The organism is Mesorhizobium sp. M8A.F.Ca.ET.208.01.1.1 (assembly GCF_004791315.1).
Classification (GTDB): Bacteria; Pseudomonadota; Alphaproteobacteria; order Rhizobiales; family Rhizobiaceae; genus Mesorhizobium.
On the sequence record NZ_SRUT01000009.1, the window covers coordinates 173,015 to 224,444 of the forward strand.

General features: G+C 63.7%; 56 protein-coding genes (1 of these 56 only partly in view). 25 read left to right on the forward strand and 31 right to left on the reverse strand.

The features are described 5' to 3' along the window. Both EN851_RS28875 and EN851_RS28880 read right to left on the reverse strand, forming a co-directional pair. Positions 1-28 carry the 5' portion of a helix-turn-helix transcriptional regulator gene (locus EN851_RS28875; protein ID WP_135930528.1) on the reverse strand. 605 nt of this gene lie to the left of the window's left edge, so the window shows 28 of its 633 coding nt (coding positions 1-28); it begins with the start codon at positions 26-28; its stop codon lies beyond the left edge, outside the window. A gap of 8 nt (positions 29-36) precedes the next feature. Then, on the reverse strand, positions 37-909 hold the full coding sequence (locus EN851_RS28880) for a S1C family serine protease (RefSeq protein WP_135930529.1): 873 nt from the start codon (positions 907-909) through the stop codon (positions 37-39). Positions 910-1,079: 170 nt separating this feature from the next. Here EN851_RS28880 and EN851_RS28885 point away from each other — a divergent pair, with 170 nt between their 5' ends. Next, entirely contained in the window at positions 1,080-2,030 is a 951-nt protein-coding gene (locus tag EN851_RS28885) for a trypsin-like peptidase domain-containing protein (RefSeq protein ID WP_135930530.1), read from the forward strand. Between the two features lie 9 nt (positions 2,031-2,039). Here EN851_RS28885 and EN851_RS28890 read toward each other — a convergent pair whose 3' ends face one another. After that, positions 2,040-2,465 carry a VOC family protein gene (locus tag EN851_RS28890; protein WP_135930531.1) on the reverse strand — a complete coding sequence of 142 codons (426 nt, stop codon included), beginning with the start codon at positions 2,463-2,465 and terminating at the stop codon, positions 2,040-2,042. Between the two features lie 66 nt (positions 2,466-2,531). Here EN851_RS28890 and EN851_RS28895 point away from each other — a divergent pair, with 66 nt between their 5' ends. Then, positions 2,532-3,125, forward strand: coding sequence for a TetR/AcrR family transcriptional regulator (locus EN851_RS28895; RefSeq protein ID WP_127870069.1), 594 nt, complete (start codon positions 2,532-2,534; stop codon positions 3,123-3,125). Between the two features lie 44 nt (positions 3,126-3,169). Here EN851_RS28895 and EN851_RS28900 read toward each other — a convergent pair whose 3' ends face one another. The 3 genes from EN851_RS28900 to EN851_RS28910 all read right to left on the reverse strand — a co-directional run bounded on the left by EN851_RS28900 (position 3,170) and on the right by EN851_RS28910 (position 6,012). Beyond that, positions 3,170-3,985: an oxidoreductase gene (locus tag EN851_RS28900; RefSeq protein WP_135930532.1), complete on the reverse strand. Its 816-nt coding sequence runs from the start codon at positions 3,983-3,985 to the stop codon at positions 3,170-3,172. Positions 3,986-4,088: 103 nt separating this feature from the next. Next, the gene (gene fabF / locus EN851_RS28905; protein WP_135930533.1) at positions 4,089-5,357 is read right to left on the reverse strand and encodes a beta-ketoacyl-ACP synthase II; all 1,269 of its coding nucleotides are present in this window, start codon (positions 5,355-5,357) and stop codon (positions 4,089-4,091) included. A 73-nt stretch (positions 5,358-5,430) separates the two neighbouring features. Continuing rightward, a complete protein-coding gene (locus EN851_RS28910; protein WP_135930534.1) occupies positions 5,431-6,012 on the reverse strand; it encodes a TetR/AcrR family transcriptional regulator in 582 nt (193 codons plus the stop codon). 176 nt (positions 6,013-6,188) lie between these two features. Here EN851_RS28910 and EN851_RS36525 point away from each other — a divergent pair, with 176 nt between their 5' ends. Then, entirely contained in the window at positions 6,189-6,287 is a 99-nt protein-coding gene (locus EN851_RS36525) for a putative RiPP precursor (protein ID WP_189343773.1), read from the forward strand. A 42-nt stretch (positions 6,288-6,329) separates the two neighbouring features. Here the strand turns inward: EN851_RS36525 and EN851_RS28915 are convergent, their stop codons facing one another. Continuing rightward, positions 6,330-7,292 (reverse strand): LysR family transcriptional regulator, encoded by a 963-nt coding sequence (locus tag EN851_RS28915; RefSeq protein ID WP_135916356.1) that lies wholly within the window; start codon positions 7,290-7,292, stop codon positions 6,330-6,332. Between the two features lie 109 nt (positions 7,293-7,401). Here EN851_RS28915 and EN851_RS28920 point away from each other — a divergent pair, with 109 nt between their 5' ends. Further along, on the forward strand, positions 7,402-8,034 hold the full coding sequence (locus tag EN851_RS28920; RefSeq protein ID WP_135867284.1) for an FMN-dependent NADH-azoreductase: 633 nt from the start codon (positions 7,402-7,404) through the stop codon (positions 8,032-8,034). 54 nt (positions 8,035-8,088) lie between these two features. Here the strand turns inward: EN851_RS28920 and EN851_RS28925 are convergent, their stop codons facing one another. Beyond that, positions 8,089-8,388, reverse strand: coding sequence for an AzlD family protein (locus tag EN851_RS28925; RefSeq protein ID WP_135882326.1), 300 nt, complete (start codon positions 8,386-8,388; stop codon positions 8,089-8,091). Continuing rightward, positions 8,385-9,119 carry an AzlC family ABC transporter permease gene (locus EN851_RS28930; RefSeq protein ID WP_127870064.1) on the reverse strand — a complete coding sequence of 245 codons (735 nt, stop codon included), beginning with the start codon at positions 9,117-9,119 and terminating at the stop codon, positions 8,385-8,387. Before EN851_RS28930 ends, EN851_RS28925 begins: the two co-directional genes overlap by 4 nt. 171 nt (positions 9,120-9,290) lie before the next feature. Between EN851_RS28930 and EN851_RS28935 the strand changes: the two genes are divergently transcribed. Both EN851_RS28935 and EN851_RS28940 read left to right on the forward strand, forming a co-directional pair. Continuing rightward, on the forward strand, positions 9,291-9,749 hold the full coding sequence (locus EN851_RS28935) for an Lrp/AsnC family transcriptional regulator (protein WP_015316228.1): 459 nt from the start codon (positions 9,291-9,293) through the stop codon (positions 9,747-9,749). A gap of 228 nt (positions 9,750-9,977) precedes the next feature. After that, positions 9,978-11,180 carry an MFS transporter gene (locus tag EN851_RS28940; protein WP_135930535.1) on the forward strand — a complete coding sequence of 401 codons (1,203 nt, stop codon included), beginning with the start codon at positions 9,978-9,980 and terminating at the stop codon, positions 11,178-11,180. Positions 11,181-11,360: 180 nt separating this feature from the next. On the opposite strand, the gene EN851_RS28945 is transcribed toward EN851_RS28940, so the two are convergent. Next, positions 11,361-13,367 carry an EAL domain-containing protein gene (locus EN851_RS28945; RefSeq protein ID WP_135930536.1) on the reverse strand — a complete coding sequence of 669 codons (2,007 nt, stop codon included), beginning with the start codon at positions 13,365-13,367 and terminating at the stop codon, positions 11,361-11,363. Between the two features lie 286 nt (positions 13,368-13,653). Between EN851_RS28945 and EN851_RS28950 the strand changes: the two genes are divergently transcribed. Both EN851_RS28950 and EN851_RS28955 read left to right on the forward strand, forming a co-directional pair. Then, on the forward strand, positions 13,654-14,688 hold the full coding sequence (locus tag EN851_RS28950) for a class I SAM-dependent methyltransferase (protein ID WP_135930537.1): 1,035 nt from the start codon (positions 13,654-13,656) through the stop codon (positions 14,686-14,688). Between the two features lie 91 nt (positions 14,689-14,779). Next, positions 14,780-15,667 carry a hypothetical protein gene (locus EN851_RS28955; protein WP_135920895.1) on the forward strand — a complete coding sequence of 296 codons (888 nt, stop codon included), beginning with the start codon at positions 14,780-14,782 and terminating at the stop codon, positions 15,665-15,667. Between the two features lie 37 nt (positions 15,668-15,704). Here the strand turns inward: EN851_RS28955 and EN851_RS28960 are convergent, their stop codons facing one another. Both EN851_RS28960 and EN851_RS28965 read right to left on the reverse strand, forming a co-directional pair. Beyond that, on the reverse strand, positions 15,705-15,998 hold the full coding sequence (locus tag EN851_RS28960; RefSeq protein WP_127278827.1) for an HlyU family transcriptional regulator: 294 nt from the start codon (positions 15,996-15,998) through the stop codon (positions 15,705-15,707). Between the two features lie 44 nt (positions 15,999-16,042). Beyond that, a complete protein-coding gene (locus EN851_RS28965) occupies positions 16,043-16,684 on the reverse strand; it encodes a TetR/AcrR family transcriptional regulator (RefSeq protein WP_135916352.1) in 642 nt (213 codons plus the stop codon). A gap of 180 nt (positions 16,685-16,864) precedes the next feature. Between EN851_RS28965 and EN851_RS28970 the strand changes: the two genes are divergently transcribed. Further along, entirely contained in the window at positions 16,865-17,542 is a 678-nt protein-coding gene (locus tag EN851_RS28970; RefSeq protein WP_135930538.1) for a PspA/IM30 family protein, read from the forward strand. 56 nt (positions 17,543-17,598) lie between these two features. Further along, positions 17,599-17,859, forward strand: a complete 261-nt coding sequence (locus tag EN851_RS28975) for a YiaA/YiaB family inner membrane protein (RefSeq protein WP_127280449.1) — start codon at positions 17,599-17,601, stop codon at positions 17,857-17,859. An 81-nt stretch (positions 17,860-17,940) separates the two neighbouring features. Here EN851_RS28975 and EN851_RS28980 read toward each other — a convergent pair whose 3' ends face one another. The 5 genes from EN851_RS28980 to EN851_RS29000 all read right to left on the reverse strand — a co-directional run bounded on the left by EN851_RS28980 (position 17,941) and on the right by EN851_RS29000 (position 21,000). Next, a complete protein-coding gene (locus tag EN851_RS28980; RefSeq protein WP_135930539.1) occupies positions 17,941-18,624 on the reverse strand; it encodes a PadR family transcriptional regulator in 684 nt (227 codons plus the stop codon). Between the two features lie 164 nt (positions 18,625-18,788). Continuing rightward, the gene (locus EN851_RS28985) at positions 18,789-19,169 is read right to left on the reverse strand and encodes a DCC1-like thiol-disulfide oxidoreductase family protein (RefSeq protein WP_135930540.1); all 381 of its coding nucleotides are present in this window, start codon (positions 19,167-19,169) and stop codon (positions 18,789-18,791) included. Between the two features lie 3 nt (positions 19,170-19,172). After that, positions 19,173-20,237 (reverse strand): DMT family transporter, encoded by a 1,065-nt coding sequence (locus tag EN851_RS28990; RefSeq protein WP_127280452.1) that lies wholly within the window; start codon positions 20,235-20,237, stop codon positions 19,173-19,175. A gap of 78 nt (positions 20,238-20,315) precedes the next feature. Continuing rightward, a complete protein-coding gene (locus tag EN851_RS28995; RefSeq protein WP_127280453.1) occupies positions 20,316-20,582 on the reverse strand; it encodes a DUF333 domain-containing protein in 267 nt (88 codons plus the stop codon). 124 nt (positions 20,583-20,706) lie between these two features. Next, positions 20,707-21,000 carry a GYD domain-containing protein gene (locus tag EN851_RS29000; protein WP_127280454.1) on the reverse strand — a complete coding sequence of 98 codons (294 nt, stop codon included), beginning with the start codon at positions 20,998-21,000 and terminating at the stop codon, positions 20,707-20,709. A 281-nt stretch (positions 21,001-21,281) separates the two neighbouring features. Between EN851_RS29000 and EN851_RS29005 the strand changes: the two genes are divergently transcribed. Continuing rightward, positions 21,282-22,340, forward strand: a complete 1,059-nt coding sequence (locus EN851_RS29005) for a TauD/TfdA family dioxygenase (RefSeq protein WP_135916347.1) — start codon at positions 21,282-21,284, stop codon at positions 22,338-22,340. Between the two features lie 59 nt (positions 22,341-22,399). On the opposite strand, the gene rpoD is transcribed toward EN851_RS29005, so the two are convergent. The 5 genes from rpoD to EN851_RS29030 form a co-directional block, all read right to left on the reverse strand. Then, entirely contained in the window at positions 22,400-24,424 is a 2,025-nt protein-coding gene (gene rpoD, locus EN851_RS29010) for an RNA polymerase sigma factor RpoD (RefSeq protein WP_127278332.1), read from the reverse strand. A 427-nt stretch (positions 24,425-24,851) separates the two neighbouring features. Then, positions 24,852-26,792 (reverse strand): DNA primase, encoded by a 1,941-nt coding sequence (gene dnaG, locus EN851_RS29015; RefSeq protein WP_135930541.1) that lies wholly within the window; start codon positions 26,790-26,792, stop codon positions 24,852-24,854. Between the two features lie 107 nt (positions 26,793-26,899). Further along, positions 26,900-27,265, reverse strand: a complete 366-nt coding sequence (locus EN851_RS29020; RefSeq protein ID WP_127278334.1) for a helix-turn-helix transcriptional regulator — start codon at positions 27,263-27,265, stop codon at positions 26,900-26,902. Between the two features lie 12 nt (positions 27,266-27,277). Beyond that, complete coding sequence (locus tag EN851_RS29025; RefSeq protein ID WP_127278335.1) at positions 27,278-27,526, reverse strand: type II toxin-antitoxin system RelE/ParE family toxin; 249 nt, start codon at positions 27,524-27,526, stop codon at positions 27,278-27,280. Positions 27,527-27,657: 131 nt separating this feature from the next. Further along, complete coding sequence (locus EN851_RS29030; RefSeq protein WP_135916345.1) at positions 27,658-28,038, reverse strand: RcnB family protein; 381 nt, start codon at positions 28,036-28,038, stop codon at positions 27,658-27,660. A 377-nt stretch (positions 28,039-28,415) separates the two neighbouring features. On the opposite strand from EN851_RS29030, the gene EN851_RS29035 reads away from it, so the two are divergent. From EN851_RS29035 to EN851_RS29045, 3 genes are all read left to right on the forward strand, one after another. Beyond that, a complete protein-coding gene (locus tag EN851_RS29035; RefSeq protein ID WP_135930542.1) occupies positions 28,416-30,080 on the forward strand; it encodes a Na/Pi cotransporter family protein in 1,665 nt (554 codons plus the stop codon). A gap of 148 nt (positions 30,081-30,228) precedes the next feature. After that, positions 30,229-31,413, forward strand: coding sequence for an MFS transporter (locus EN851_RS29040; protein ID WP_135920907.1), 1,185 nt, complete (start codon positions 30,229-30,231; stop codon positions 31,411-31,413). A gap of 1 nt (position 31,414) precedes the next feature. Then, on the forward strand, positions 31,415-32,452 hold the full coding sequence (locus tag EN851_RS29045; protein WP_127870049.1) for a P1 family peptidase: 1,038 nt from the start codon (positions 31,415-31,417) through the stop codon (positions 32,450-32,452). Positions 32,453-32,454: 2 nt separating this feature from the next. On the opposite strand, the gene EN851_RS29050 is transcribed toward EN851_RS29045, so the two are convergent. After that, positions 32,455-33,012 carry a GNAT family N-acetyltransferase gene (locus EN851_RS29050; protein WP_127870048.1) on the reverse strand — a complete coding sequence of 186 codons (558 nt, stop codon included), beginning with the start codon at positions 33,010-33,012 and terminating at the stop codon, positions 32,455-32,457. A gap of 287 nt (positions 33,013-33,299) precedes the next feature. On the opposite strand from EN851_RS29050, the gene EN851_RS29055 reads away from it, so the two are divergent. Next, complete coding sequence (locus tag EN851_RS29055; RefSeq protein WP_135930543.1) at positions 33,300-34,283, forward strand: hypothetical protein; 984 nt, start codon at positions 33,300-33,302, stop codon at positions 34,281-34,283. A 28-nt stretch (positions 34,284-34,311) separates the two neighbouring features. Here EN851_RS29055 and EN851_RS29060 read toward each other — a convergent pair whose 3' ends face one another. Then, positions 34,312-35,103, reverse strand: coding sequence for an alpha/beta fold hydrolase (locus EN851_RS29060; RefSeq protein ID WP_135930544.1), 792 nt, complete (start codon positions 35,101-35,103; stop codon positions 34,312-34,314). Positions 35,104-35,203: 100 nt separating this feature from the next. Between EN851_RS29060 and EN851_RS29065 the strand changes: the two genes are divergently transcribed. After that, complete coding sequence (locus EN851_RS29065) at positions 35,204-36,130, forward strand: LysR family transcriptional regulator (protein WP_135930545.1); 927 nt, start codon at positions 35,204-35,206, stop codon at positions 36,128-36,130. A gap of 61 nt (positions 36,131-36,191) precedes the next feature. On the opposite strand, the gene EN851_RS29070 is transcribed toward EN851_RS29065, so the two are convergent. Then, complete coding sequence (locus EN851_RS29070; RefSeq protein ID WP_135930546.1) at positions 36,192-36,641, reverse strand: GatB/YqeY domain-containing protein; 450 nt, start codon at positions 36,639-36,641, stop codon at positions 36,192-36,194. A gap of 275 nt (positions 36,642-36,916) precedes the next feature. On the opposite strand from EN851_RS29070, the gene carA reads away from it, so the two are divergent. The 3 genes from carA to EN851_RS29085 all read left to right on the forward strand — a co-directional run bounded on the left by carA (position 36,917) and on the right by EN851_RS29085 (position 38,849). Beyond that, complete coding sequence (gene carA / locus EN851_RS29075) at positions 36,917-38,134, forward strand: glutamine-hydrolyzing carbamoyl-phosphate synthase small subunit (RefSeq protein ID WP_127279692.1); 1,218 nt, start codon at positions 36,917-36,919, stop codon at positions 38,132-38,134. A gap of 68 nt (positions 38,135-38,202) precedes the next feature. Next, on the forward strand, positions 38,203-38,469 hold the full coding sequence (locus EN851_RS29080) for a type II toxin-antitoxin system RelE/ParE family toxin (RefSeq protein ID WP_127279691.1): 267 nt from the start codon (positions 38,203-38,205) through the stop codon (positions 38,467-38,469). Further along, positions 38,451-38,849: a helix-turn-helix transcriptional regulator gene (locus tag EN851_RS29085; protein WP_245464452.1), complete on the forward strand. Its 399-nt coding sequence runs from the start codon at positions 38,451-38,453 to the stop codon at positions 38,847-38,849. The genes EN851_RS29080 and EN851_RS29085 overlap by 19 nt, the downstream gene beginning before the upstream one ends. A 231-nt stretch (positions 38,850-39,080) precedes the next feature. Here the strand turns inward: EN851_RS29085 and EN851_RS29095 are convergent, their stop codons facing one another. Further along, a complete protein-coding gene (locus EN851_RS29095; RefSeq protein WP_127870043.1) occupies positions 39,081-40,346 on the reverse strand; it encodes a TCR/Tet family MFS transporter in 1,266 nt (421 codons plus the stop codon). 154 nt (positions 40,347-40,500) lie between these two features. Next, positions 40,501-41,430: a neutral zinc metallopeptidase gene (locus tag EN851_RS29100; RefSeq protein WP_135916337.1), complete on the reverse strand. Its 930-nt coding sequence runs from the start codon at positions 41,428-41,430 to the stop codon at positions 40,501-40,503. Positions 41,431-41,618: 188 nt separating this feature from the next. On the opposite strand from EN851_RS29100, the gene EN851_RS29105 reads away from it, so the two are divergent. Together EN851_RS29105 and EN851_RS29110 are read left to right on the forward strand one after the other, a co-directional pair. Continuing rightward, positions 41,619-43,682 carry a hypothetical protein gene (locus EN851_RS29105; protein WP_135930547.1) on the forward strand — a complete coding sequence of 688 codons (2,064 nt, stop codon included), beginning with the start codon at positions 41,619-41,621 and terminating at the stop codon, positions 43,680-43,682. A 91-nt stretch (positions 43,683-43,773) separates the two neighbouring features. Further along, positions 43,774-44,664, forward strand: a complete 891-nt coding sequence (locus EN851_RS29110) for a polysaccharide deacetylase family protein (protein WP_135930548.1) — start codon at positions 43,774-43,776, stop codon at positions 44,662-44,664. Between the two features lie 41 nt (positions 44,665-44,705). Here EN851_RS29110 and EN851_RS29115 read toward each other — a convergent pair whose 3' ends face one another. From EN851_RS29115 to mntR, 3 genes are all read right to left on the reverse strand, one after another. Beyond that, positions 44,706-45,539, reverse strand: coding sequence for an alpha/beta hydrolase (locus EN851_RS29115; RefSeq protein WP_135930549.1), 834 nt, complete (start codon positions 45,537-45,539; stop codon positions 44,706-44,708). Between the two features lie 27 nt (positions 45,540-45,566). After that, complete coding sequence (locus EN851_RS29120) at positions 45,567-45,755, reverse strand: hypothetical protein (protein WP_127870038.1); 189 nt, start codon at positions 45,753-45,755, stop codon at positions 45,567-45,569. Positions 45,756-45,859: 104 nt separating this feature from the next. Then, positions 45,860-46,309 carry a manganese-binding transcriptional regulator MntR gene (gene mntR, locus EN851_RS29125; protein ID WP_127870037.1) on the reverse strand — a complete coding sequence of 150 codons (450 nt, stop codon included), beginning with the start codon at positions 46,307-46,309 and terminating at the stop codon, positions 45,860-45,862. Positions 46,310-46,522: 213 nt separating this feature from the next. Between mntR and EN851_RS29130 the strand changes: the two genes are divergently transcribed. The 3 genes from EN851_RS29130 (at position 46,523) to EN851_RS29140 (ending at position 49,526) form a co-directional block, all read left to right on the forward strand. After that, on the forward strand, positions 46,523-47,887 hold the full coding sequence (locus tag EN851_RS29130) for an Nramp family divalent metal transporter (protein WP_135930550.1): 1,365 nt from the start codon (positions 46,523-46,525) through the stop codon (positions 47,885-47,887). Between the two features lie 53 nt (positions 47,888-47,940). After that, positions 47,941-48,783 carry a protein-L-isoaspartate O-methyltransferase gene (locus EN851_RS29135; RefSeq protein ID WP_189521951.1) on the forward strand — a complete coding sequence of 281 codons (843 nt, stop codon included), beginning with the start codon at positions 47,941-47,943 and terminating at the stop codon, positions 48,781-48,783. 92 nt (positions 48,784-48,875) lie between these two features. Next, a complete protein-coding gene (locus EN851_RS29140) occupies positions 48,876-49,526 on the forward strand; it encodes a dihydrofolate reductase family protein (RefSeq protein ID WP_135920933.1) in 651 nt (216 codons plus the stop codon). A 45-nt stretch (positions 49,527-49,571) separates the two neighbouring features. On the opposite strand, the gene EN851_RS29145 is transcribed toward EN851_RS29140, so the two are convergent. Next, the gene (locus tag EN851_RS29145; RefSeq protein ID WP_135930551.1) at positions 49,572-50,441 is read right to left on the reverse strand and encodes a LysR family transcriptional regulator; all 870 of its coding nucleotides are present in this window, start codon (positions 50,439-50,441) and stop codon (positions 49,572-49,574) included. Between the two features lie 93 nt (positions 50,442-50,534). On the opposite strand from EN851_RS29145, the gene EN851_RS29150 reads away from it, so the two are divergent. Next, positions 50,535-51,134 (forward strand): LysE family translocator, encoded by a 600-nt coding sequence (locus EN851_RS29150; protein WP_135867266.1) that lies wholly within the window; start codon positions 50,535-50,537, stop codon positions 51,132-51,134. The last annotated feature ends 296 nt before the right edge of the window (positions 51,135-51,430 follow it).

The window sequence follows — 51,430 nt, forward strand, 5'->3', positions numbered from 1 at the left end:
CGATCCGGTCGCTGGCGAGTGTTTCCATCGATCCTCTCAGCTCAGCGGCTTTTCGCCGATGGTCAGCGCGACGTCGCGCTGCTCGCCGCCGCGCACGACACCCAACGTCACCGAAGCGCCCGCGCTGTCGGGCCCGAGCCGGCGGATAAGGTCGCGCGGACCATGCACGGCCTCGCCGTTCCACGCCACGATGATGTCACCGAGCGAGAGGCCGGCGGCCTTGGCCGGGCCATTGTCGTCGAGGCTCATCACCATTGCGCCATGCGCGTCGCGGTCGCGAACCGGATGCAGGCCGGCGCCGAGATAGCCGCGCGCGACATGGCCCTTTTCGCGCAAGGTGGCGACGGCCCGTTCGATCGTCTCGTACGGCATGACCAGCGCGCGCCCGCGCGGCCCGAACAGCAGCATGCCGATCAGCGCGCCCTTGGCGTCGAGCACCGGGCCGCCCTCGAAGCGGCCGCCGGCGCCGACGGCCAGATTGATGCGCCGGTCGATGGCGCCGCCGCGCATCGAGCGCCAGGCCGGACCAACCTCGCCGACCGAGCCGGACACAGCCAGTGCCGAACCCTGGCTGTTGCCGATGGCAATGGCGATGTTGCCCGGCCGAACGGCATCGGCCTTGGCAAGGGCAGGCGCGTTGGCCGCATCCGCCGGCTTCATCAGGGCGACGCCCGTCGAAGGATCGCGACCGACCAGCTCGGCCTTCACTGTCTCGCCCGAAGCCAGCGTCAGTTCGATCTCCTCGCCGGCCTCGACGGCTTCCTCGGCGGTGACGAAATAACCGTCCCTCCAATGGAAGGCACTGGCCGTGCGGTGATGATGGGTGGTGAAGCTCGCCGTTGCGGGGGCGGCCTTGGCGGCCAGATCGGCGATGGCGTCTGAAAACGCGCTCAGATTGAAGTCGCTCATAAGGGTCTCCTGGGTTTCTTGCATGTCCCAGATATCGCTCGACGGCGCGCCTGCAGGTACTCGCCTGACGGCTAGTTACGGGTTCGACTGGCCATCTGGTCAGGTCGCGGCGGTTCGGGCCGCTCCGCACATATAGTCACGAAAAAGCCTGAAAACACGGAACCCAACCGATGGCCCTCGCCGCCCCCAAAATCCGATCCGATGACACCTTGCTCGATGCCTATTCCGAAACAGTAGCCGACGCCGTCGACCGCATCGGCCCGGCGGTCTGCCGCATCGAGCGCATCGGCGGCCCGGGCGGCCATGGCTCGGGCTTCGTCATCGCGCCGGACGGCTTGGTCGTCACCAATTTCCATGTCGTCGGCGATGCCAAGACGGTGCGCGTTTCGATGCCGGACGGCGCCTCCAGCGAGGGCCGCGTGCTCGGCCGCGATCCCGATACCGACATCGCCCTGGTGCGCGCCGACGGCAGCTTCGCCGATGTGGCGCCGCTCGGCGATTCCAAGCGGCTGCGGCGCGGCCAGATCGCGATTGCCATCGGCAATCCGCTCGGCTTCGAGTGGACGGTCACCTCTGGCGTCGTCTCGGCGCTCGGCCGCTCGATGCGCGCTTCGACCGGCAGGCTGATCGACGACGTCATCCAGACCGATGCGGCGCTCAACCCCGGCAATTCCGGTGGGCCGCTGGTGTCGTCGGCGGGCGAAGTGATCGGCGTCAACACCGCCATGATCCACGGCGCGCAAGGCATTGCCTTCGCCGTCGCCTCCAACACCGCCAGGTTCGTCATCTCCGAGATCATCCGCTTCGGCCGCGTGCGCCGCGCCTTCATCGGCATCTCCGCCGACACCGTCAATTTGCCGCGCCGCGCAGCACTCTTGTCGCAGGTGTCGACCAGCACGGCCGTACGGCTGCGCAGCGTCGAGAAGGACGGCCCGGCGGCCAAGGCGGGTCTCAAGGAAGGCGACATCATCGCCGCCATTGACGGACGACCGGTCACCGGCGTCGACGACCTCGTGCGCATGCTCGACGCCGAGCGCATCGGCCGCGAGACGCTGTGCACCGTGGTGCGCCGCACCGGCGTCAGCCAGGTGGCGGTGACACCGGTGGCAAGGGCGAGCTGAGGCGGCCGCTCAAGCCCCCGCCGCGCCTTCCGCATACTGCGCCAGGAACTCCTCGCTGGGCGGGATCGGCTTGATGACGTCGATCAGCACGCCGTTGGGGTCTTTGGTGATGAAGTGGCGCTGGCCGAAAGGCTCGTCGCGCAGCGTGCGCAGGATCGGCAGGCCGGCAGCAAGGATCCGCTCATAGACCGCATCGGGATCCCTGACCTCGAAATTGATCAGCAGGCCCGAGGTCCGCCCTCGCCCCTCCTCCGGGACCGTCTCGTGGTCGCCCCGGACGATGCCGAGGTTCACCCTGCTGTTGTCCACCGATCGCAGGTGCACGTACCAGTCGCTCGTAAACAGGGCCCGGAAGTCGAAATGCTCGACATAGAAGGCCGCCGTGCCGGCGACATCGCCGGTCATCAGCACCGGATAGTAGCTCGTCGTCTTCATCTTTCCTTCTCCCGTCAATTAACATACAGTCTGCATGTAAAGTGGATTAACATACAGGCTGCATGTATGCAACAGGAATCCGGACGCCGCTCGAACCGCGACCGCACCGAGGCGACACGCGCCGACCTGATCGCGGCGGCGCGCAAACTGTTTACGGAGAAGTCCTATGCCGAGACCGGCACGCCGGAGATCGTCGCCGCCGCCGGCGTGACGCGCGGCGCGCTCTACCACCACTTTGCCGACAAGCAGGCGCTATTCGCCGCCGTGGTTGAACAGGAGGCCGCGGCGGTGGCGAAAGAGATCGACCGCGCCTCCCCGCCTTCGTTCAGCCCCCGCGATGCGCTGATTGCCGGGTCAGAAGCCTATCTCACCGCCATGCGCGCGCCCGGCCGCACGCGGCTCTTGCTGCTCGACGGCCCGGCCGTACTCGGCCGTGCCGCCATGGATGCCATCGATAACCGCCACGGCAACCGCTCGCTGCGTGAAGGCCTTGTCGCGGCCATGCGCGCACGATCGATGACAAAGCTGCCGGCGGAGGCGCTGACAGCCCTGCTCGGCTCGGCTTTCGATCGGGCGGCGCTCGCCATCGAGGCGGGCGCATCAGCCGAGGACTACCGCGCCGTCCTTATGGCGCTGATCGACGGACTGTCGCGCGCCTGAAGTTGGTTCCTGGTCAGCTCGGTGTTCGCGAGTAAAGCCCCCTCTCAGACCGGCAACCCGAGCTGCTTTCGCAGGCTCTTGTCGAATGCGGTCGCGGGGACGAAACGGCGCAGGAGACTGACCTGGCGCGCCATCTTTCCCGCCGTATAGCGCCTCTTCGGAGCGGGATCGGTGGCCGCTTTCAACACCGCCGCCGCCACCACTTCGGGCGCATCGCCGTTTTCCATCGATTTCCGCACGGCCAAGGTCATGCCGGTGCGCGCGGAGTCATAGATATCAAGCACCTGGTCGGGGGCGGCGAGATTCTCCTCGAATGACGTACGGGTATAGGCGGGCTCCACCAGCGCAACGCGAATGCCGAACGGGCGCAGTTCATGGTCGAGCGATTCGGAATAGCCCTCGATGGCATGTTTGGTCGACGCATAAAGCGCGAAATAGGGAGCCGGGATGAACCCTTGGACCGAACTCAAATTGACGATCCTGCCCTTTCCCTGGCGCCGCATTGCCGGCAACACCGCGTTGGTCACGCGCAACACGCCGAAGACGTTCACGTCGAACAGCGCCTGGGCCTGGGCGGTCGAGGACTCTTCCGCGCCGCCAAACAGACCCATCCCGGCATTGTTGACGAGCAGGTCGATGCGTCCAGCCTTGGCCAGAACGTCATCGACCAGTTTCGCCACGGACGCGTCATCGGTCACGTCGCAGGTCAGCATGGTGACGCCGTCGGTCCTCTCGCCCGCCGCGCGACGGCTGGTTCCGAACACGCGAAAGCCCGCCTCGAGCAGGGCCTTGGCCGTTGCGTGCCCGATGCCGGAGGATGCCCCGGTGACCAGGGCGACGCCGAGATTGGTTTTGTTCATGGGAGTTCTTTCTTTGGCCAGGGTTGCGTTTCGAAAATGTGTCCCGCTGGTCGTCCACGGCCGGCGGCTCATCAGCGGCCGCTCCGGCGCCCGCACCGGCTGGCTAGTCGGTCCAGCGCCGGAACAACGCACTGGCGTTAACCCCGCCAAAGCCGAAACCATTGGAGATCGCGTAGTCCATCTCCATTGGCCGGGCGTGGTTTGCGACGAAGTCGATCCCGTCGCCGGCCGGATCGGGGGCGCTCAGATTGAGCGTCGGCGGCGCGACCTGGTCCCTGAGCGCCAGCACCGTGAAGATGGCTCCAAGCCCGCCGGCGGCTCCGAGCAGATGTCCGGTCGCCGACTTCGTTGCGCTGACCGCTATGCCGAAGTCCGCGCCGAAGACCCTTTTGATCGCCTCGATCTCTCCCGCATCGCCGACCGGCGTGGAGGTCGCGTGCGCGTTGAGATGGCGGACTTCCCGTGCCGAAATGCCGGCTTGGGCGATCGCGATCTCCATGGCCCGGCGCGCACCGTCGCCATCCTCGGGGCCGGACGTGATGTGATAAGCGTCCGCCGTCGTGCCGTAGCCGACGAGCTCGGCCAGCGGCTTGGCGCCGCGCGCAAGCGCATGGCTCAAGGACTCGATGACCAGGATTCCGGCTCCTTCGCCCATGACGAAGCCGTCTCGCAGCATGTCGAACGGACGGGACGCCTGATCGGGACGGTGATTGAAGGAGGTCGAAAGCGAGCGTGCCGCGGCAAAGCCGCCGAGGCTGACCGCATTCATGCAGGCTTCCGTTCCGCCGCAGACCGCGATGTCGGCCTCATTGGCGCGGATCAGACGCGCCCCATCGCCGATCGCCTGGATGCCGGCCGCGCAGGCAGTCACCGGAGCGCCGAGCGGACCCTTGAACCCGTGTCGGATCGAAATTTGTCCCGCTGCCCTGTTCACCAGGAACGATGGCACGGTGAACGGCGAGAGACGCCGAACACCGCGCTGGTCGACGGTTCGCACGGCTTCGGTTATCGCGGGAAATCCTCCGACACCCGAAGCGATGATCGTCGCGGTGCGGGCCCTGTCATCGTCCGAGACCGGCTTCCACCCCGCCTGGGCCAGCGCCTCTTCCGCCGCCGCCAGTGCAAAGACAATGAAGCGGTCCGCCCTGCGCTGTTCCTTCGGGGCCAGGACGGTGTCTGGATCGAAGCCGGCTTCGGGGTCTTCCTGCAACGAGGGAACCGTTCCGCCGACCTTCGCCGGCAGGTCTCCCACCATTTCGGCCGGCAGGCTCCTTATGCCCGAGCGGCCAGCCAGGAGCCGGGACCAGGACGTCGCCACGCTGGCCCCAAGAGGGCTGACTGCTCCCATGCCTGTAATAACGATCCGACGCATCTCTACTCCAGCTGTCATTCTGCTTGATCCGTTCGCGTGATGGCGCAGCGCGGGCGCCCGGTCGCGATCGCCTCTATTCCTGCGCGGCGGCAATTCGCCTGACTTCGCCGGCGGCGGCATCGAGAAAAGCCTGCGACATCTCTTCATCCTTGAGGATACGGGAGATCGTCACGGCACCCACCACCAGAGACAGCATCGCCATGGCCTTGCGATGGGTTTTTGGACCTTTTGCCGCCGGCATCAATTCGTCGAGAACCTCGAGGTGGGCTGCAATGCCATCCTGGAATGGCGCCCTGACCTCCTCGCCTTGGCGCGCCGCGTCCGAACCAAGCGCCACGATCGGACAGCCGTCGCTCTTCTCTTCGCGATGCCCTGTTGAAAGGTAGAGCCCGATAAGGGCTTCAAGGGGGTCGGGGCTTCCGGCAGCAACAGCCGACCATCTGCGGGTCGCGTGTTCCATCGCTCGCCGCGATGCCTGCGCTGCCAGATCCTCCTTGGAGTCGAACTGCTTGTAAAAGGCGCCTTGGGTCAGCCCGGCACCCTTCATCAGATCCTTCAGCCCGATACCGTCAAAGCCGTGCTCTCGAAAAAGCCGGCTCGCCGCGTTGATCACCGCGTCGCGATTTGCTTCCGCCTGTGTGCGACTGACTCGCATCTCGACTCCCAATTTAGATTTCGTTCGACATCTATAAAAAGGATAGAGTTTGAACGCAATCTAATTTGAATCCCTCCCTCCGCGGCAGAGGATGGAATGGCGACGCAACCGGAACGCTCGTATCTCGTTATGTCAGGGCTCAACTCATCCCTTGAGGCTTACATTGGGACCGACAGATGAAAAAGACCTATGAAAAACCGACGCTACGCAGACGTGGGAGATTGACGGCCCGCACGGCGCAGATCGTGGTTTCCGGGGTGACGGTGATCCGGTGATGTCCGCGGCGGGACCTGGAAGTTCGGCTGCGAGTTGCCAGGTCAGATACCGGAACCAGAAGCGCCATGGGTCTCCGGCTCGTCCTCGGGCACCTCGCCGGGCTCGAATTCGTTGAAGCAGCCGAGCCCGCGCTTGAAGCGGTCGATCAGCCACGCGGCCGCCGGCTTCGGGCTGCGGTCGTTGCGGTGCATGGCAAACAAGGGCGAGCTCGTTTCCTGGTAGGGTTCGAGATCAAGTTCCACCAGGCGGCCACTGGCCAGATCGTCGGCGATCAGCCAGCGCGGCAGCCCGCCCCAACCCAGCCCCTCGCGCATCAATATGTGCTTGGTGCGCATGTCGGTCAGTCGCCAGGTGCGATAGGCGAAGACGCCGTAATCGCGTCCCTTGGTGCGCTCGGACTGGTCAATGACGACGAGCTGCGTGTGCTCGCGCACATCCTCGAGCGCCACTGGCTTCGGCAGCAGCGCCAGTGGATGGTTGGGTGCGGCCGCCGGCACCAGGGACATGAAGCCGATGCGCACGAGGTGCACGTCGACATCCCCCAGCAAGCCGCCAATGCCGAGATCCGCCTGGCCGCTGACGACGAGATCGGGAATGAGGCCGAGCGTGCCGATATGCAGGCGCAGCGTCACGGTCGGGAACTGCTTCTCGAACGCCTTCAGCACCCGCACCAGCACGGGTGAAGGCAATGCCACGTCGACCGCCAGCGCCACCTCGGCCTCCAGCCCATGATGGTGGCCGTCGGCGCGTGAGCGGATGCGCTGCAGCACGCTCACCATGCGCCGCGCGTCTTCCAGCATGGCCCGGCCGATCTCGGTCAGTAGCGGCTCGCGCGTGCCCTCGCGCTCGAACAGCTTCAGCCCAAGCTGCGCCTCGAGATTGGCGATGCCGTAGCTGATGACGGATTGCGCCCGGTTGAGCTTGCGGCCCGCGGCCGAGAAACTGCCGGTGTCGGCAACGGCGACAAGGATCTGGAGCTGGTCGAGGGTCGGGTTCGGCTGCATTTATCCTATCCATTCGATAGATGGATCATATAGAAAATATACCAGTTTATCTGATGGATCGATAGCCCCATATGGAGCCGGACAATTCATTCCACTGGAGAGACCCGCTATGTCCATTCTTCTTGTTACCTCGAGCCCGCGCGGCGCTGCCTCGCACTCGACCCGCATCGCCACCGAATTCGCCCAGAAGCTTCTGGCCGCCGACCCGTCGAACACGCTGGTCGTGCGCGATCTCGTCGCCAACCCGCTGCCGCATATCGATACCGATTATGCGACCGGCATCTACACCCCGGTTGAAGCGCGCACCCCGCGCCAGGCCGAAGTGGTGGGCGTTTCCGACGTCGTGCTCGACGAGTTGTTCGCCGCCGACACGGTGATCCTCGCCACCGGCTTCATCAACTTCAACATCTCCTCGACGCTGAAGTCCTGGGTCGACCACATCGCCCGCTCCGGCCGGAGCTTTGCCTATGGCGAGAACGGCCCCAAGGGCCTCGTCACCGGCAAGAAGGTCTATATCGTGCTGGCTTCGGGCGGCATCTATTCCGAGGGCGCGGCCGTGCAGTTCGATCACGCCATTCCCTATCTGCGCGGCGTGCTCGGCTTCCTCGGCATGACCGATGTCGATGTCATCCGCATCGAAGGCGTCGGCATGGGGCCCGACGCGGTCACCGCGGCGCTCGCCAAGGCGACCGCCAAGGTCGATGCCGTGGTGGCCAGCCAGCAGGCCGCTGCCGCAGCGTAAGGCTCGCGATCATCTGAACTCGAAAGGCAGGCGTTCGCGCCTGCCTTTTTCGTTTTAGCCAATGAAAAGCCTGAGCAGGCCCGCCGAAGCGACGCCGATCAGCACGGTCGGCAGCATCGAAAGCCGCGTCGCGGCGATGAAGGTGATGGCCAGCGCCAGAAGGTCGGCGGGATTGCGCGACACGAAGGCCGGCGCGATGACCGAGATCAGCACGCAACCGGGTGCCGCCTCCATCACCGCGGTCGCCCGCGCGCTCAGCACACGGTTGCGCAGGACGACATAGCCGCCGATCCGTGTGAGATAGGTGACGCCGGCCATCAGCACGATGGTGAAAAGGGTTGTCATGTCGATCATGCATCACCTGCCATCAACCAGGCAGCAAGCAGCCCCGACACCGCACCCGCCGCGACATACCAGGCGCCGGGAATGAAGAGATAGACAAGGGCCGCGACGACTAGGCTGACCAGCCAGGGCCGCGCCGCCGCCACGCTCTTCCACATGCCGCGCATCAGCACCAGGAAGACGGCCGGAAACGCCATGTCGAAACCATAGGTCCCGACATCGCCCAGCATCGGGCCGAGCAAGGCGCCGAGCGAGGTGAAAGCCACCCAGGTGAGATACATCGCCAGCGCGGCGCCCATATAGTAGCGCGGGCTGAAGGCCGGGCCGATGCCCGCGGCGGCGCGCTGCTTGGCGTCGGCCAGGCCCAGCGCCCAGCTTTCGTCGCACATGAGGAACAGCGCCGGGAAAACCTTGCGCCGCGGCAGCTCGCGCAGGAATGGCGCCAGCGCCGCTCCCATCAGCAAATGACGGCTGTTGACCAGGAAGGTGATGGCGACGATGAGGAGGATATGCGGCGGCGACGTCCACAGCTGGATCGCCGCGAATTCCGAGCCGCCGGCGAAGTTCAGCCCGGTCATCATCGATAACTCGACCGTGCTCAGCCCCTTCTGCGTGGCCTGGGCGCCAAGCACCAGCGCGTAGGGAATGGTGCCGACCAGCACCGGCGCGCAGGACGTTACACCACGACGGAACTCGGATTGCGAACCATTGCCGGCCGCTTCGACTGCCTGTGAAATGCTCATGGTCTGCCACAGGCCAGCCTCACAGCCGCCCTGCCCTGCGTTTGAAATTTCTTGGGTGTCAGGAGCAAAACATACCCACACTTCTCGGCAATTTGGTTGCGAAGATTGTTGTCTTTGAGCCAATTTTGGCATTCACTGTCACATATTGCCAGGAAAATGGAATTAAACACCATGAAGCTCGACGACATCGACAAGCGCATCCTGCGGGCGCTGCAGCGCGACGGCCGCATGGCCAACAATGATCTGGCAAATGAGGTCGGCCTGTCGCCCTCGCCTTGCCTGCGGCGCGTCAAGCTGCTGGAGGAAGCCGGCATCATCGACCGCTATGTCGCCGTGATCAATCCGGCCAGCATCGGCAAGGGCCTCACCTTCTTCACCCGCATCTGGCTGAAGGCGCAGGACGAGGACACGATCGAACATTTCGCCACCGAGGTGGCCAAGCTGCCGCAAGTGATGGAATGCTATCTCATGCTGGGCGACTGCGACGCCATGGTGCGCGTGGTGGCAGCCGGCATCGACGACTACCGCCGCTTCCAGTCGGAACATCTCAGCCGCATCAAGGGCGTGCAGAACGTCAAGACCGACGTGCCGAGCCAGACGATCAAATACACGTCGGAACTGCCGATCTAGGACAGGCCAGGAATGCAGCAGCTTGCAACTCGAAAGCACGATCGAAAATGGAGGTCAAATCCAGGGAGCCAGTATTTCGGGGCACCGCCGCAATCCGGGCATCCAGACTGGATAAAAAATGCAACCAGATTGTAGGATGAACGCCGATGCCGGCGTCCTACGGACGCAAGCGCACGGCGAAGCTGGACCGTGCCGCCTCAAGACTGCGTTCCGGCATGGGAGAAAACCATGAACCTTTCCTACCGTTGGGTCATCGTCGCGGCTGGCGCGCTGATGTCCTGCGTCGCCATCGGCACCATGTTCTCGCTGGCGATCTTCCTTGAACCCATGGCGCTCGATACCAACTGGTCGCGCGCGGGCATTTCGAGCGCCATGACACTCAACTTCCTGGTAATGGGCCTCGGCGGATTCGCCTGGGGAGCCCTGTCCGACCGGTTCGGCGCCCGCATCGTCGTGACGATCGGTGCCGTGCTGCTCGGGCTGGCGCTGGTGCTGGCAAGCCGCGCCGGTTCGCTTCTCACCTTCCAGATCACCTATGGCGTGCTCGTCGGGCTTGCGGCCAGCGCCTTCTTCGCGCCCATGATCGCGCTGACCTCAGGCTGGTTCGACACCAATCGCGGGCTGGCGGTATCGCTGGTCTCGGCCGGCATGGGCGTGGTGCCGATGACGATCTCGCCCTTGGCCCGCTGGCTGATTTCGGCCTATGAATGGCGCACCGCCATGTTCGACATCGGCCTCCTGGCCTGGGTGCTGCTGCTGCCCGCCGTCCTTCTGGTGCGCCAGCCGCCGAAGCCCGCCGCCTCCGATGCGGCCGCGGCGCCAGTCGCCGAAGGCGCCGGCCTGACGGTCGAGCAGGCGCTGCGCTCGCCGCAATTCATCGTGCTGGGGCTGACCTTCTTCGCCTGCTGCGCGGCCCATTCCGGCCCGATCTTTCACATGGTCAGTTACGCCATGCTGTGCGGCGTCGCCCCGATGGCCGCTGTCTCGATCTACAGTGTCGAGGGTCTGGCTGGCCTCGGCGGCAGGCTGCTCTACGGCGTGCTTGCCGACAGGCTGGGCGTCAAGCCGGTGCTGATCGCCGGGCTGGCGATCCAGGCGATCGTCATTGCCGCCTATCTCTCGATCCGCCAGCTCGACCAGTTCTATATGCTGGCCGTCATCTTCGGCGCCACCTATGGCGGCGTCATGCCGCTCTACGCGGTGCTGGCGCGTGAATATTTCGGCCAGCGCATCCTCGGCACCGTGTTCGGCGCCGCCACCATGCTCTCCAGCCTCGGCATGGCCCTGGGGCCGCTTGCCGGCGGCATGATCTTCGACGCCTATGCAAGCTACCATTGGCTGTTCATCGGCTCGGCTGTCATCGGACTGGGCGCCGCGGGCATAGCCATCGCCTTCCCGCCGCTGCCACGCAGGACGTTGCAGACGGCATAATGCATGCCGCCCGGAAGTGTCCTCGGTTCCGGCATAACGAAATGCATAAAATCACCTACAGCAGGTCGGGCGAATCCTATTCGCCGCGACATGCTGTAGGCACGACCGGACGGCAATCGCGGCCAGAAACAAGCGGGCTTGACGGGCCAATGGCCGGTCAAGCCACCGCCTGCTTCGGCGTCACGCCGACTTGAGGACCGTGAAAGGCCGTTTTTGAATGGCCCGTTTGGCCTGGAAATTCGCGGCCGGAGCCGGGCGGCCGACATGAAAGCCCTGGACCTTGTCTATGCCGAACTGGCGCATGAGGAGCATCTGCTCCTCGGTCTCCACCCCTTCGACCAGGATTTTGTGGCCGCGATTTCTGACCAGCGCGATGATGTCCTGCAGCATCGCCATGCCCTTGGGGGTGCCGCAGTCGTGGAGAAACGAGCGGTCGATCTTGACCGTATCGAAATCGATGAGACGAAGCCACGAAAGGCCGGCGAAGCCCGTCCCGAAATCATCGAGCCATATCCTGATCCCGAGCAGCTTCAGGTCGCTGATGCAGCGCAGGATGTCGGAGTGCATCTCCATCTCCAGCCCTTCGGTGATCTCGAAGGCCAGCCTGTTGCCGGTTACGCCGGTCTCGCCCAGAATGGTCGCGACCGATGTCGCGAAGCCGGGCGTCTTGAGCTGGATCGGCGAGACGTTGACGCTGACGACGCGCACGTGATCCTGCGCCAGGAGCTCGGCGCACACCGTCCTTATTGCCCAACGCCCGAGCTCGAGGATGGCGCCGGTCCGCTCCGCGACGGGAATGAACAGGCTCGGCGGAACCAGGGTGCCGTCCAGCATCTTGAGGCGCATCAGCGCTTCCACGGCCTCGACCCTGCCCGAAGCGACGTCCTGGATGGGCTGATAGACGAGCGAAACGAGATCCTGGCCGATCGCGATCTTCAGCAGAGCCGCCAGGTTCTCGCTCTCGTCGCTGCTCTGGGGATCGGTCGGGTCGAACAGCCGGACACAGTTTCGGCCGCTGGCTTTTGCCAGATAGAGCGCTCGATCGGCCTCGTGGATGATCTTTTCCAGCTTGGCGGCGGTCTGCTTCCTGGTGAATGCGGCGCCCACGCTCGCCGTCACGATCGCGATGCCGTCCCGCCGCAACTCGTGCGCGATCGCCAGGTTCTCGACCGTGCGGCAAATGGCTTCCGCGAGATCCGCGACCTGGTCTTTCCTGCCCATGCGGGCCAGGACGATGAATTCCTCACCGCCATAGCGGCCGATGGAGCCGTCATATTGCTTGATCAACTCGCTGAGCGCATTGGCGACCTGGATCAGGCAACGATCGCCTTCCTGATGGCCATAGCAGTCGTTGAACTTCTTGAAGAAGTCGACGTCGATGAGGATCGCCGCAAAACCATGGCCAAGCTTTTGCCAGTCATTCCAGTAGTCGCGCAGTTTCTCGTCGATCGCGCGCCGGTTCTCCAGACCTGTAAGCGGATCCGTCCGCGACAGCCTGAGCAGGGCCTTGCCGCGCTCGGTGGCCTCATTGTGCTGGATCTTGGCTTCCAGCGCGTTCAGGAAGACGTTGTAGCGCTCTTCGTTCAGCTTCCAGTTCACATAGGACGTGAACGTGAAGCACGAAACGTAGAAAGTGCCGAATACCATCTTGTATGTCAGCGACGCCGGTAGAAAGTAGTTCACCACATACAAGATACACAAAATTATGGTCGACGTTATGATCGACACTTTGAACCGGAACGTGAAGAAAAGATTGGCACTCATCATGAAGATGGTGCCGAAGACCATGTAATAGGCGACGCTTTCCTTGTTCTCGCCCATGGAGGCAGGGCAAAGCCAGCCGAGATAACCGAAGATGATGGCCCCGGCGCAGGTCACGTCAAGCCAGTCCGTGGCGACTCCCCGGCGAAGCTGTGCTTCCAGAACCAACAGTGCGGTCAGTCCGACAGCGAAGCGGGCCGTGATCGTAAGGGCCGCGACATCCGGTATCAGCAGCAGATCCGATACCGAAAACAAGACATAGATGACGACGGCGATCCAAAGGCCCGGCCTGGCCTCCTTTCTTCGCTTCGCCTGGGCTTCCGTCCGGTAAAGGATGCGAAGTTCAGCCGCCCCCAGTTCCTGGCGCGGGTCGTGCGGTTCCGAATCCACCGCATCTGCCACTCTGGACGACGCGCGTTCGTTCACGACGAATCCCGGCTGAAGGGCATCTCGCGTTCCGAATTCTTTTGCAGCTTCTGCCCCCAACGCAGACCGACTCCTTGGGCACGACACGTCTTGCCGCGCGATCAAATGCAATGATGCAGGACAAGTTTCCGTTAACTCGAACCCGGAATCCCCTCCTTAAAAACCTCAAAGAATTGACATGGTTAGCGGGAAATTAATCATACCGATAAAATGCCCGCGAGCCGACATTGGCAAACCGAGTATTCTAAGCAATAAGTTAACTGACTGTTAACTATGGAGCCTTGGTGTGCAAAGTGTCTTTGACGGCCAGAGTCTGATTACGGCGGAGGCGATTGCCGGTGGTCTCCGTCGCGGAAAGCCCGAGCATCACGGCGAAGCGTTCGAGACCGCTCGCGCGGAGCTGGCGCTCATCCTCCAGACGACACAGCAACAGGTCGAGCAGCAAAAATCTCCCGCCGAGATTGTTCGCCGCCTGCTGTCGCTCCTCAACGCGCTGCGTGCCAAGGTCCATCCCGACGTGTGGCAAGCCTTGATACCGCTGGTGCAGAACCACCCGCTCCAGAAGTACTTTCTCGAGGATCCGCTGACGCATTGGTCCTTCACCAAGCCCAGGGGGTATTCCGGCGACGCGCAGTTGCTCGACTACATCTATTGTGACCCGCACGTGGCCGAGAGCGTGGCCAGCGCCTCGGAGATCGGCAAGGCGCTTTACAGCCATACCCAGAACGTTCCGTCATGCGTCGCGGCACGGGAACGCCGCGATCTGCTGACCCGCTATGTCGATGAAACCGCGGCCAAGAATGGACCCGAAACCGAAGTCCTGGCGATCGCGGCCGGCCATCTGCGCGAAGCGAACCGTTCGACCGCATTGGCCGAGGGCCGCCTCAAGCGCTGGGTCGCGCTCGACCAGGATCCCCAGAGCGTCGGACTGATCGCGCGCGACTTCCAGGGCACCGCGGTCGAGGCCATCGACGGCTCGGTACGCACCGTGCTCACCAGGAGCCAAAAGCTTGGCAAGTTCGATCTCATCTATGCGTCGGGCCTTTACGACTACCTCCAGCACAATGTCGCCGTGAAACTCACCAAGACATGCCTGCAGATGCTGAAGCCGAACGGGACATTCCTGTTTGCGAACTACGCCGAGGGCACTCCTGACGCCGGCTACCGGGAAACGTTCATGGACTGGGTGCTGCTGCTGCGGTCGGAGATCGACATGTGGAACATCGTCAATGCCAGCGTCGACCGCAACACCGTCGAGGCGCAGGTGTACTTCGGCGAGAACCGCAACGTGCTCTACGGCGTCATCCAAAAGCGCGGATGATACCCTGACGGCACACCGGCTGATATGGGGACCTCGAGCGCTTCAAACGGAGTGCTCGAGGGTTCTTCTTTTGTTTGTGGGGGTTTCCATCATGGCAACTCGCCTGGGCTTGCGGGCAGTCTTTCGCTTGATTGTCGCAGGTTTCCTTGCGTCGCTGACCTTGGTTGGCACCTCGTCGGGCGCCGCAAAGCAGAAAGCGCCCGAAGAATGGCCTATGAATTTCATTTTGGTTCGGAACGGCGATTGCAATGTAAGCTGCATTCAATGGATATCCGCAGAAGGTATCATTAAACCTGATACAGATAGACAATTTGAGAAGTTTCTGCGGAGTCTGAAGGGCCAGAGACTTCCGATCGTGTTTCAGTCCGGCGGCGGGAACGTGGATGCGGCGCTTGCGATCGGGCACATGATCCGGGACGCCAACCTCGAAACCGCGATAGGCAGGACGCAGTTGAATGGCTGCCCGATGCTGGTTCCGCGCTGTCCGGAAAAGATCGTTAAGGACGGCTGGTCGGAAGGGGAAGTTCATTCTGGCGGGGCGTACTGTTTCTCGGCTTGCCCATGGGCCTTGGCCGGAGGCCGGGTTCGCGCCGCGGCTGCCACTGCCCGTATCGCCGTCCATCAGATAACGAACGGCCGGAACAAACCCCGAATGCACAACGGCAGAAGAAATCTCGATGAAATTTCGACGGTGGCTGATCCGGCGCTGAAGCAGATGATGTCCGATTATTTCGACGAAATGGGCCTCAACAGCGCCGATGTGTTCGCCATGATGGGGCTGGCAACACCGCAGGGCCTATATAACGTCTGGGACGCTGAAGCGCTCAAATCAGGCATCGTAACGAAGGTCTATTCGTACTCGGAAGAGCCGGGCTATGTCATTGGTGGATCTGAGGCCAAGGCCACTCCCCCGGCGACGGCCGCACCGACGCCGACGGTTGCTCCCGCGCCGGCGGTCACTCAATCCCGGACGAACTGATGCATCTGCTTCGGTAAGGTATGGCGCGTCTTGTGCCCTAGCCGAAAATTCGCTCGCCCTGCTCGTCGACGAGCTGGATGCCCTTCTTGATCGAGATATCGACGGCATCGTCCAGCCCGGCAAAGCGGTCGGCGCGGATGAATTTGTGCTCCTTCACCACGCCATCGACCTCCTTGGAGACGACGCCGCAGGTCTGGTACTGGCCCTCGGTCTTGTAGGGCGTGGCGCTGATCGTGAACCCCTTGTGTTCGACCTGCTTGGCGGGCGCGGCACTTGCAGGCTCGGCCGCTTCGCCGCCACCGCCGCCGAAAAGACGTTTCAGAAAAGACATCGCTCAAATCTCCTTGTCGCCTGCGATCGCCGTCGGTGTGCGATTCACGACGTTGTTTTCCCAGCATGCGCGAATGTGCCGCCTCGTTCCAGCCCCCTGATGAAGACGGAGACGAGGAGCGCGATCTGCTGGTCGATCTCGTCCGCCTGCCGGCGCACGGACCTGGCAGCATAACCGCTGGTGACGATGCCATGCACGCTTGACCAGAGGGTTCGCGCGGCGATCCGGCGCGTGTCCTCGTCGAGATCGAAGCCGCCATCGGCAAGGACACTGGCGATGATCTCGAACAACTGGTCGAGCCGCGCCTCATAGACATCGGGCTCGGTCAGCACCGGACGCCGCCTGTTGAAGGCAAGCAGCGCCGGCCAGCTGCCGGGATGAGCCTCGACGAAGCGCACATAGGCGCCGGCCAGTGCCATCAGCCGTTGGCGTACGTCGGTGATGCCGCGCCTGCCAAGATCGGCCATCGCCGCCGCCCCCGCGACACCCAGCCGGTCGAGCAGCCGCATGTTGACGGCGCGGTGCACACCGTCGAGATCGGAAAACAGATTGTAGACCGAGCCGACCGAGATGCCCGCCTGCTCGGCGATGGTCCTGGCCTTCAGATTGTCCATGCCGCCTTCGTCGAGCAGCGTCTCGGCAATGACCAGCACCCGCTCGCCCGCCTCTTCCTTGTCCAGTGCCATGCTTTTCCTTCTGAATGAGCGCGCCTTGCGGATGGCCTGCTGTTCGCGACCCGATGGCGCTTCGTTTACCATATGCCGCGCATCGTGAACAGCGTTCAAAAAAGCTCTTGAACAGTGTTCATTTCCTGTTACGTTGGCATCGTGAACAGTGTTCACAAAAACTTCGAAGGGAGAAGAACCATGCTTAGCCTGATCAGAACATTGCTCGACGGCGCGAGCGCACGGGCCGAGGACGGCCTGAAGGATCGCTTCGCCATCGACCTTCTGGCACAGCGCATTCGCGATGCCGAGACGGGACTTGCCGCCGCCAAGCAGACGCTTGCCTCACTGATCGTGTGCCAACGTGCCGAGCAGGCCGGCCTCGACCATCTCGACCGCCGCCACGCCGACTTGGAGACACGCACGATCAGCGCACTGGCTGCCGGCAACAACGGGCTGGCCGAAAGCGGTGCCGCGGCCATCGCCGAACTGGAAAATGAACGCGAGGTCCGCCGTGCCACGGTTCATAGCCTCAGCGAAAAGACCTTGCGGATGCGCGTTTCGGTGGAGCGGGCGCACCGCCGCATCATCGACCTCAACCAAGGCATGATCTCGGCCCGGGCCATCGATGCCGAGCGCAAGGCGCAGTCGCGTCTCGTCAGGTCGATCGGTCATTCGGCGAGCCTAAACGACGCCGAGGAGCTTTTGGCCCGCATCAAGGGAGCCAGCGATCCGTTCGAGGAGGCCGGCATTCTCGACGAGATCGACGGCGAGCTGCGTCATGACGCGATCCGCGACCGCCTTGCCGACGCCGGGCACGGCCCGGCGGTGAAGGTGTGCGCCAGGGACGTGCTGGAACGCATGAAGACCATCAACTGAAGGCCTTGGACCTGACCACATCAACCCGACTTCGATCCAATCAAAGGAACACGACAATGAACAGCAATCAGACCTACATCATGTTCAACACCGTCTCGGTCGGCGCCGCCTACTTCATGCTTGGCCTGTCGCTGTGGCTGGCGCCCGTCGACTTGTCGACCAAGGGCTACTGGGGCATGGGCATCCTGCTGCTCACCGGCAGCCTGGTGAACCTGGTCAAGTATCGCACCGACGAGCGTATCTCCGCCGAGACCACCGCCAAGATCGAAAAGGCGCGCAACGAAAAGCTGATCAGCGAATATGTCGGCAAGGAATGATGCCGGCATGGCCCCACGACAAAAGCCCGGGTCTCCCCGGGCTTTTTTGCGGTCTAACTGGCAAGATCCGGTCTTGCTGGCTCAGCGGTGTGTAAGCGCTTCCAGCGCTTCGGCGGCGGCTTCGAGAATGGCGATCGCCTCGGCCTGTTTTTCGGCAGGGGCATCGACGATGTCGCCGAGCGCCGCGCGCAGCCGGTGGCGGATGGCGCGGAATTCGTCACGCGTTTCCGAGCGTTCGCCACGACCGCCACGGCCGCCGCGACGGTCCTCGCCGTCGTCGCTCCAGCCGAACCAGTCGCGCGCCTTGGCCATCTTGCGGCCGAAGCGCTCGAGGTGTTCGAGCACGCCGTCGATCATCTCGCGGTTGTCGGCCAGATGCGCCTGCCCGGCCTCGGTGATCGAAAACACCTTCTTGTTGCCTTCGCTCGACGAGACGGCATAACCGGCCTCTTCCAGGAAGGTCAGCGTCGGGTAGACCACGCCAGGGCTCGGGCTGTAGATGCCGCTGGTGCGCTCTTCCAGCGCCTTGATGATGTCGTAGCCATGGCGCGGCGCTTCGGCCAGCAGCGAGAGAGTGATCAGCTTGAGGTCGCCGTCCGCTAGCATGCGCCCGGCGCGAAAGAAGTCGCCCGGGCCGCCGCGCCCGCCGCCCCTGCCGCCGAACGGACCGAAGCCGCCGCCGCCTCTGCCACCGAACTTGCCGGCCATGTGCATGAACATGCGCTCGCCGAAATGATGATGGTCGGAATGATTGTGTCTGTGCATTTGATTGCTCCTTGAGTTCTATCTTACGATATATCTTAGTTAGGCACACCAAACTGCTGAGTCAAGATATATCTTACGATGTATCTGGTCATGAGCCAAGCGACATCCATGGCGTCGACGCTTCAGGCCCCGGTGAGGTTGGATGGTGTGTGAATGGAGGTAGGCTACCAGTGGCCCTTGCGCCGATTCCAGCCGTAGAGCAGATCGGCGAAGCGATCATAGGCAAGGCGTGTCAGCGGCAGCACGAGCCGATTGCCGAACAGGCTCGCCAGCCAGCCCTCGCCCGGCGTTGCCAGCCAGACCGCGATCGCCACGTCGGCGCCAACGAGCAATCCACCCTCGGCATCGGTCGCATGCAGCCGTCGGCGGATATCCTCCAGCGAGGCGCCATGCGACGACAGCGCATCGGGCTCCAGGTTGATGTCGCGAAACGCGATCCGCCCGGCCTTGACCGCCTCGATCAACCGCCGCTTCTGCCGGCTGATGCCGGCATCGCAGACCGGGCAGCGCGTGTTGTACCAGACGGTCAGCGCTGGCCCTGGCATCGGTCAGCCGTGATCGTGCCGATGGTGCAGGTCGGGATAGTGCGGATGCTTGTGACGCAGCGGCGCATGCCGGTGCCAGTGCGAATGCGGCTCGCTGACCGGCCCGTCATGATGATGCTGGTGATGCTCGTCATGCACATGGCTGTGCTCGTGCTCCAGCGCTTCATGGTCGTGCTCGTGATCATGACGCTCGGACAGATGCAGCCACAGGCCAACCCCCATCAGCAGACCGGCAATGCCGAGCTTGAGCGTGACGGCATCGCCCAGCATCAGGATCGCCAGCAACGCGCCGATGAAGGGAGCGAGCGAATAATAGGCTCCCGTGCGTGCCGTGCCGAGATGCCGCAGCGCGAGGATGAACATGACGAGGCTGACGCCGATGCCGAAGAAACCGACGGCGGCCGTGGCCATCACCGTGGTCGCGGCCGGAAACGCCGCGCCGGAGGCGAGCGCCAGCCCGACATTGGCGGCGCCCGCCACCAACCCCTTCAGCATGGCGATGGCCACCGGATCGGCCGCCGATATCTTGCGGGTGAAATTGTTGTCCAGGCCCCATGCCAGGCAGGCCCCCGCGACAAGCAGCGCGCCAAGATTGAAGGCAACGCCTTGCCCCGCCCAGGACAGCAGCAGCGCGCCCGCCAGGATGGCGAAGGCGCCGAAAAGCAGGCGCCGGTCGACATTCTCGCGATAGACGAGCCAGGCAATGGCCATCGTCGCCAGCCCCTCCAGATTGAGCAGCAGGGCGGAACTGGACGCCGTGTTGAGGGTGAGGCCGAACATCAGGAGCACCGGCCCGACGATGCCGCCCATGCCGATCGCCAGCGCCAGCCACGGAATATCCCCGGCGGCCAGGCGCGCTTCGCCGGCGCCGGCTTGCCTGCCGCGCAAGAGCCGGTAGAGCGCCAGGCCAATGCCGGCGCCGAGATACAGCAGACCCGCCAGCATGAACGGGCTGACGCTGTCGAGCAGCAATTTGGACAGCGGCGGCGTCGCGCCGAACAAGGCGGCCGAGCCAAGGGCAAGCGGCACGCCTGGCCACAGATGCGAATGGGACTGTGCTTCGGACATGGCTCACCCTATCACGGCGGCGCGCCATGTCATCGACGGGACCGCACGACACGGCTTGCGCCGCTTCCAACAGACGCGTCAGTTCCGACGCATCGCGGCCTTCGGCCCGACGCATTTGTTGTCGCGAAACAGCGCCCACTCCTCGCACAGGCGTCCATTGGGCAGGCGGCAAAACCCGTATTCGTTGCCGGCCTTGTCCTTCCTGACCACGAAGCGGCCGCCGATCGCACCGCAATGGACCGATGCCGGATTGGCCATGGCGACCGATTTTTGCGCGGCGCCGGCATCGACGGGCATCATGGATATCAAGGCAAGGCCGATGGCCGGTGTCGAAAAAATGTTCATCGCGATCTCTCCTGGCCGCGTCTACCATGGCGAGGCGCCCTGTCCCGAGGCAGATGTCGAATTTGTCGGAACGCCGGATCAGGTGCCGTTGAGGCGGCACCTGACCCGGCCGTCGGAAACCTCATTATCCAAGTGAGGTGATGATCTCGCGATAGGCGAATTCGGGGAAGGCCTTCATCGTCCGCGTCCTGATGTTGCCGGCTGCCGCCAGCATCAGCGAGAAACGCGCCAGGATCGCGTCGTCGGGCGCCTCGACCACCGCCACCATGTCGTACTCGCCCATGGTCAGGTAGAACGCCTTGAACGATCCACCCATCTCACCCAATTGCTTCCTGGCGGCGTCGAGCCGCTTCGGTGACTCGCGCAAATTTTTGGCGCCCTGCTCGGTCCAGTTCATCAGCACGATGTAGCTTGTCATGGCACACCTCCCTCCGGGGCCACGGAGCACGGCAACGAGGCCGTTGGTCTGTCGACACGGTCTCGACCGGGGCGGGCTTCCGGGGTTGTCGCCCGAAAAATGCATCCGACGTCGGATTATCCTCCCGCTGCCGACGTCCTGCAAGCACTACCGCGCCGGCCCCATTGCAGTGAGCGCGGCCAGTTGAAGCCCTGTTTGAAAACCCGCTTGATTGCGGCAATCTCCGTCGTGGCGTCAGCCCGGCAAAACGTCCGAGGCCCGTCCAGCCGCCGGAGAGCTTCATGCGCGAGACAACAGACCTGCCACCGGTACAGATCGACATTCCCGCCGCATGGATCGGCGAGGATATGGCCAGGCATCCCGAGACATGGCTCGTCGAACTGGAGCCGCAGGACGTGGCGGAGTTGGAAGCCGCCGCAACCAGCTTCCTTGCCGGCTCGCATGATATCGGCGGCCTGACCAAGGCGGTTTTCCCCTTGCCTCGTCTGGGCGGCCATCTTGCCGCCCTTCGGGAAAAACTGATCGCAGGCATCGGCTTCGAGGTGCTGCGCGGTCTCCCGGTCGAAAGATATTCCGCCGAGATGGCGGCAACGATCTTCTGCGGGGTTGGCGCCCATCTGGGTAGCGCGCGGTCCCAGAATGCCCAGGGCCACATCCTCGGCCATGTCCGCGACATCGGCGCCGACGCCAGGGACACCAGGACGCGCATCTACCAGACGGCGGAGCGCCAGACATTTCACACCGATTCCGCCGATGTCGTCGGCCTGCTCTGCCTGCAAGACGCCATGCAAGGCGGCGAGTCCCTGCTGGTCAGCACGGTGACGATCTACAACGAGATGCGAAAGAGACGGCCTGATCTCGTCCGCATGCTGTTTGATCCGATCGCCACCGACCGGCGCGGCGAAATACCGGAAGGGCAAAAGCCCTATTTCGAAATCCCGGTGCTCAACTGGCATGCCGGACTGCTGACCGGCATCTATCAGCGCCAGTACATCGACAGCGCGCAACGCTTCCCCGATGCCATGCGACTCACCGCCGCCCATGTCGAAGCGCTGGATCTCTTCGACAGCCTCGCCAATGAACCCCTGCTAAACCTGTCGATGCGGCTACGGCCCGGCGACATGCAGTTCGTCTACAATCATTCGCTGCTTCACGACCGCATGGGCTTTCGCGATTGGCCGGATCCGGCCAAGCGGCGTCATATGCTGCGCCTGTGGCTGTCGGTCCCCGGCGACCGTCCGCTGCCTGAATGCTTCAGGCAGCGTTATGGCTCCATCGAGATCGGCAACCGGGGCGGCATCATCGTCAAGGGCGCTCGGCTGAACGTGCCGTTGCTTTGACGCCTGAAACGAAAAAGGGCGCCAACCGGCGCCCTTAACTCTTCGCGACAAAAATGAACTCAGCTGTCCAGGAAGCTGCGCAGCTTGCGGCTGCGGCTCGGATGCTTGAGCTTGCGCAGCGCCTTGGCTTCGATCTGGCGGATACGCTCGCGGGTGACCGAGAACTGCTGGCCGACTTCTTCCAGCGTGTGGTCGGTGTTCATGCCGATGCCGAAGCGCATTCTGAGCACGCGCTCCTCGCGCGGCGTCAGTGAGGCCAAAACGCGCGTGGTGGTCTCGCGCAGATTGGCCTGGATCGCGGCGTCGATCGGCAGGATCGCCATCTTGTCCTCGATGAAGTCGCCCAGATGCGAATCCTCCTCGTCGCCGACAGGCGTTTCGAGCGAGATCGGCTCCTTGGCGATCTTCAACACCTTGCGCACTTTTTCGAGCGGCATGGCAAGCTTTTCGGCCAGTTCCTCTGGCGTCGGCTCGCGGCCGATCTCGTGCAGCATCTGGCGCGAGGTGCGCACGATCTTGTTGATCGTCTCGATCATGTGCACCGGAATGCGGATGGTGCGGGCCTGGTCGGCGATCGAACGCGTGATCGCCTGCCGGATCCACCATGTCGCGTAGGTCGAGAACTTGTAGCCGCGGCGGTATTCGAACTTATCGACCGCCTTCATCAGGCCGATATTGCCTTCCTGGATCAGGTCGAGGAACTGCAGGCCGCGATTGGTGTATTTCTTGGCGATGGAGATGACGAGGCGCAGATTGGCCTCGACCATTTCCTTCTTGGCGATCGCGGCTTCGCGCTCGCCCTTCTGCACCTGGTTGACGATCTTGCGGAATTCCAGGATCGAGATCGCCGTTTCGGTGGCCAGGTGCTGGATCTCGGCGCGCAGGTCCTTGATCGCATCCTTCTCGTTCTTGGTGAATTCCTTCCAGCCGCGCGAGGTCAGATTGGCGATCGAACGCGTCCAGTTCGGATCGAGCTCGGAGCCCTGATATTCCTTCAGGAACTCCTCGCGGCGCACGCCATAACTTTCGGCAAGGCGCAAAAGCTTGCCTTCGTTCTGCACCAGGCGCTTGTTGATGTCGTAGAGCTGCTCGACCAGCGCCTCGATGCGCGCCGTGTTGAGCGACAGCGACTTCACCGCCTTGATCAGCTGGTCCTTCAGTTCCTTCAGCCGGCGGTCCTGGCTGGGCGACAAAGTACCGGCGGCGGCCAGACGGTTCTCGACCTGCTGGTCCTGCAGCTTGCGCAGCTTCTTGTAGGTGTCGGCGATGACGTCGAGCGTCTCCATCACCTGCGGGCGCAGTTCCGCTTCCATCGCCGCCAGCGACAGGCTCGCCTCGTCCTCGTCTTCCTCGTCGTCGTCGCCGATGCCGCGCGTGTCGGCGCCGACGTTGGTGACGTCGTCTTCATCGTCGCGTCCGCGGCGCGGCTTTTCCTCGGCCTTGGGCGCTTCCTCGATGCGTTCGACAACGGGGGCCTGCTTGGCTTCGGGGCCGGCATAGGTGGCTTCGAGATCGATGATCTCGCGCAGCAGGATCTTGGATTCGTTGAGCTCGTCGCGCCAGATGATGATGGCCTGGAAGGTCAGCGGGCTTTCGCACAACCCCGCGATCATGGTCTCGCGGCCGGCCTCGATGCGCTTGGCGATGGCGATTTCGCCTTCGCGCGACAGGAGCTCGACCGAACCCATTTCGCGCAGATACATGCGCACCGGATCGTCGGTGCGGTCGGTCGGCTCTTTCTTGGTCGTGGTGGCGGCGACGGCGGTGCCAGTCTGCTCGGCCAGCTCGTTGGCGTCTTCCTCGGCATCGGCGGCCGTGTCGCCCGCCTCGGCCTCTTCGCCCTGCTCGTCATCCTCGACGACGTTGATGCCCATGTCGGACAGCATCGCCATCGTGTCCTCGATTTGCTCGGAGGTCACTTCCTCGGAAGGCAGCACCGAATTCAGCTCGTCCATGGTGACATAGCCGCGCTTCTTGGCGGCCTTGATCATCTTCTTGACAGCATCATCGGAAAGGTCGAGCAAGGGCCCATCGGTGGCGCCTTCGCGTTCGGTCTCGACCTCTTCCTTTTCCTTTGTCGCCATAGTCTTTATCTTCTCCTAGCGGCTGGCCATCGGGGCCGCGTAAGCTGTCGGACCAGTCAAATCGGATACGCCCGTTTTTCTAAACGCGCTTTACCCGGCCCATGAGCTGCATCCACTCTTTTGTTTGGTGCATGCCGTTGCCCCAAAACCGGGTTCCACTCTTGGGCGGCATACATTAAGTCCAGATTAACCCTAATATCTGTGGCAGGCGGGCCGCCTGTCCAGTGATCAAGTACCTTGCATCGCTTGTTTCCCGTCGATGCGGGTGCGGGTTAACGTTTCGAATCGTCCTGATTCCGCCATTCTGTCCGAAGGTCAAGCGCCTCTGGCATGATTCGCATGAAAAAAGCGAATCAATTACCCGACTTAGCGCGCCTCGCCCCCAAGGGAAGCGTGGCCGCGCCTTCATTCCCGCACTCAGCTGCACTTAGGCTCGCCCAGCTCTGCCCGACGAAACGCCGAATCCTTCGATCAGCGCTTCCGTCGCTTGTACATCCTGAAATTGCGCCTGAATTTCGATCAGATGGCGGAAGTTTTCGTCCGAAGGATCCGCTTCGAGGGCCGCTTCCGCCTGTTTCAGCTCCTTATGTAAGGTGCGCGCGCTGCGCTGCAAGTGCAACGCCTGGTTCAGAGCGTCGCGGGCATCCTCGAGGGCCGCCGTCTCCAGCGCCGGCCATTGCCGCGCCCGCTTGATCAGGCCGACGGCGCGCTCCCAGATCTCGGCGCAGCCGGCGCGTTCGATCGTCGCCACCACGGCGTGGCGGTCATTGGCCATGTCATGCGCCATCGCGTCGAGAATGGCGGCGTGCAGCCGCGTCAGGTCGGAATTGGCGAGGTCGAGGAACTCGACATGGGCGAAATTCTCGTCGATCAGTGCCGGGTGGTTGACCAGTGCCACGATGATCGTCGCCTCGCGCACCGACATCCCCTCGCCGCGCCTGACCAGCGCCGACTGGCCGAGGCTTTCGGTGATCGGCATGCGGCCGCCACCGGCCTTGGCGAATTGGCCGCCGGGCGCGGGCTTGCCCTGGCCGCGTTGACCGGGCCGGCCGCCATCCTGACGACCTTGCCGCGCATTGCGCTGGGAGCCGAAGAAGCTCAGCACCCGCTCGCGCATCTCCTGCTGGTAGTGGTAGCGCAGGCTTTCGTCGCGGATGCGGCTGGTCAGTTCGCGCAGCGTCTTCTCGAGTTCGGCCCGCCGCTCCGGCGTGTCGAAGACGCCGCCGGCCGTTTCGCGCATCCACAACAGGTCGACCAGCGGCCGCGCATCGGCCAGCACGGCGCGGAAGGCGTCAGGCCCCTCGGCCTTGACCAGATCGTCGGGATCCTTGCCTTCCGGCAGCAGCGCGAAGCGCGCCGAGCGTCCGGCCTGCACTGACGGCAGCGCCATGTCGGCTGCCCGCCATGCCGCCTTCAGCCCGGCCTTGTCGCCGTCGAAGCACAGCATCGGCTCCGGCGCCATGCGCCACAACAATTCGAGCTGGTTTTCCGTGAGCGCGGTGCCGAGCGGCGCCACGACATTCTCGAACCCGGCCTGCGCCAGCGCGATCACGTCCATATAGCCTTCGACGGCGATGACCGTACCGCCTTTGGCCAAGGCCTTGCGGGCGCGGGCGAAATTGTAGAGCACATTGCCCTTGTGGAAGAGCTCGGTGTCGGGCGAGTTCATGTATTTGGCGAGCGCATCGGGGGCCAGGGCGCGGCCGCCGAAGGCGATGATCTTGCCGCGCGAATCCGGGATCGGGAACATGATGCGGTCGCGGAACCAGTCATAGGAGACCGGAATGTCGTCGCCATGGCGCACCAGCCCGCAGGCCTCGATATCGGCTTTCGGCACACCCTTGGCCGCCAGATGCTCCTTCAGCGCATTGCGGCTGTCGGGCGCGAAGCCGAGCCGGAACGACTGCTGTGTCGCCGGCGTCAGCCCACGATCCCTGAGATAGGAGCGGGCCTTGGCGCCCTCCGGCCCTTGCAGGCGCTCCTGGAAGAAGGCGGTCGCCATCTCCATGACATCGGTCAGGCTGGCGCGTTCCTTCTCGCGTTGTTCCTCCCGTTCGTCGCGGACCGGCATCGGCACGCCGGCCATGTCGGCGATCTTCTCGACCGCCTCGGGAAAACTCAGTCCTTCGAGTTCGGTGAGAAACTTGAAATGGTCACCCGAGACCGAGCAGCCGAAACAGTGATAGCGCCCCTTCTTGTCCTCGCAGTGGAAGGACGGGCTCTTCTCGCCATGGAACGGACAGCACGCCCAATAGTCGCCGCGCGATGCGTTGGTCTTCTTGCGATCCCACGCCACGCGCTGGCCGATAAGCTGTGAAATCGGCACGCGGTCGCGTATCTCGTCGAGGAAGGCAGGCGGAAATCGCATCGGGGAACTCGTTTCGCCACCATATAATCATGCCCGCGATTTCAGACGACCCCCAATAGAGGCCATACCCGGTTTCCACAGGGCAAGGCCACTCCGCGGTCCGCTGATCAGTCGCCGTCGTCGACCAAACTCTCGATCGGCAATTCGAGAGCACGGGCAATCCGCAGCCAAAGCGTGACGTCCCCACCGCGCTTTCCGTTCTCGATATCCGAAAGATAGTTCTGGGTCACGCCCACGGAGGCAGCGAGAACGGCCTGGGTCTGCTTGCGGTATCTGCGCCAGAAAGCCAGCGGAGAGACCGCGCCAACAAGTGCTCGTGCTTCATCGGGCGTAAGACCGGGAAGCTGCCCGGCACGAAACCCGCCAAGCGCCTGCGCATGCTCCAGCGATTCACGAAGGGCTTCCAGTTCGCTGCGCGGCAGGATGGCCAGTTCCTCGCCACCTGGCGTCGTGACATAGGCGATGTTGTTCATCCCGGCATTCCTTCAATCATATACCGATCCACGCGGTCCGATCTTGGTCACGATGATCTCTTGATCCGTCTCTTCGAAGATCACGCGATAGTCGCCGACTCTTAAGCGCAGCGCCGACGATCCCTGCAAGGCCTTGACGCTGTTGGCAAGCGTACTCGCGTCCCTGGCATAGGTTTCGATCTTCGATAAAATCCTCTCGGCATCGACCCGATGCTTTCGCAACGCTTTTGCCGCCAAGGGCAGAAGTATGACCCTCTTCACCGTTTAAATATCGCATATTGTGATATTTTCAGCAAGGCGGGTCGGCATGAGACCGGATAGTCAAAAAGAAGGCGACCCTCGCGGGCCGCCTTCTATCGAAGGGCCGGCGAGATGCCGGCCATCGTCAATGATTATTGCGCGGCGAGCGCGCCGAAGATGACGCCGGAGAGGATGCCGACCAGCACATAGTCATTGCCGACGCGGATCCATTCCTGGCCGCGGCCGGGACGATGCAGGCCATAGCGGCCATAGTCGCGGATCGGCTGGTGCCGCCTCCAGCCAGAATATTTCTGGCCATTGCGCCAGTTGTTCCGCTTCACGACGACCTTCTTCTGGACGAACCGCTTCTGGATGACGCGCTTCTTGGCGTCCCGGTGGGTAGGCTTCTGCCAGTCGACCTTGGTGTAGTTCGACTGCGGCGCCACTGGCGCGTTCATCGGTGCTGCCTGGCCGGCAAGCGAGGTGGCGGCCAGCATCGAGAAAGCGAGGGCGGAAAGAACAATGCGTTTCATCAGAGGTCTCCTTGGTTGTCGATGCCGGGAGGGATAACGGCCAGGGGATGAACCGAAACTGAACGGCAGCATTACAATTGTGTAATGAATTCCTCTGCTTACAAAAAAGATTTGAACATCATCACAAAGATCGGCCCCAAAACATCGCAGATCCGGCCGATCCCCGCTCAGCCGGTGCAACCCCTAGCGGACCCGTCCATTTTCCGACACCGGCCGTCGCCTCGCGGCGGCCCCTTGAAATCGACAAATTTTTATTATTCGGCTAAAATATTCCGGCTATATTCCAAGGCTGTCATGACCATGATTCGTACCCTCGCCTTCTCCCCCCGTCGCCATGCCGGCCGCAGCGAGCGCCATGCACGCATGCAGGCGCCGCGATGAGCGGTTCCGTCGTCCTCCTGCATCTGGCCGGCGCCGTCGCGCTGATGCTGTTTGCCACCCGCATGGTCAAGACCGGCGTCGAGCGCGCCTATGGCGACGTGCTGCGTCATCGCCTGCGCGCCACCATGCGCAACCCGATCATGGCGGTGTTGGCCGGCACCGGCCTCGCGATCGCGCTGCAAAGCTCGACCGCGGTCACGCTGCTGGTCGGCTCTTTCGCCGGTTCCGGCATCGTCTCGGGCGCCGCCGGCCAGTTGGCCGTGCGTGGCGCCGAGATCGGCTCTGCTCTGGTGGTCAAGCTGCTGACCTTCGATCTCACGCTGTTGGTGCCGCTCTGCCTGATATCGGGCACGGTGATGTTCATGGCCACCGAGCGGCGCGACTGGCGACAGACCGGCCGCATCCTGGTCGGCGTCGGCCTGTTGATCCTGTCCCTGGAAATGATCGGCCAGGCGTCCGAGCCGCTGCGCAACAGCCAGTTGCTGCCGGTCATCCTCAATTATTTCTCCAGCGATTCCATCACCGCCTACCTGTTGGCGGCAATGATCACCTGGCTGTTCCAGTCGAGCATCGCGGCGGTGCTGTTGATGGCGACGCTGGCCGGCCGCGGCCTGATCAGCCCTGAACTCGGCCTCGTCCTTATCCTCGGGGTCAATCTCGGTTCGTCGCTGATCGCGCCGATGCTGACACGCTCGGCCAGCCCCGAAGTCCGTGTCGTGCCGGTCGGCAACCTCCTGATGCGCGGGCTTGGCTCGCTGGTCATGCTGATCCTGTTCATGATCTTCCGGCCGCATGTCGCCTTCCTCGGCTCGACGGCGGCCGATCAGATCGTCAACGCCCATATCCTGTTCAATGTGATCATCCTGCTCGCCGGCCTGCCGCTGGCCGGTTTGGTCTACCGAGCCTCCGAAAGGATCGTGGCCCTCGGCGCCAAGCCGGCGCCGGCCTCCACGCTCGACGTTGTCGAACTGTCGGCGCTCAACGAAAGCGCGCTCGATATGCCGAGCCAGGCTCTGGCCAACGCCACACGCGAGGTGGTGCGGGTCTGCGAGACGGTCGAGATCATGCTCAAGCGCATCATCGAACTCTATGAGGACGCCGACTCGGACAAGATCAAGGCGCTGGCGGCCCTCGACGACCGTGTCGACCGCAGGCACGCGGCCATAAAGCTCTACCTCGCAAAGGTGACCAGGAACCCGATGACCGAAGACGAGGCGCTGCGCTGCCAGGAGCTGATCGGCGCCTGTGTCAAGCTCGAGCAGGTCGGCGACATCATCGTGCGTAACATGCTTGTGCATGTGAAGAAGAAATTCGAGCGCGGCCTGGAATTCACCGACGAAGGCTGGAGCGAGTTGTGCGCCTTCCATGGCTCGGTGCTGGCCAATGCCCGTCTTGCCTTCAACGTGCTGGTGTCGCGAGACCCCGAGACCGCTCGCCAGCTTGTGCTGGAGAAGGACCGGTTGCGTGACCGCGAGAAGGAAACCAGCGCCAGCCATTTCCTGCGCCTGCGCGAAGGCACCGCCAGAAGCGTCGAAACCAGCTCGATCCACCTCGATACCATCCGCGACCTGAAGCAGATCAACTCGCTGCTGGCGTCGATGGCCTATCCCGTGCTGGAAGAGCGCGGCCTGCTTTTTGGATCCAGACTGAAGGCGAGCTGACAAAGTTGCCAATTTCCCCCTCGAGGGGGAGTTTGGCGCTTCATCGCCGCACCCCGCTCAAGAAAACCTAAACCGGCGACAAAAATTTCTGGATTGCCCGCCACGGCCATCCATGGTTTGAGCCTTCCATTTCGAGGGTTTGTTTTTCATGTCGCTGCCGCTCATCGCCCTGTTCATCGCCGCTTTCGCTTTCGGCACCACCGAATTCGTCATCGCCGGCGTGCTGCCGCAGGTGGCGCAAGGGCTTGGCGTTTCGGTTCCTTCCGCCGGCTACCTCGTCTCCGGCTATGCCTGCGGCATCGCCATCGGCGGTCCGCTGCTGGCGCTCGCCACCAAGAGCCTGTCGCGCAAGGCCTTGCTGCTCGGCCTCGCTGTCGCCTTCACGCTCGGCCAGGTGGCCTGTGCGCTGGCGCCCGACTTCACCTCCATGCTGTTGTTGCGCATTGCCGTGGCCGTCGCGCATGGCGCCTATTTCGGCGTTGCCATGGTGGTTGCCGTCGGCCTGGTGCGCGAGGATCAGCGCGGCATGGCGGTGGCCGTCATCCTGTCGGGCCTCACCGTCTCCAACGTCATCGGTGTGCCGGCGGGCACCGCCATCGGCAACATCTGGGGCTGGCGCGCGACATTCTGGGTGATGGGCGCACTGGGCGTGGCGGCAACTCTTGCCATGGCGGCTTTGTTGCCGCGCGCTACCGGATATCAGGCCAAGTCGGCGAGCCTTGCCAGCGAGGTCCGCGTGCTGGCGCGCCAGCAGGTCTGGACCTCGCTGATCCTGATGCTGATGCTGATGCTCGGCCAGTTCTGCCTGTTCACCTACATCACCCCAACGCTGCTGGAGGTCACAGGGCTCGACGAAAACCTGGTGCCCTGGGTGCTGCTGCTCAACGGCGTCGGCGCCACGCTTGGCGTCTTCCTCGGCGGCAAACTGTCCGACTGGAAACTGATGCCGTCGCTGATCTCCATGCTCGCCCTGCAGGCGGTGACGCTGGCCATCATCTATCTCGTCAGCCCCTACCCCCTGCCGATGGTTGTCGCGATCATCGTCTGGGGCGGTCTCAACTTCGCCATCGGCACCCCCATCCAGACCCGCATCCTGGCCTGGACGGCGGATGCCTCCGGTCTCGCCGCTTCGCTCATCCCGTCCGGCTTCAATATCGGCATCGCTTTGGCCGCGTCGCTCGGAGCAGCCATGCTCAATGCCGGCTACGGCTATCGCAGCCTGCCGGTTGTTGGCGCCTTCGCGATGGCGGTTGCCGTCATCGTGGCTGTCATTTCCCATCTCTGGGAACGGCGCAGCGACATCAGCCCGCCGGTACCGGTGGCCGCCGAATAACATGGCAAGGACTGTCGCTGATTTCGGCCTGACCTGCGGCACCTTGCCGACGGGCACGCACAATGCGATCACCGATGTGCCTGGCGTGCGCGTCGGTCACTGCACGCTGCGCGACGGCGACATCAACACCGGCGTGACCGCGGTCCTGCCGCATGGCGGAAATCTGTTCCGCAAAAAGGTGACGGCGGCAAGCCATGTCATCAACGGCTTCGGCAAGACCATCGGGCTGATGCAGGTGCAGGAACTCGGCACCATCGAGACGCCTGTTCTCCTGACCAACACGCTCTCGGTCGGCATCTGCGCCACGGCGCTGATCCGTGACGCCATCCGCCAGAACCCCGATATCGGCCGCACCACCGGAACCGTCAATCCGGTGGTCGGTGAGTGCAATGACGGCCCGCTGAACGACATCCAAGCCCTGGCGATATCGGAGGAGCATGCCCTTGCCGCGCTCGCCGATGCGCGTGAGGGCGCCGTCGAACAGGGCAATGTCGGCGCCGGAACGGGAATGAGCTGCTTCGGCTTCAAGGGCGGCATCGGCTCGGCCTCCAGGAAGATCGCGCTTGGCGGCGGACATCATCTTGGCGTTCTGGTCCTGTCGAATTTCGGCAGGCCCGGCGACCTCGTCCTGCCCGACGGGCGCCGGCCCGATCCCAGGCGGCACGCCGAGCCCGAACGCGGCTCGATCATGATCGTTCTGGCGACGGATGTGCCGCTCGAACACCGCCAGCTCGAGCGCGTGGCGCGCCGCACCGGGGCCGGCATCGCCAGGCTTGGCTCCTTCTGGGGCAATGGCAGCGGGGACATCGCCATCGCCTTCAGCACCGGCAGCCTGATCGACCATGATGAAAACCGCGATCTGGTGCCGCTGCTCGCGCTCAACGAAGCGCGCATCGACATTCTTTTCAGGGCGGCGGCGGAAGCGACGCAGGAGGCGGTGCTGAACTCCATGCTTTCCGCCGACGCTTTCACCGGCCGGGCCGGCACGCACCGCGCATCGCTCGCCGACTGGTTCGGCGATCAGGTTGAAAGGCGATAGGCTTACAAATCGATCCGGAACCGCAGGCTCTCTACCCCGCCATAGGCGGCGTCCTCGAAGAAGCGCTCGACGAGTCTGCCGCCATTGGCCAGGATCACCTTGTGCGAGGCCGGATTGCCCGGCTTGGCAGTGAGCTCGACATAGGGCAGGCGGACCGCCCTCGCCTCGTCCAGCATCAGCCTCACCGCCTCGGTGGCGTAGCCGCGCTTTCGCTTCCACGGCACCACGGCATAACCGATATGGCCAAGCACGTGCGGCGGCAGTTCCGCCGTGCCCTTCTGCCAGCGAAAGCCGATCGAGCCCGACGCCTCGCCGTCCCAGATCCAGCGGCGGAAACCCGGCAGGCGTGGCACTTGTGTGCCGTCTGGCAAGGCGATGGGCGGCCCCTTGGCCTCGGGATCGTCGAGGCTGGCGAGGAATGCCATGGGGTCCTCGTCGATCGCCGCAAGCTCCGCGCGTGTTGCCTCCATGAGCCGCACATTGTCCGGCGACCAGCCGCGTTCGAGCGCCGCCTTGTAGGACGGCAGATGTTCGAGCGCGGGTTTGACGATCTCGATCATGGTCGATGCTTCCTGAAAAACGAAGCAGGCATACCCTTGGACAGCAGAGCGCTCAAGCCGCCTGAAAGCGGATCTCGGCGGATCGAAAATCGGGGGGACGTTTTTCAGGCTTCCACAGCCGCCTTGGGCCGGCATGGCTGGTTGCGCGTCTCCCTCGGCTTTTCGCGCATACTTGCCGGCGCGCTAAACAAGATGTGTTTCGCCTGATGGCGCGCGGCGTTTTATGATTGTGCTTGGGTGATTCATCGTGGGGAATCACGAACGGCTTCGACAGGAGAATGGGTCCGGTGCGGTTGAGATCTGTCCCGTTGGGTGTCGTTACGCTCCTCGGCCTCCTCGTCGTCGTCATTGCCCTGACGGCATCGGCCCGATCCTTTGCCGCGCCATCGGCCGTTCCCGCCTGGCTGCAGGCCCACGTCGGCAACGCCGACGGCCAGATTTCACAAGTGGTGCTGGAGCGGGCGCGCTCGCTTTACCTGCAGAAGGTGGCGCAGGGCGCCGTCCGGAACCCCTGCTATTTCGCCATGGACGCCACCCGTCCCGGCGATCTCGGCAATGGCGTGCTGGGACGCCGCTACTATGTCGTGTGCGAAGCCAGCCAGTCGTTTCGCGCGATTTCGGCGGGCCATGGCGGCGGCCGGAACCTGAAAGGCACCGTGAACTTTTCGAACGGCAGGCGCTGCGCCAAGAACTTCGGCAACGCCATGGATTCGGAACTGACCGCCGGCGGCGCCTACATGACCCGCGAAGCGAAAACCTCGTTCAAGGGCTTTTATCGCACCGGCGCGAAACAGGACGTGGCTTTCCAGCGCACTTTCATCCAGTTCGACGGCGAAGGCGAGGCCGCCAACGCCAGGCAGCGCGTGATCGGCGGCCACGCGGCGCAGGTGCTGCGCACCATGTGCATGGGCAAGACCCCGAACAGCGCCTATGCCGACCACGACGGCATGGTGCCGTTCGGCAAGCTGGTGGACTATGCCGGCGGCCGCAGCAATGGCTGCACCAGTTGGTCCCCGGCCGATGCCAGGCAACTCATCTCGATGGTGAAGGACAATCCGACGACGCTCTACATCTACCCGGAATCGCGCGACATCGCCGCCATTGCGAGCGGCCATTCCGCTTCAGGCACCTACTGGAACGCATCCTGCCTGAAGGAGATCGGTACGCCGAAATTCTGGCCGCGAAAAACCCTCGAGCCTGTCATCGCCCAATATAAGCAGGATCATCCCGCGCCACCTGCGCAGCCACTGCCGATCTGCAAGGAGCCGTGAGACGGTACCCACGGCGCCCTGCACCGGCTTAGTGCAGGAAATCGAGCACGGCCTTCATGAACTCAGCGGGGTATTCCACGTTCGACAAGTGGACCGCGGGCAGCACGACGAGCTTCGCGCCGGGCACCGCGGCCGCGATCAGCTCGCTATGGCTCGCCGCCGTCACCGTGTCTTGCTCGCCGGCGATCACCAGCGTCGGCCGGGAGATCAGCGCGATGGTGCGGCGAAGATCGGCATCACGAACCGCCGCGAACAGGCCGGCCAGGCCTTGCCGGTCGATCGCAAGCAGCATAGCGCGGAATTCCTCGATGACGGGTTCGTTGGCCGCCACCATGTCCGCCGGGAACCAGTTGTTGAGAAACACTTCGGCCGTTTCCGACATGTCCGGCGCCTGCCGCACGACGGCAATCCGCTCGTCGAAATAACTTGCTGGCGAAAGGTGAGACGAGGTGTTGCTCAGGATCAGCCGGTCGATCCGCTCGGGCGCATGAACGCCGAGCCACTGCCCGACGAAACCGCCCAGCGACAGGCCGAGAAAATGCACGCGCCCGAGGCCGAGCGCATCGATGAGTTCGATCACGTCGCGGCCAAGCCGGTCGAGGGAATAGGCGCCGACTGGCGCGCTCGACCCGCCATGACCACGAAAGTCGTAGCGCAGAACGCGGAAATGCCTGGACAGTTCGCCGACCTGCCCATCCCACATATGCAGCGTGGTGGCGATGGAGTTGGACAGCACCAGCACCGGCTTTCCGGCGTCGCCGTCGAAGCGATAGGCGATGCGCGTGCCGTCGCCGACAGTCACGAAATTCAGCTCACTCATGATGAAAATCCTTTTGGAACGGTGAATGAGGCAAAGCGTAGCCGTGGCCGGATTTTGGTGATATTACAAAGATACGACAATCTCTGTAATCAAAGCTGACATGGCCGAATTCACCTTGCACGATCTTCAGTGCTTCGACGCCGTGATCCGCACCGGCGGCTTTCAGCCGGCCGCCGCCATGCTGCACCGCTCGCACCCGGCGGTGTTCGCCGCTGTCGCCAAGCTCGAACGGCAGCTCGATCTGGTTCTTCTTGACCGCAGCGGCTATCGCGTTCGTGCGACGGAAGCGGGGCTGTCGTTCCAGCGGCGCGCGCAGCAGCTGCTGCGCGAACTGGACGGCCTGCGCGTCCATGCCGCCCAGCTTTCGATGGGCGAGGAAAGCGAAATCCATGTCGTGATCGGCGACCTCTGCCCGCGCCCGCGGGTGCTGGGCATGCTCGGACGGTTCTTCGCCCAATGCCCCGGCACCCGGCTGCATCTCCATTTCGAAGCCGTCGGCGGCCCGTCGGAGCGTCTTTTCGACGACAAAGCCGATCTGATCCTGCACTGGATCGACAAGGGCGACGCACGGATCGAATGGATCGACCTCAGCAAGGTGCCCTTCATTCCCGTGGTGGCGCCGGGCTTCCTGCCCGAGTGCATCGAACGACCGATCACACTGGAGAAGATGCAGGCATTCACCCAATGCGTGATGCGCGACACCGCCCTGCATTCACCACGACAGGACTACTTCGTGGTCGAAGGCGCGCCGCAATGTCTGGTCCCCGATCAAGCCATGAAGAAGGAAATCATCCTCCAAGGCCTCGGCTGGGGCCACCTGCCGCATTTCCTGATCGCGGAAGAGCTGCGCGACGGGCAGCTCCTGTCCATTTCCGGCAGTCATCTGCCGGGCCGCACCGACGACTTGGTCGTGGCGCGCCGCCGCGACCGGCCGCACGGGCCGGTCGCCAACCGTCTGTGGAACCATATCCAGCAGGAAGCGCCGGCTTTGCGCCGTGCGTTGGAGCCTGGGAAATCAACCCAATAGCAAGCTACGGCTTTGCCGTGAGTGGCCGTGTTGGACGCCTGCCGACGCGCGGGTAAAAGCCCTACTGTAGCAGCCCCTTGACGATGCCGCTTGCCTTGCCGAAATCCATCTGGCCGGCATATTTCTGCTTGAGCGCGGCGATCACCTTGCCCATGTCCTTCTGGCTGGCCGCACCGGTGGCGGCAATCGCCTCGCGCGCCGCCGCGGTGACCGCCGCATCGTCAAGCTGCGTCGGCAGGAAGCCGCGGATGATCTCCATCTCGCCGCGCTCCTGAGCCGCCAGTTCCGGCCGCTTGCCGTCGTCGAAGGCCTTGGCCGATTCCTCGCGCTGCTTCACCATCTTGGCCAGGATCTGCAGGATTTCCTCGTCGCTGGCAGGGTCCTTGCCGGCACCGCGATTGGCGATGTCGCGATCGTGGATGGCGGCCTGGATCAGCCGCAATGTCGGCAGCCGGTGCTTGTCCTGCGCCTTCATCGCGGTCTTCAGGGATTCGGCGATTTTCGCGCGCATTGATCTCTCTCCTTCGGTCGGCGCGGACAATAGCGCCGGGGACAGGCCAACGCAAACCCTCATATGCCAGGGCAAGCCTATGATATTCCTCAATGAAATAAATCGCGGCGGCGTTTCGCATGATCATTGACCGCCCTGCCCCCTTCCCCTATGTACTGGGCCTTGCATGAACTGAAGCTTGACTGCGTGGAGGCTGCGAAATCGCTGCTTCGCGCCCTTTGCCGCGCAGATGGCCCGCCGGGCTCGTTGCAGCGCGGCCTGATAGGAGTGCCGCCATGGCCGAGATGACGCCCGCGCTGACCCCACCCTGGGCCACTGAAAAGCCGACCGCCCTTCTGGTGCTGGCAGACGGCACCGTCATCGAGGGTCGCGGCCTCGGCGCCACCGGCTCGGCGGTGGCCGAAGTCTGCTTCAACACGGCACTCACCGGCTACCAGGAAATCCTCACCGACCCTTCCTATGCCGGCCAGATCGTCACCTTCACCTTCCCGCATATCGGCAACATCGGCACCAATGGCGAGGACATCGAAGACCTCAACCCGGCCGCCCGCGCCGGCGCCGTCGGCGCCGTGTTCAAGGCCAATGTCACCAACCCGTCCAATTACCGCGCCGCCGGCGATCTCGATCAATGGCTGAAGAAGCGCGGCATCGTCGCGCTCTCGGGCATCGACACCCGCGCGCTCACCGCGCTGATCCGCGAAAAAGGCATGGCCAACGCCGTCATCGCGCACGCGCCCGACGGCGTCTTCGACCTCGCCGACCTGAAGCGGCGCGCCGCCGCATGGTCGGGCCTGATCGGGCTCGATCTCGCCAAGGAGGTCACGTCGGGCCAGTCCTCGGTCTGGCGCGAGACGCCCTGGGTCTGGAACGAAGGCTTTGGCGAGCAGGACGAGCCTTCGTTGCACGTCGTGGCCATCGACTACGGCGTCAAGCGCAACATATTGCGCCTGCTCGCCGGCCTCGGCGCCAAGGTGACGGTGGTTCCGGCCAGCACCGGTTCGGAGGAAATCCTCGCCATGCAGCCCGACGGCATCTTCCTCTCCAATGGCCCCGGCGATCCGGAAGCCACGGGCGACTATGCCGTGCCGGTCATCCAGGACCTGCTCAAGACCGACATCCCCGTGTTCGGCATCTGCCTCGGCCATCAGATGCTGGCGCTGGCGCTGGGCGGTAAGACCGCCAAGATGCATCAGGGCCATCACGGCGCCAACCACCCGGTCAAGGATCACACAACCGGCAAGGTCGAGATCGTCTCGATGAACCATGGCTTTGCCGTCGATGCCGACTCGCTGCCCGCGGGTGTCGAGGAAACCCATGTCTCGCTGTTCGACGGCTCGAATTGCGGCATCGCGCTCACCGGCCGTCCGGTATTTTCCGTCCAGCACCACCCCGAGGCTTCGCCCGGCCCGCAGGATTCGCACTATCTGTTCCGCCGCTTCGTCAACCTGATCCGCCAGAAGCGCGGTGAGGAATTGCTGGCCGAGCGGGCCTGATCCCGCAAAATCGGCGGCTGCGATAATATCGCTTAACAAAGAGCGATATTTATGCGATATTTGTACTCGTGAAGACGATCGTTCTTTCGGCACCGGCGGCTCGCGATCTCGACAACCTGCCGGCTGATGTCCGCGAGCAGGTTTCCGAGGGTTTGATCGCTTACGCGGCCAGCGGCCGTGGAGATGTAAAGCGCCTTTCCGGCAGGGACGGCTATAGGCTCCGGATTGGCCGCTACCGCGTCATATTCGATGAAGATCGCACCACGATCCTTGCGATCTATATCGGCAAGCGTGAAACGACGACCTACAGCAGGCCATGGGACAGGACATCATGAACGCCCCTCAAATCATAAGGACCTCGACCGGCGAAGAACTGGTCGTTATCCCGAAGGCGGATTACGAGGCATTGCTGCATGCGGCCGAAGAAGCCCAGGAAGACGCTGCGGATGTGGCTATCTACGATGAGCGGAAGTCTGAGTTCAAAGCTGAAAAGGCCCTGCCCGCCGAGGTGACCATGGATATTTTGCGAGGTTCCAGCCGCCTCAAGGCGCTGCGCAACTGGCGCAAGCTGACGCAAGCCGACCTGGCGCGGACCATTGGGGTCAGTCAGGGCTTCCTGTCGGACATTGAATCCAATCGCCGCAAACCCTCCGCGCAAACCAGCACGATGCTGGCAAAGGCGTTGGATGTCCCCGGCGAATGGATTGAAGCCTGATCCCCAACCTCACGCCACCGGCCGGCCTTCGCTGGCTTCCAGGATAGTGAACCATTGCTGGCGGTCGAGCACGATATTCAGTGCTTTGGCCATGGAAGCCAGACGTTCCGGCTTCATCGAACCGAGCACCGGCGTCCGAGCGCACGCCACCATCCAGCAGGCGCCACGCGCCAAAGACCAGGCGCGACAGCGACAGCCCGTCACTGGTCAGCGCGATGCGGCCGTCATGGCTCATGCCTGTGCTCCGTCTTCAGCCACATCGGCGGCGGCGTTTCCGATTGTCGCCGGTCTCGTCACCTTGGTGACGAAGACGATGACCGCCAGCACCAGGAAGCACGCGCCGACCAGATAGGGCGCGCCGCCGAAGGTGACGGGCGCGCTGGGTCCAGTGAACCAGGAAAAGATCGCGGTATAGAGCAGCGGCGTGATGATCGAGGTGATCGAGAAGATCGAGGTCATCGCGCCCTGCAGCTCGCCTTGTGCCGAAGGCGGCACCTTGGCGGCGGCGAGGCTTCTCAGCGGCGGATCGGCCAGCGCCTCCAGGCAACCGACGACGATCACCGCATAGACCATCCAGCCTTGCGAGGCGAAGGCATAGCCGAAGGCGCTGGCCGCGGTGAAGGTCAGGCCGATGACCGCCGTTCTCCACTCGCCGAGCCTGGGGATGACACGCGGCAGCACCGTGCCCATGACGATCGCGCCGCACAGGCCGAAGGCGCCGAGCGAGAAGCCGATCTGCTGCTCGCTCCAGCCATAGCGGTAGTTGGAGACGAACGACCACACCGCCGGATACATCATATGGCCGAGCGTCATCAGGAAGAAGACCAGCCCGATCCAGCCTATGCCTTGGTACTGGCGCATCTGCAGGAGCGTGCCGACCGGATTGGCGCGTTTCCACTCGAAGCGGCGGCGATGCTTTTCATCGAGCGTCTCGGGCAGGAAGAACATCGCGATCAGGAAGTTCACGAAGGCGAGCCCGGCGGCAAAAAAGAACGGCACGCGCGGGCCGAACGTGCCGAGCAGGCCGCCCAGCACCGGCCCGATGACGAAGCCGACGCCGAAGGCAATGCCGAGCAGGCCGAAATTCTTCGCCCGGTTCTCGTCGTTCGAAATGTCGGCGATGAAGGCCGACGTCGTCGAATAGCTGGCGCCCGAAATGCCGGCCAGCACACGTCCGATGAACAGCATCGGATAGGACCAGGCAATGGCGCAGATCAGATTGTCGATGGAGAAGGTCAGCACCGAGGCGAGCAGGATCGGCCGCCGTCCGAACCGGTCGCTCAGGCCGCCCATGATGGGCGCGAAGAAGAACTGCATGGCCGCATAGACGAAGAACAGCCAACCGCCCTCGATCGCCGCTTCGCTGATGCCGACGCCAGTCAACTCCCTGAGAAAGGCCGGCAGCACAGGCATGATCATGCCGAAGCCGATAATGTCGAGCAGCAGCGTCGTGAAGACGAGCGCGAGGCCCCGCCTGGCGGTTTTGGGGTCGATCATGATGGTCAAGCTCCTCTGGCCGTCCTGGGGCGCGGGCGGACGCACCTTATAGGCGAGCAAGCAAAAAGGAACAGTGAGGGAACAGGCAGGAAGCTTTGATCCTGACACTCCCTGACGGCGTCTCGCCGTCACGTCTTTTTCCGAAAACGACTGCTTAGAGCGGCCCGCTCATCGTATTGCAGTCCGACAGCTTGCCGCTCTTGTAGCCGCGCGTCAGCCAGGTCTGACGCTGCTGCGAGGTGCCGTGGTTGAAGCTTTCCGGCACGACATAGCCCTGCATCTTCTTCTGCAGCGTGTCGTCGCCGATCTGCTTGGCCGCGTTCAGCGCGCTTTCGAAGTCGCCCTGCTCCAATATGCCCTTCTGCCCGGTGTAGTGCGCCCACACGCCGGCGAAGCAGTCGGCCTGCAGTTCGATGCGCACCGACAGCTGATTGGCATCGGCTTCGCTCATGCCTTGGCGCATCTGGTCGAACTTGCCCATGATGCCGGTGAGGTTCTGTACGTGGTGGCCGACCTCATGCGCGATGACGTAAGCACGGGCGAACTCGCCGGAAGCGCCGAACTGCTGGTCGAGCTGCTGGAAGAAGGTCATGTCGAGATAGACCTTGTGATCTCCAGGACAATAGAACGGTCCGGCCGCGGCGGAAGCAAAACCGCAGGCGGAGCGGACCTGGCCGGAAAACAGCACCAGCTTGGGGTCCTCATAGGTCAGGCCTTGCGACTTGAAGATGCCCGTCCAGGTGTCCTCGGTCTCGGCGAGCACGGTCGCCACGAACTGCTTCATCTCGTCATTGGCCGGGCTACCCGCGCTGCTATCCTGACCACCGCCGCTGTTGTCCGTGATCTGGCCACCGCCGCCCGGCAGCAGGCCGCCGTCGCCACCGCCCAGGATCGCCGAGGGATCGAAGCCGAAATACCAGCCGGCGATCACGACAAGGATGACGAGGATGATACTGCCGCCGCCACCCGTCCGGCCGCCGATGGGCAGTTGGAACTGACCGCCGCCGCCACCGATCCCGCCGCCGCCACTGTCGCTGCGGTCGTCCTCGATATTGTCACTCTGACGACGGCCTCTCCAGAGCATGGCAACTCCTCGCTGCAAACTTTCCCGTTGTTCCGGCAGGCCGGCTCAATCCAACAAACAATTATCGTAATGGTTGCGCCAAGTCACAGCATTTTTCGTGAGGGCGGCGGCGCTGGGTGGCCGTTTCACCGCACTGGCCGGGAGCGCGCAAGGCCTGTAGCATCGCCGGGATCGGAGGGGTTCGAGGCTTGAGGACGATCGCAGGTTTCCTGTCGCTGCTGGTGCTGTGCCTTGGGCTTGCAAATGCCGGCGCGGTGACGCTCGATTCCAGCGTCGCGGTCACCGATCCCGCCACCTTGCAAGCGCTGGAGCGTGGCGGCCTGTCGATCAGCCGCCTGCTCGGCCCCGCCCTCGGCCTCACCCGCGACGTCGACAATCGCGGCCTGTTTTCGGTGCCGGCGCTGGCCACGGTGCGCGACACGGTCAAGCGCGAGATATCAGAAGAGCCCAAGACCAGCCCCGACCCCTATGTCGCGGCCATGGCGAAATCGAACGACACCAGCCAGAAATTCAATCCCAGATACATCGATGACGACGGCTCGACGCTCGACCTCACCGGCGTCGTCAACCGCATGGACCGAGGCTACCTCGGCCACACCGAATGCGGCGAGATCCGGCTGATCTACCGCTTCCACTATTCGGTCCAGGAAAAACCGGTGAAGGGCAAGCCCGGCCAGCGCATTTCGTCGCGCCTGCCGCTGACCATGAGCCTGGTCTTCAACGCCAAGCCCGGGAAGGCGCAGGCCCGCGTTGCGAAGGACCTGCCCGGCGCCACCGACGCGTCCTGTGCGGACGTCGCCAGGCGCTGGCTGGCCGCCGGTCGAAAGGACCTGCCACCCGAGCAATTGGCCGCCTGGCTGCGCTCCGACGAAGGCCCGCTGTCCGGCGCCATGCTCAATTCTTCCCAGATCATGCGGCTCGAGCTCAACATGCAGGTGCTCAGGCTGTCGGCTTCGACGCGGCGCGATTTCGGCGGCCACGCCGAGTATCTCCTGAAAATATTCAAATGGGATCCGGCCATTTCAAGCTTCTATGAAGCCAGGATGGAAAACGAGATCGACCGGGCGACGGTGCTGGCCGACAGGCCAGCCTTCGCAAAATGGCTGCTCACCGACCGCAACATCTACGATCTCGACCATGGCCGGCTGGTCGTCGACGAGAAATTCCTGGCCAAGAGCGCCGTCTCGGTGGCACCCGGCGGGTTGAGCCGCTCGCAGAACGACATCGTCCATGGGCTGGTCGACGACGCCGACATCGACAAGGCGCTGAACGACTATGTCGCCAGGGGCAACACACTCGCCACCATCAAGTCGGCCGCCGGCTTCAACCTGCGCCTCAACGAGATGTCCTGCACCGGCTGCCACCAGACGCATGGCATTGCCGGCTTTCACTATACCGGCGCGGACCCGGCCAGCGAACCACGCCGTAATGCCGTCTTCGTGCCGGGCTCGGCCGTCTTCTTCGCCGACCTGCCGCGCCGCCGCGCCATCGTCGAGGAATTCGCCGCCGGCGGCGATCCCGATTTCACCAGGGGTTTCGCCGCCCGTCCGGACCGGAAATACGCCGAAGCGCTGAAAGGCACCGATCTCTACAATGGCTGGGGCTCGATCTGCTATCGCGGCGAGGATGAAAGCTTCAAGGACTGGACCTGCGGCACCGGCCTGCGCTGCGCCGGGGTCCACGAAAGCGCCATCCATCCTGGTTTCGGCACCTGCGTCAGCGAGAAAGGCACCGCGGTCGGCGACCCCGTGGAATTCGGCGAAATCAGGATGTCGACCTGGGGCAGCGACCGGTATTGCCGCCTGTCGCCGGCAACCGCCAAGGATTGCGCCATCGATCCGGCACGCGACAGGAAGCCGGCGGTCAAGCTCGCCGGCTATGGCGCCGCGCGCCAGCGCTACGACAATCCCGAACAGAAGACCGGCGGCTTTCCCGGCGGCATGCTGCGCAAGGCGAGCTGCGACAAGCTCCCCGACGAGGCAAGTTGCGGTCGCCTCGCCAAGACCGGCTTCAATGATTGCATCGCGTCCGGCAAGGACCATAAATTCTGCACGAAGGAATTCACCAAGACCGCCGGCCTGCGCGCCTGCGACAAGGCGCATCCCTGCCGCGAGGACTATATCTGCACCGCCGGATATGACGATCTGCCCGAGGCCAAGCCTGGCGAAGGCACCTGCATCCCGCCCTATTTCATCTTCCAGTTCCGCGTCGACGGCCACCCGCGCAGCTGGAAGCAGGATGTCAGCGAGTGAGCCGTCGGCTGATTGGACGACAGCCCGAAGTAAACCTTCATTAACCATAAGAGGACTAAAAGCGTAAGCGATTCAAAGGGATCCTTCCGCCATGGCTTTCGTGTCCGGGCGCCGTCTGGCGCAGCTGTTTGGCATTGTCGCCTTGGGCGCGTTGGCCACCGGTTGCACGACGGCGAAACCTGCGACCGACGCCAAGGATGGCAAGCTCGCCTATGCGACAGAGCCGAAGGAGACCGGCGCCGGCGGCTTCTTCTCCTCGCATTCCTTCAGCGGCCTTGCCGGCCGCAGCGTCACCGTCAACAGCATCGCCGACCTCAGGCTGCGCAACCACGAGGTGGTGCTGACCTTCGATGACGGCCCGATGCCCGGCCGCACCGAAAACATCCTGAAAGTGCTCGACAATGCCGGCGTCAAGGCGACCTTCATGATGGTCGGCCAGATGGCCCGCTCCTACCCTGCCCTTGTGCGCGAGGTCGCCGCGCACGGCCACACCATCGGCACCCACACCCAGAACCATGCCAACCTGACGCATATGAGTGCCACGGGGGCGCAAGCGGAGATCGACGGCGGCATCAAGAGCGTGTCTGCCGCACTGGTGCCGTCGTTGCACGGCGTCGCGCCCTTCTTCCGCTTCCCCTATCTCGCCTCGACGGCGACGTTGCGCCGCCAGCTCGCGGCGCGCGGCATCGTCGTCATCGACGCCGATATCGATTCCAAGGATTATTTCCCGTCGACGCCGGACCAGCTGCGCAAGCGCACCATGGCGGGTATCGAACAGCGCGGTTCCGGCATCATCCTGATGCACGACATCCATCCGCGCACCGCGCAAATGCTGCCGCACCTGCTGGCCGACCTCAGAGCCAAGGGCTACAACGTGGTGCGGCTGGTGCCCGGCCACCGCGGCCGCGAACCGCTGGTATCATCGCTGACGACAGGCACCGTGACGACGGTCCAGCAGACGGCCTACGCGGAGACCCGATAGGAGCACGGGAATTACGCCAAAACAAAGGGTTGATCGGTCCCCTAGCCGGCTTCCATGCTCCGCCAGAACTGAAGGACCGTAGCGGCGATCGCTTCTGGCGCGTCTTCCGGGACGAGATGCTTCGCATCAGGGACTGTCTGAAACGTCGCGCCGGGAATGCGCCGCGCCAGTTCCCGGCCGTCCTTTACCGGGATCCAATCGTCATTGTCGCCCCAGAGGATGGTGACCGGGCATCGAACCTCGCCATATCGCCACTCCACCTCCTCGCTGTACTTGTCATCCATCTGCGCGACTTGCCTCCAGAATGCCTTCTGGCCTTCGTCGCCAAGCCATGGACGCAGATAGGCCTGCATCTCGTCTTCGCGTAACGGATTGTACGTCGCGCCATCGATGTAGGCGCGTAGGATCGCTTCGTGAACATACGCTGGCAGCTCGGCAAAAACCTTCTCGTTCTGTTTGGCTGCCTGGACCAGCGGCGAACCTTGCGGGCTGATCGCCACCGGATCGATCAACACCAGCGAGCGGAACTCCAACCCATTGAGCAGATGACCGCGCAGAGCGGTCGATCCGCCGAAATCATGCGCGACCACGTCGGGCCGTTCCAGCTTCCAGTGGGCATAGAGCGCCGCGAACAATTCGTTCTGGATGCCGCGCGACACGTCGCCGTCAGGCTTGTCCGACCAGCCATAGCCAAGCATGTCGAAATAGTGGACGCGCCGCTGCTTCGCGAGCCATGGCGCGATGCGGCGCCACTCCACCGAGGAGAATGGGGTACCGTGAAGAACGACGGCGGGCGGTCCTTCCCCCATTTCGCCCCAGGCAATTGAATGTCCTTGAAAGACAAAGCGTTCGGGCGGGCGCCACTCGATCGTCATCAGCATCGATCCAGAATTGCTGCCGGCCTACTCTTTCTGCTTGGCGCCGGCGCTCTTGCCGTCCGAGCTTTTCGAGCGTTCCTCGAAACGATCGGCGCCTTTCTTCAGCGGATGGCCCATTTCGGCCTCGGTCTTGCGCTCATCCCTGGCCGCCGCCTGTTTCAGTCCTGTGGCTGCCTGCTTGCCTTTCGCGGTCGGTGCCTGCTCGACGCCCATTGCTTCCTCCCTGGCGCGCAACAAGCGCGCGATGAGAAGCAACGCGCATAAGCGGCGGCGGTTCCAGCGGCTAACGCTGTCGGGCAACCCGGCAATGACGCGCCTCAGCGCGCCGTCATCGCCTTGCGGAACGCGTCCAGCGTCTCGGCGCTGACATGGTGCTCGATGCCCTCGGCGTCGATGCGCGCCGTCTCGGCACTGACGCCGAGCGAGCGCAGGAAGGCTTCCACCGTCTGGTGGCGGATGCGGCTTTCCTGTGCGACCTTGCGGCCGGCTTCGGTCAGGAACACGCCGCGATAGGGTTTTCGCGACACCAGCCCGTCGGCGCACAGCCGCGTCAGCATCTTGGCCACCGTCGGCTGGGCGACACCGAGCCGCGCGGCGATGTCGACCTGGCGCGCCTCGTTGCCATCCTCGATCAGATCGGCGATCAGCTCGACATAATCCTCGACCAGCGCGCTGCGGCGCGCTTCGCGGGTCTGCCGGAACCCTTCCGAATGGATATCGGCATCGAGCAACGGCTCACGCGGGACCGGTCTGTTCTTCAGCGCCAAGCGCACTCCTCCTCGGAAGTTTAGCCGTCGCTGCTTTTATAGCACAGGCTCTGATTCTTCAGGCCGTTTATTTGCATTCCGCGAGAGGTGCAACCGGCGTCTCCGGCTGCCCGCCCTCACAACAAGCACCGACAATGAAATATAGCCTATTGCATAATGTTGAGCCATGGCATAGCTTAGGGGCATTCTCCGGAACCTGCGGAAAGCCTTTTCATGTCGGAAGCAGACGTCACAGCCCCCCGGTCCGCATGGCGGTTCGCCAAACGGGAGGAGGACGACCAGCCCAGTCTGCGCGAGGTCAATTCCAGCATCGCGGTGCCGACGTCAGGCGTCTGGTTCCGCCGCCTGTTCGCCTTCATGGGGCCGGGCTACATGGTCTCGGTCGGCTATATGGACCCGGGCAACTGGGCGACCGACCTCGCCGGCGGCGCCCAGTTCGGCTACACATTGCTGTTCATCATCATCCTGTCCAACCTGATGGCGATCCTGCTGCAGGCGCTGGCCGCGCGGCTTGGCATCGCCACCGGCCGCGATCTCGCCCAGGCCTGCCGCGCTTACTACCCGCGCCCGGTCAATTTCGTGCTGTGGATCGCCTGCGAGCTCGCCATCATCGCCTGTGACCTCGCCGAGGTGATCGGCACCGCGATCGCGCTGCAGCTTTTGTTCGGCATCCCGCTGATCGGCGGCGCCATACTCACCGCGCTCGACGCTTTCCTCGTGCTGCTTTTGATGAACAAGGGGTTCCGCTATCTCGAAGCCTTCGTCGTGGCGCTACTGATCATCATTTTCAGCTGCTTTGCGATCCAGATCTTCGTTGCCGCCCCGCCGGCCGGCACGATCCTGCATTCGATGTTCGTGCCGTCTTCCGACATCGTCACCAACCCGGCGATGCTCTACATCGCCATCGGCATCATCGGCGCCACGGTAATGCCGCATAATCTCTATCTGCACTCCTCGATCGTGCAGACCCGCGCCTATGAACGCACCGACGCGGGCAAGCGCGATGCCATCAAATGGGCGACGGCGGACTCCACCATCGCCTTGATGCTGGCGCTGTTCGTCAACGCCGCCATCCTGATCGTCGCGGCGGTCGCCTTCCACGACACCGGCCACCAGGATGTCGCCGAGATCGACCAGGCCTTCAAGCTTCTGTCGCCACTGCTTGGCCTGGGCATCGCCTCGATCCTGTTTGCCGTGGCACTGCTCGCCTCGGGCCTCAACTCGACGGTGACGGCAACGCTCGCCGGCCAGATCATCATGGAAGGTTTTCTGCGTCTGCGTATTCCCAACTGGGCACGACGGCTGCTGACGCGCGGCCTCGCCATCATTCCGGTGGTGGCCGTTACCGCGCTCTATGGCGAGAAGGGCACCAGCCAGCTGCTGGTGTTCAGCCAGGTGGTGTTGTCCATGCAACTGCCCTTCGCGGTCATCCCATTGGTGCAGTTCGTCTCCGACAAGAAGAAGATGGGCAACCTTGCCATCCCGCGCGGCGTGGCGGCGTTGGCCTGGGTTGTCGCGGCCGTCATCCTGGTGCTCAATTTCAAGCTGCTCTACGACACCATGTCCGGGGTTGGTTGAAGCTCCGTCTAATCCGGGACAAACCGCCAGATCGCTCTATCTTTCCCGATGCCATGAGCAACATCGAAGACATCAGGAGATTCTACGCGCGGCTGATGGCGGCCAACGCCGCTTCATCGGATCCGCGCCTGGAAGAGGTGTTCGCCAGCGTGCCGCGCGAGGCCTTTCTCGGTCCGGGGCCATGGACGGTCATTGCCGGCAACGCCAAGATCACGACGCCGACCGCGGACCCGGCCCATATCTACCAGAATGTGCTGGTGACGCTCGACGCCGAAAAGGGCATCAACAATGGCGAGCCGTTCCTGCACGCCATGTGGATCGGAAAGCTGGCGCCAAGACCCGGCGAGGCCGTCACGCATATCGGCGCCGGCAGCGGTTACTACACGGCTTTGCTGGCCACGCTGGTTTCGCCAGGCGGCACCGTCGCCGCTTTCGAACTCGACGACCAGATGGCCGAACTGGCGCGCAGGAATCTCGAAGCCTATGGCAATGCGACGGTTGTCCATGGCGATGCCGTGACCTCGCCCCTGCCGCCATCCGACATCATCTATGTCAATGCTGGCGTCGTGGCCCCTCCCGCCGGATGGCTGAGGGCGCTGCGCCCCGGTGGCCGCATGATCTTCCCCTGGCGTCCGGCCGAGAGCATTCCGTTCGCGGTGATGGTGACTCACAGAGAAAAAGGCTTTGCCTGCCATCCCTTCATGCGCTCGTGGTTCATCCCTTGCGTCGGCGCCTCGGCGATCCCTCCTGCGGCGAAGATCCCGACACGCGAAGAGGCCACGCGCAGCCGTTCTGTCTGGCTGATTGAGGACAGGCAGCCAGACAGCACCGCCACCGCAATCCTCGGCGAAGTCTGGTTCTCCTCCGACCCCGTTCACGCCGGCGACAACGGCTAGAAATTTGTCGTAGCGTGTCGAAAAGGAAGCCTGCCGTTCGTCGTAAGTTGAATCCGGCCGTGACGGCGCGGATCGCAAAAAGGAGAAGACGGATGAGAAAAATCATCGCCGCGACCTTCGTCAGTCTCGATGGCGTCATGCAGGCGCCGGGCGGGCCGGAAGAAGATCCGGTCGGCGGCTTCAAATTCGGCGGCTGGACGTTCCACTACTTTGACGAGGTGGCGGGCGCGGCAATGGAGGACCTGTTCTCCAAACCGTTCGCCCTGCTGCTCGGCCGTAGAACCTACGACATCTTCGCCGCGTACTGGCCTTATCAGAAAGATCCGATCGCGGATGCCTTCAACCCCGCGACCAAATATGTGGCGACGCATCGGCCGGATACCCTGGCCTGGCAGAACACGCACGCGCTCGGGCCTGATATCATAGCGGCTTTGCGCCGCCTCCGCCAAGAAGATGGACCTGACCTGCTCATCCAGGGATCGGGCAATCTGATCCAGACCTTGCTCGCCAACGGGCTGATCGACGAGATCCGGCTGATGACCTTCCCGCTGTTGCTGGGCAAGGGCAAGCGGCTGTTCGGCGATGCCGCGATGCCGGCCGCCTTCAAGCTGGTCAAATCGCAGGCATCCACCACCGGCGTCATCATGGCGACCTATGAGCGCGCGGGCGAAATCGAGGTCGGCTCGTTTGTTACGGGCGAACCATCCGACGCCGAACTCGAGCGGCGTAGGAACTGGAAGTGAGTGGTTCTTTCTCCCCGTCACTGTACAGGGAGAAAGGGCGCACCATCAAGCCGCCTGCGCCCGCCGCCCCAGCCCATCACGGATATGCCGCGCGAACTCCCGCGCAGCCGTACCCACGCCATGCCCCGGCAGATGCAGGTTGATGGCAAAATTCGGCAGCGGCGGCAGGCCGGCATCGAACGGCAATATGTCGAGATCCGGAGGCACGGTGGAGGCCAGCCAAGTGGTGACGGCCAGGTCCGAGCGAACCGTCGCCGTGGTCGCGTCGATATTGCCGTTCTCGAACACGCTGCGCCATTCCAGCCCATGCTCGTTGAGTGCCGACAGCACCACCGGCCGGAAGGCGCAGGTATCGGCAACGATCGAGACCGGCAATGGCCGCTTGGCGCGGGCCGCCCCGCCCCTTGCACCGACCCAGACCAGCCGGTCGACGGCCAGGCATTCGCCCGAGGTCGGGCCGACCCGCTCCTCGATCACCGCGAGGTCGATGGTTCCCGCCGCCAGTGCCGCCGCCAGTTCCGGCGAGGAGGCGCAGAGCAGCGATATCTCGACCTGCGGATAGGCTTCGGCATAGGCTTTCAGGACGGGCGCCAGCAAGGTGCCGACAAGGTCGTAGGGCACGCCGAGCCGCACCTGGCCGGCGACAGCGCTCCCCGCCATCTCGGACCAGATCTCGTCATTGAGGCTGAGCAGGCGCCTGGCCTTGTCGAACAGCCGCTCGCCGGAATGGGTCAGGCGCAGACCGCGCCGGTCGCGCTCGAACAGGCTGCAGCCGAGCGTCTCCTCCAGCCGCTTGACCTGCTGGCTGACCGCGCCCTGCGTCAGGTGGAGCGCATTCGCCGCCGCCGTCATGCTCGCCTTGTCGGCGACAGTGACGAAGGTGCGCACGAGGCTGGTGTCGAGATTGCGGATCATGTTGCATTATAGACGCTAATGCGGACCATCGCAAACATTGCATTTACTGATGCAAGCCCGCGTCTACCATGGATCTCCCGACGAGGATGCCCCATGCTCCAGCCTATTCTGCCGCTGATACTGTTTGCCTTCGTAGCCACCGCCACGCCGGGCATCGCCACCACCCTGTCGACCGCTTCAGGCGCGCGGTTCGGCTTCCGCCGCTCCGTTCCGCTGCTGGTCGGAAGTGCGACCGGCCTCGCAACGGTGACGGGCGCGGCCGGCGCTGGACTGGCCGGCCTGCTGCTGGCCATGCCGTCGCTACAGGTGGCGATGAAAATCATCGGCTCGCTCTATCTTGTCTGGCTGGCGATCAAGATCGGCCGTGCCGGCCCACCCAATCTCGATGTGGCGATGGCCAGGCCCAACAGTTTCCTGGGCGGCGCCGGCATCCAGTGGATGAACCCGAAGGGCTGGGCGATGGGGCTGGGCGCGGCGGCCTCCTTCGCCGCGCTTGCCGACGGGCCAGGACAACTGGCGCTGCTGCTCGGCTCGACCTTCGGCCTTGCCGCGGCCATCTCGCTGTCTGCCTGGTGCGCGGCCGGCATGGTGCTGGCACGGTTGCTCAAGACCGAATGGCAATGGCGCGCGCTCAACATCGTGCTGGCGCTGGTGCTGGCCGCCTCGATCATCCCGATGTGGCAGCCGCATTAGAAGCGTCGGCCTTCCAGGAGTTGGGTTTCTTGCCCCGCCATAGCGCTACGGGACGCGCGCATTTCCAGGCGGCTGGTAGCGGCGATCGCGTGGCATGACGGCTTAGCGCGTGAATTGTCTTGTGCCGCGCTGGTCGACCCCCACTCCGTCTCGGCTTCGCCGAGCCACCTTGTATCTACACGAGAGAGATTTCGTGGGATTGAAGCGATTGAGCCAAGGTCCGGGCGGCCGCCCGGACCTTGGCTTGGCGAAGTCGCCCGTACCACCTGAGGTTACAGCCGCGGGAGAGCTTGGGA

Bases quoted from the DNA above. Each gene is read 5' to 3' on its own strand.
- EN851_RS28880 (WP_135930529.1), bottom strand. From the start codon at position 909: ATGAGCGACTTCAATCTGAGCGCGTTTTCAGACGCCATCGCCGATCTG.
- EN851_RS28885 (WP_135930530.1), top strand. From the start codon at position 1,080: ATGGCCCTCGCCGCCCCCAAAATCCGATCCGATGACACCTTGCTCGAT.
- EN851_RS28890 (WP_135930531.1), bottom strand. From the start codon at position 2,465: ATGAAGACGACGAGCTACTATCCGGTGCTGATGACCGGCGATGTCGCC.
- EN851_RS28895 (WP_127870069.1), top strand. From the start codon at position 2,532: ATGCAACAGGAATCCGGACGCCGCTCGAACCGCGACCGCACCGAGGCG.
- EN851_RS28900 (WP_135930532.1), bottom strand. From the start codon at position 3,985: ATGAACAAAACCAATCTCGGCGTCGCCCTGGTCACCGGGGCATCCTCC.
- fabF (WP_135930533.1), bottom strand. From the start codon at position 5,357: ATGCGTCGGATCGTTATTACAGGCATGGGAGCAGTCAGCCCTCTTGGG.
- EN851_RS28910 (WP_135930534.1), bottom strand. From the start codon at position 6,012: ATGCGAGTCAGTCGCACACAGGCGGAAGCAAATCGCGACGCGGTGATC.
- EN851_RS36525 (WP_189343773.1), top strand. From the start codon at position 6,189: ATGAAAAAGACCTATGAAAAACCGACGCTACGCAGACGTGGGAGATTG.
- EN851_RS28915 (WP_135916356.1), bottom strand. From the start codon at position 7,292: ATGCAGCCGAACCCGACCCTCGACCAGCTCCAGATCCTTGTCGCCGTT.
- EN851_RS28920 (WP_135867284.1), top strand. From the start codon at position 7,402: ATGTCCATTCTTCTTGTTACCTCGAGCCCGCGCGGCGCTGCCTCGCAC.
- EN851_RS28925 (WP_135882326.1), bottom strand. From the start codon at position 8,388: ATGATCGACATGACAACCCTTTTCACCATCGTGCTGATGGCCGGCGTC.
- EN851_RS28930 (WP_127870064.1), bottom strand. From the start codon at position 9,119: ATGAGCATTTCACAGGCAGTCGAAGCGGCCGGCAATGGTTCGCAATCC.
- EN851_RS28935 (WP_015316228.1), top strand. From the start codon at position 9,291: ATGAAGCTCGACGACATCGACAAGCGCATCCTGCGGGCGCTGCAGCGC.
- EN851_RS28940 (WP_135930535.1), top strand. From the start codon at position 9,978: ATGAACCTTTCCTACCGTTGGGTCATCGTCGCGGCTGGCGCGCTGATG.
- EN851_RS28955 (WP_135920895.1), top strand. From the start codon at position 14,780: ATGGCAACTCGCCTGGGCTTGCGGGCAGTCTTTCGCTTGATTGTCGCA.
- EN851_RS28960 (WP_127278827.1), bottom strand. From the start codon at position 15,998: ATGTCTTTTCTGAAACGTCTTTTCGGCGGCGGTGGCGGCGAAGCGGCC.
- EN851_RS28965 (WP_135916352.1), bottom strand. From the start codon at position 16,684: ATGGCACTGGACAAGGAAGAGGCGGGCGAGCGGGTGCTGGTCATTGCC.
- EN851_RS28970 (WP_135930538.1), top strand. From the start codon at position 16,865: ATGCTTAGCCTGATCAGAACATTGCTCGACGGCGCGAGCGCACGGGCC.
- EN851_RS28975 (WP_127280449.1), top strand. From the start codon at position 17,599: ATGAACAGCAATCAGACCTACATCATGTTCAACACCGTCTCGGTCGGC.
- EN851_RS28980 (WP_135930539.1), bottom strand. From the start codon at position 18,624: ATGCACAGACACAATCATTCCGACCATCATCATTTCGGCGAGCGCATG.
- EN851_RS28985 (WP_135930540.1), bottom strand. From the start codon at position 19,169: ATGCCAGGGCCAGCGCTGACCGTCTGGTACAACACGCGCTGCCCGGTC.
- EN851_RS28990 (WP_127280452.1), bottom strand. From the start codon at position 20,237: ATGTCCGAAGCACAGTCCCATTCGCATCTGTGGCCAGGCGTGCCGCTT.
- EN851_RS28995 (WP_127280453.1), bottom strand. From the start codon at position 20,582: ATGAACATTTTTTCGACACCGGCCATCGGCCTTGCCTTGATATCCATG.
- EN851_RS29000 (WP_127280454.1), bottom strand. From the start codon at position 21,000: ATGACAAGCTACATCGTGCTGATGAACTGGACCGAGCAGGGCGCCAAA.
- EN851_RS29005 (WP_135916347.1), top strand. From the start codon at position 21,282: ATGCGCGAGACAACAGACCTGCCACCGGTACAGATCGACATTCCCGCC.
- rpoD (WP_127278332.1), bottom strand. From the start codon at position 24,424: ATGGCGACAAAGGAAAAGGAAGAGGTCGAGACCGAACGCGAAGGCGCC.
- dnaG (WP_135930541.1), bottom strand. From the start codon at position 26,792: ATGCGATTTCCGCCTGCCTTCCTCGACGAGATACGCGACCGCGTGCCG.
- EN851_RS29020 (WP_127278334.1), bottom strand. From the start codon at position 27,265: ATGAACAACATCGCCTATGTCACGACGCCAGGTGGCGAGGAACTGGCC.
- EN851_RS29030 (WP_135916345.1), bottom strand. From the start codon at position 28,038: ATGAAACGCATTGTTCTTTCCGCCCTCGCTTTCTCGATGCTGGCCGCC.
- EN851_RS29035 (WP_135930542.1), top strand. From the start codon at position 28,416: ATGAGCGGTTCCGTCGTCCTCCTGCATCTGGCCGGCGCCGTCGCGCTG.
- EN851_RS29040 (WP_135920907.1), top strand. From the start codon at position 30,229: ATGTCGCTGCCGCTCATCGCCCTGTTCATCGCCGCTTTCGCTTTCGGC.
- EN851_RS29045 (WP_127870049.1), top strand. From the start codon at position 31,415: ATGGCAAGGACTGTCGCTGATTTCGGCCTGACCTGCGGCACCTTGCCG.
- EN851_RS29050 (WP_127870048.1), bottom strand. From the start codon at position 33,012: ATGATCGAGATCGTCAAACCCGCGCTCGAACATCTGCCGTCCTACAAG.
- EN851_RS29060 (WP_135930544.1), bottom strand. From the start codon at position 35,103: ATGAGTGAGCTGAATTTCGTGACTGTCGGCGACGGCACGCGCATCGCC.
- EN851_RS29065 (WP_135930545.1), top strand. From the start codon at position 35,204: ATGGCCGAATTCACCTTGCACGATCTTCAGTGCTTCGACGCCGTGATC.
- EN851_RS29070 (WP_135930546.1), bottom strand. From the start codon at position 36,641: ATGCGCGCGAAAATCGCCGAATCCCTGAAGACCGCGATGAAGGCGCAG.
- carA (WP_127279692.1), top strand. From the start codon at position 36,917: ATGGCCGAGATGACGCCCGCGCTGACCCCACCCTGGGCCACTGAAAAG.
- EN851_RS29085 (WP_245464452.1), top strand. From the start codon at position 38,451: ATGGGACAGGACATCATGAACGCCCCTCAAATCATAAGGACCTCGACC.
- EN851_RS29095 (WP_127870043.1), bottom strand. From the start codon at position 40,346: ATGATCGACCCCAAAACCGCCAGGCGGGGCCTCGCGCTCGTCTTCACG.
- EN851_RS29100 (WP_135916337.1), bottom strand. From the start codon at position 41,430: ATGCTCTGGAGAGGCCGTCGTCAGAGTGACAATATCGAGGACGACCGC.
- EN851_RS29110 (WP_135930548.1), top strand. From the start codon at position 43,774: ATGGCTTTCGTGTCCGGGCGCCGTCTGGCGCAGCTGTTTGGCATTGTC.
- EN851_RS29115 (WP_135930549.1), bottom strand. From the start codon at position 45,539: ATGACGATCGAGTGGCGCCCGCCCGAACGCTTTGTCTTTCAAGGACAT.
- EN851_RS29120 (WP_127870038.1), bottom strand. From the start codon at position 45,755: ATGGGCGTCGAGCAGGCACCGACCGCGAAAGGCAAGCAGGCAGCCACA.
- EN851_RS29130 (WP_135930550.1), top strand. From the start codon at position 46,523: ATGTCGGAAGCAGACGTCACAGCCCCCCGGTCCGCATGGCGGTTCGCC.
- EN851_RS29135 (WP_189521951.1), top strand. From the start codon at position 47,941: ATGAGCAACATCGAAGACATCAGGAGATTCTACGCGCGGCTGATGGCG.
- EN851_RS29140 (WP_135920933.1), top strand. From the start codon at position 48,876: ATGAGAAAAATCATCGCCGCGACCTTCGTCAGTCTCGATGGCGTCATG.
- EN851_RS29145 (WP_135930551.1), bottom strand. From the start codon at position 50,441: ATGATCCGCAATCTCGACACCAGCCTCGTGCGCACCTTCGTCACTGTC.
- EN851_RS29150 (WP_135867266.1), top strand. From the start codon at position 50,535: ATGCTCCAGCCTATTCTGCCGCTGATACTGTTTGCCTTCGTAGCCACC.